Genomic DNA, 57,671 nt, shown 5'->3' on the forward strand with positions numbered 1-57,671 from the left:
ACTGCAACACCTTATAAATTCGATTACATCATAGTAAAATCTCTTTCTTATGAAGCAAGAGAGAAGTTAAGTAAAATACAACCTACTTCAATTTCCCAGGTCAGTCGTATGAGTGAGATATCTACAAATACATATTATTACTGCTCGTATATATGGGTAGATAACTATAAAATTACAGCTTTTTAAAAACGTTCCATGTGGAACGTTTCTTTTTATACCTATTATTTTACATAGCAAATTTAGATAGTCAATAAGTAAAATAAGTTAAAACATACATAACCTCTATCGTTGAATTCATGAAGACATTCAAGGTTTCATCAGATCCTCGATTAGCTTTTAATTAAACGCGAAACACAGATAAGATGAATTCTTTATTGACTAGAATAACATAGACAAAGAAATTATAGAACACGTAGAAATTCATTTAAAATATTATAGCTATATAGAAAAAGAAAAGAATAACGCAGATAAACTAAACAGATTAGAAAATGCTACAACACCTTCTAAATTCGGTTACATCACAGTAAAATCTATTTTCATAAACAAAGAAGAAACTAAGTAAAACACAACCTATATGAATCTCCTAAATTAACTGTATAAGTAGATTGTATTAAAGTAATATATCAGTACTACACGTTTACATCAATAAACAATAACATAGATATATTTAAAATGTTCCATGTGGAACCTTTCTATCTACACCTATTATTCCACAAACTAAATTTAAAAACTAATAAATAATTAAATTAAAAATATGCATTGTTCCATGTGAAACAATAACAATATTTGTTTTCAAAAAAGCTATATCTTAAAACAGGAGAATAACCAAGCTTACAAATAAAACTTTATTAAGAAGGCAAGACAAGAATCGGTAATAACAATAATCTAATAAATATGTTCAATTATATATTTAAACTAAACCTTTTCAAAGCATAATCTATATTAGAATTAAAACAGTAATATCAATCCAAAAATTATAGTTAAAACATTAAAGCATTAAAAACTTACTATATAACAACTCTATAAAAAATAAAGTAAATAGGTATGTACAGAATCTATCTTAAATAGAAAACCATGGAAGATTGAAAATATAAAACTACTTGCTACTATTAAAACATAATTAGAACACAAAAATCAAGTAAAATCTAAAACCACATATTATTCATAAATCATTATAACCATTAACGAAAAGAAGTTATACCAAAATACAAGGAATAAAAACGCAATTCAAATAAAAGTAACCATCCAATACCAAACTAAAAAAGCTAAATGATTTAAATATAAATGATACAATACAAAAAGAAAAAGTAGCACTTCAATTAATCATTTATAATAATTCATCCTACAGTAATTAGCCTTTAAAACGTAGGCAGCTAAATTAATTACTATAAAAAAATAAAGTCACAACATACAATAAATAACAGGATTTAAAATATCACAAATCATTATACAAGCAAAAACTAAATGATAGAGTAGAGATGTATTACTAAAACGAGTAAAAACTTAAATAAGTTTACTTATAAGATTACTCATACTTATCTTTTCATACTAAGAACAACTAAGGTCCACAGACCACACTTTGCTTAACGAAAAAATACATTAAAAAACTTATTTAGATAAACCTAAAAAACCTATATTTTCGAGTAAATTCTATTCTAGTCTTTAACTACTATAAAATCAATTATTCCCAATAATAGCGTCACTTACTACACCTAAACAGTAATTATGAAAATTGTTCCATGTGGAACATTATAAAAAATTGCAAATAGAATTTACCAATCTTAATAAATTACTCTAATTTTTACAAAAGATATAGCAACGTTCCATGTGGAACATAGAACATTTTTACGTAATATTGTAGTGTATTACAACTAGGACTAACAACACAAATTAAGTACATTGAACGAGGAAAAAGATCTCTACAAAAATCTTAAGCCTTATCTCAATTGTATAGATTATACCGTTTCAAACGAAAGTTATGAAGTGATGTATAATGAACAATTAGATATGCTGGTTACATCTCCATTGCCAAAAGATTTACACAACTACTATAAAAGCGATAACTATATTTCTCATACCGATAGTAAAAAATCGCTTATTGATAAAGTATATCAAACCGTAAAAAAATATGCCTTAGGCAAAAAACTAAAGCTTATCAACAGTTTTACTTCTAACTCCAAAAACTTATTAGATATAGGCGCCGGTACAGGCGATTTTTTGAAAGTTTGTCAACAAGACGGATGGTACGTTAGTGGAGTAGAACCATCTAATGACGCAAGAAAAATTGCCGATAAAAAAGGGATATTTTTGGTCGATTCTATTGAAAAATTATCTGGTAAAAAATTTGATGTCATATCACTATGGCACGTATTAGAACACATCACAAATATTCATGACTATATTAAAGAAATCAAAAACTTGTTAACCGACAATGGAACTCTTATCATAGCCGTTCCAAATTATAAAAGTTATGATGCCAATTATTATAAAGAGCACTGGGCAGCTTACGACGTTCCGAGACATGTATGGCATTTTTCAAAAACCTCTATTCATAAAATATTTAATTTTCATCAAATGAAAGTTTCAAAAATATTACCTATGAAATTTGACTCCTATTATGTTTCTCTTTTAAGTGAAAAATACAAAACAGGAAAAATGAATCCAGTTAAAGCATTTTTTATTGGTTTAAAGTCAAATATGAAAGCAAAAGCGGAAAATAATTATTCATCGCTTATTTTTATCATCAAAAAAGATAAATATTAATAATAAAACATATTTAAGGTACTTAAAATTAAAAAACATACAAACACCTTAACAAAAATTAAAAACCTCTTAAAACGTAAATTTTAAGAGGTTTTTTAATAAATAATATTTATATAAAATTAAATATTTAATCAATAAAATTTATTTTAATAAAAACATGCCAAAAACAGTAATTACAAAATAAACTGCCAATGTCATCGCTCCAGCATAATCTTTTGCTAAACGTTGACCGATTAATAAAAATATTAAAGTAAGGGCTGCTAATTGAACTCCGAGTAAGGCCAACTCTTTTGATCCGGTTGTTGCCAAATTAAAAATACCAATAAACATAAACGCACCAGCTAATAATTCTATAACAAGAATTACTGCTAATAAAAGTGGTACCATATTTTTTAAAGGTGAATTTTTAAAGTGATCTTTAATAAAAGAAAGGTTGCCTTTCCAATCGGTTACTTTATCAACACCCGATTGTAAAAAAGTTACTACTAAGAATAATAAAATTAATATTTCTGTAGCATTTGATTTTATAAGTTCCATATTAGTGATTTTAAGCAAATATAAGTTTTATGAAAAAGAACTGTAACATTTTATAAAAAATACGTCCTATAATAAAGAAAACGTATCTTTAAAAAAATTCAATCAAACTAAAAATTCTTTTTATTATGCCAATTTATTTATATCCGTTATTGTTCTTCGGAATAATCATACTTCTTTCATCTTTCTTTGTTGTTAAACAACAAACAGCTGCTATTATAGAACGTTTTGGAAGATTTCAAAGTATTCGTCACTCAGGACTACAACTCAAAATTCCATTAGTTGATAGAATATCAGGAAAATTAAGTTTAAAAATTCAACAATTAGATGTAATCGTTGAAACAAAAACTTTGGATGATGTTTTTGTTAAGTTAAAAGTATCTGTTCAATACAAGGTTATCAGAGATAAAGTTTATGAGGCCTTTTATAAGCTAGATTATCCGCATGATCAAATTACTTCATATGTATTTGATGTTGTACGTGCAGAAGTACCTAAAATGCGCTTAGATGACGTATTTGTTAATAAAGATGATATTGCTATTGCTGTAAAATCTGAATTAAATAATGCCATGAGTGAGTATGGATATGACATCATCAAAACTCTTGTTACAGATATTGATCCAGATGCTCAGGTAAAAGCAGCTATGAACAGAATTAATGCTTCGGAGCGTGAAAAAGTTGCCGCTCAGTATGAAGGTGATGCTCAACGTATTTTGATTGTAGAAAAAGCAAAAGCCGAGGCCGAAAGTAAAAGATTACAAGGACAAGGTATAGCGGATCAAAGAAGAGAAATTGCTAGAGGTTTAGAAGAATCTGTAGAAGTATTAAACAAGGTTGGTATCAACAGTCAAGAAGCTTCAGCATTAATAGTTGTTACGCAGCATTATGATACATTGCAGGCAATTGGAGCTGATACTAACAGTAATCTAATTCTTTTACCAAATTCTCCACAAGCTGGTAGTGATATGTTGAATAACATGGTTGCTAGTTTTACAGCTAGTAATCAAATAGGAGAGGCTATGAAAGAAGCCAAACGAAAGAAAAACAACGATGAGTAATATTTTATGAAGCGCTGTTTAATACAGCGCTTTTTTTATAATTTAAAACCAATATTTAATATATGTTAACAACAACAACAAACAATGTAGAAGGAAAACCTGTACAAGAATACTTAGGAATTGTAACAGGAGAAACTATTATAGGAGCAAACTTTATAAAGGATTTTTTCGCTGGTATTAGAGATATTGTAGGAGGAAGGTCCGGATCGTATGAAAAGGTCTTAAGAGAGGCTAAAAATAGCGCTATGAGCGAAATGCAACAACGTGCCGAACACATGGGAGCAAACGCCATTATAGGAATTGATTTAGATTACGAAACAGTAGGACCAAATGGCGGAATGCTAATGGTTACCGCATCAGGAACAGCTGTAAAATTATAAAAAAAGCCGAATCAAATGATTCGGCTTTTAGTTTATATCAAGTTATTATAACTTATGATTTTTTATCTTCTAATTTCTCTTCTCCGTCTGCTTCAGACTTCGTAGCGTCTTTGAACTCTTTTATACCAGTTCCTAATCCTCTCATTAACTCAGGTATTTTTCTACCTCCGAACATTAATAAAACTAGTGCAACAATAATAGCAATTTGCCAAGGTCCAACAAATCCTAAAAATATAGTAAGTGAATTCATTTTAAAACTAAATTTATTGACAAAGATACAAAATTAACTTCTGTGTTCAATTACTCCACCAATTACTTTTTTATCTTTTAACACCTCTGGCTTTCCTTTGTAAAAAATTGATCCTCCAAAAGATACTTTCGCATCCAACGTTTCACCTGATTGCACTTCTGCTTTCGCACCCGATCCAGCTCTTACAATATTCATTGCAGCTACTTGTAACTTATAACCATGATAATTCGCTCCTAAATCAACATTAACAGTTTGATTTTTAGCATTACCTGACAACTTTATCACTGAACCTGATGTACTTTTAACCTTTAAATGTTTTACATCGACTACCATATTAATAAAAGCGCCTTCTTGAGCTTTAATTTCAACTGATTGTTGATTTAACTTTTTAGAAGTTACAACAGCACCTTCATTTGCATCAACAATTTGAATATCATTTACGTAATATAAGGCTACCTTAACTTTACCTTCAGCTGTAGTTTCAGGAAACGATAGTACTATTTTTAATTTATCATTTTCCGACTTGAACTTTACCTTTTCGGATTTAGCTCCAGTTACAACAGCTCTGTTCTTATCCGATTTAATTAGCTCTACATCAATTCCATTATAAATCTTAAGTATTTTAAAGCTACCTAAATCTTTTGTTATTTTGTTTTGAGCAGAAACTAGCGCCCCCACTAAAAACATGCTTAAAAAAATTAATCTTTTCATTTTAGTTATGTTTCAACAATTATATAACTACATATAAATGTCCATACTTTATAATAATAGTCAATAATCATACCATTACTATAAAGACAATAATAACAATTTATTGTTACAATTATTAAATTTAATGTGTAATTAACTCAAAATCGAGGTGCTTTCGCTCCAAATCAGTGTGTTTTACTTTTACTACAACTTCATCTCCTAATTGAATCATATTCTTTGTAGCCTGACCAATAACAGCATATTGTTCCTCATCAAAAATATAATAATCGTCTTTTATATCCTTGATTCTAACCATTCCCTCACATTTATTTGATATAATTTCAACATATACTCCCCATTCAGTAACACCAGAAACAACACCATCAAACTCTTGATCTTGATGATCTTGCATGTACTTAACTTGCATATATTTAATAGAATCACGCTCAGCTTTTGATGCCAATTCTTCCATTTTAGAAGAATGTTTACAACGTTCTTCATAAATTTCAGCTTTAGGAGTATTTCCTCCATCTAAATAATGCTGAAGAAGTCGATGTGTCATGACATCTGGGTATCTTCGAATTGGAGATGTAAAGTGAGAATAATAATCAAATGCCAGTCCATAGTGACCGATATTCTGTGTTGTATACTCGGCTTTACTCATAGATCTGATAGCTAAGGTTTCAACCATATTAGCCTCTCCTTTTCCATGAACATCACTCAATAGTTTATTTAAACTTTTTGAAATTTTTTCTCTATTTTCTGTATTGATTTTATAACCAAATTTGCTGACAATATTTTGCAATGATGCCAATTTTTCAGTGTCTGGTTCATCATGAACGCGATATACAAAAGTTTTGTTCGTAGCTTTCCCCTTACTAAAACCAATAAATTCAGCAACCTTTCTATTTGCTAACAACATAAATTCTTCAATCAATTTATTAGCATCTTTTGCTTCTTTAAAAAATACACCAACCGGATTGGCCTTTTCATCTAAATTGAATTTTACTTCAACTTTATCAAACGATATAGCTCCTTCTTTCATTCGTTTTTTACGAAGAATCTTAGCTAATTCATCCAATTTTAAAGTGGCCTCTACTATAGCTTCATCAACAACATATGATTCTCCTGTTAAAGAAATTTCTGCTGGAATTACATTCTCTTTCGTTTCAATAATAACCTGTGCTTCTTCATAGGCAAATCTCTTATCTGAATATGTAACAGTTCTACCGAACCATTGATTCACAATTTGCGCCTTTTCGTTCATCTCAAACACAGCTGAAAAAGTGAGTTTTTCCTCGTTAGGACGTAATGAACAAACACCATTGGATAACATTTCAGGTAACATAGGAACCACGCGATCAACTAAATAAACTGAAGTTGCTCTATCATAAGCTTCATCATCTAATTTCGTTCCTGGTTGCACATAGTGAGAAACATCAGCAATATGAATTCCAATTTCATAATTGCCATTTTCTAATTTGGTAAACGATAGTGCATCATCAAAATCTTTCGCATCTTTCGGGTCAATAGTAAAGGTTAAATCACCTCTCATATCTCTCCTTTTTAAAACTTCTTCTTTTGTTATCTCAATAGGAAGTTTCTTAGCTTCATCTTCAATTTGGGTTGGAAATTCGTGAGGTAAACCATATTCTAATAAAATAGAATGAATTTCTGTATCATGTTCTCCTGGTTTCCCTAGAACTTGGGTTATCTTACCAAATGGATTTTTAGAATTTTCTGGCCAATCCGTAAGTTTAGCTAGTACTTTATCGCCATGATTAGCACCGTTAATCTTACTTTTTGGAATAAAAATATCCGCATACATTTTATTACTATCTGGTAATACAAAACCAAAGTTTTTACTCATTTGTAGTACTCCTACAAACTCTTGTTTAGCGCGTTCAATAACTTCAACAACATCCGCTTCTATTTTATTGCTTCTACGCTTCTTATAAACATAAGCTCTTACAATATCATCATGTAAAGCATGTCCTAAATTAACAGAAGGTACAAATATATCCTCCTCAAAATCATCACATATAAAATAGGCATTACCATTTGAGGTAGCATCTAATTTACCAATGTGATATTTTCGATCTTCATTAATTTGAAACTTTCCACGATCTATTTCAACAATTTTTTGAGAGGTAGCTAATTCAGCAAGCTTTTTAATAATTAAGTTTTTTCCTTCTGAATCGTTTATTTCAAGCTGAGAAGCTAATTGTTTATAATTATAATGCTTGTTACTATCTCTATTAAGGATTTTCAAAATTCTACGTCCTAAATCCTTAATCACTCTTCCTTTTTTCTTTGGTATTTTTTTCTTTCTAGTCATTAATCTAACTTCTTATAATTTGTCAGCAAAGTACAAATAAATTTATTGTATAAACTATTAAAAATGCGTTATGAAATGATTTTCGTACTTTCCTATTTCAACTTGAAATATAAAATATGGCGAACAAATGGTACGTTATTGCAAACCCTAATGCGGGAAATAAAAGCTTTAAATCACTAGAATCCAAAATTATAGACCAATTTAAACATTTCAATATCGATTATACTTTAAAGGTAACCACACATCAAAAACATGAAATTGAATTAGTACATACTGCAATAAAGCAAGGTTATACACATTTTGTTTCAGTTGGAGGTGATGGAACACTTCATTATGTTGTTAATGGAATTATGACTCAAAACATCATTCCTTCCCATCAAGTCGTAGTAGGAATCATTCCCTTAGGTACTGGAAATGACTGGGTTAAAACTTATAATATCGGTAAAAATATAGAAAAAGCAGTAAAACACCTAAAAAAATTAAATACCATCTATCAAGATATTGGTTTTCTACAATTAGAAAACACTTCACGATACTTTAATAATGTTGCTGGAATTGGATACGACGGCTATGTTGTTAACAAACTTAATAAACTAAAACATTTAGGCTCCATTGCTTACTTATTAAGCGGTATATCTGGGATGCTATTCTACAAGAAAAACAGTTATGAAATAGGAATTAACAATGAGTTATTGAATGAGGAATGTTTAATGATACTTTTTGGTATTGGTAAATACTCTGGAGGTGGTATGAAACTAACAGAGTTTTCAAACACTTCTAATGGACTATTAGATATTACATTAGCTAAAAACCTGAATTTATTTGACTTAGTTAAAAATATACGGAAACTTTACACAGGCTCTATTGTCCGACATAAAAAAGTAAAAAACTATAAAACCACTACATTGTTAATAACTCCAAAATCATCAGAAATACAAAGCTTTGTTGAAGCAGACGGAGAGTTAGTCGGATCTGGTAAAGTTAAAGTTTCTATTTACAAAGAAGCTATTCAATTTATAGTCAATCAATCTTACTAAATATCAATACGTTAAAAAAAACTTAAAGAAATTGTAACGTTTCTTAAAATTGGTCGTCTTTATAATACAAGCACCAACAATGAAAAACTTACGAAAAATAATAGCACTATTCCTACTTATCTTTATTACAGGTATCGTAGTGACTGTTGTAAGTATCAATGTTACTCTCAAGAAAACCGTTACTCAAAAGCACGTACAGCACAAAGACAGTGTTCACCTTACAAAGAAGAGTTTCTAGCACCTTTATTTAATTACTCACCGCAATACACCTAAAAACGAAATAAATCGTTTCTGTGCCGTTCTACAAAGGATTCAGCGAAACTCCTTCAGTCAACCAATACTCAAAAATAAACAACAACCTTCTTAGAAGTAAACAGAGCATATCCATAACAGGAATAACACAATTCAAAAAAATCAATGTTATTAACACATAGTATTATTATACAAAAGGAATTTTAAAATTTTAAAAAAGATATATTAGTTATAATAGCGTGTGAATATGTAGAGTAAAAAAGTGAATATATAATTGTATTTCTCATTTATTAAAAACCATTAACAAGTTATTAGCTCTTTAAATAGTTTAAAATTAAGAATGTATTAGAGTTATTAACAATACTTATAAACATAAGTTCACGATCTTTTATGAAATAAAAATTGAAAATCCGTTGTAAATAAATTGTAAATTATTTGTTGATAAATGTTCATTAAAAACTCAAAAAAAAATTTGGAAGATTAGAGGTGAGTCTTGTATTGTAAAAAAAGTAGAGAAAGACAAATATATTTTTAAAATTATACTATTAGTTCTTAACATTTAGCTAATATTGGATAATACCTTCAAAACAAGAGGATTATTAAGAGTTGAAAAAAAAGCATTGTTAATTACTGTTGATAACCGTTAATAACCCTATTTTTGTAGCTCACAACTGAATTAAAATCAATAAATTATGACAATAGCAATTGGTAATGATCATGCAGGTACCGATTATAAGTTTGAAATCGTTAAACTTTTGGAAGAATTAGGCCATAAAGTTATCAATTTTGGAACTGATACTAACGATAGTATGGATTACCCTGATTCTATTCACCCAACTGCAGAAGCTGTAGAAACAGGACAAGCAGAAATGGGTATAATATTATGTGGAAGTGGAAACGGAGCTCAAATGACAGCAAATAAGCACCAAGGAATCAGAGCTGCTTTATGTTGGAATAATGAGTTAGTTGAATTAACTCGTCAACATAATAACGCAAACGTTTTAACAATTCCTGCGCGTTTTGTTTCATTACAACAAGCTTTAGGTTTTGTAAAAATATTTTTGTCTACTGAGTTTGAAGGCGGTCGTCACGAAAATAGAGTTAATAAAATAGCATGTAGTCTTTAATGGATTTTGTAGTAAAAACATTTTCTGAATTAACAACGTCCGAATTGTACGGAATTTTACAACTACGTTCGGAAGTTTTCGTAGTAGAGCAAGACTGTGTATATCAGGATATTGATGGAAAAGATCAAAAAGCGTTGCATGTAATTGGAACTAAAGAGGGGAAAATTATTGCTTATACACGTTTATTTGATAGTGGTCAGTATTTTGATACTCCAAGTATAGGTAGAGTTGTTGTTTCTGAATCTCAAAGGAAGTTTGGATACGGGCACGATTTGATTAAGGCTTCAATTGAAGCTGTTAATAACTACTATAACAATAAGGAAATCACGATATCAGCTCAAACATATTTGTTGAAGTTTTACACATCGCACGGATTTAAATCCTTTGGAGAAGAGTATTTAGAAGATGGAATACCACATGTTCGCATGAAAAGATAATAAAAACAAAAAAGCTTCCTAAATAAGGAAGCTTTTTTTGGTTTAAGAAACTAATATTTCTTTATGATATTCTATTAAATTGTCAATTGGTTTCGCAATAATTCCGGTAATTTGAACGTCATTTTTTTCTGCTTCTTCACGTAGTAAATCGCCAAAATAATAGGCTATAGAACCTATAAAGTAAATTGGAGTGTCTTTACTTTTATTATAATTTAAAACATGGAATAAGAAAAACTTCTTAAATCCGTTCATCACTAGCTTTCGGATATATGCATTTTCCTGATGGTTAAACATAAACTTAGCAAAAGAAGCCAAATATTTATTTGGGTTATCAACTTTATATAAATTAAATTTAATAACATCTGGAGTTAAGTCGAATTCATCATTGAAAGCTGCAGCAATATCAGCTGGCATTTTTTTGTAAAAGTAATCTCTTACCAAACGCTTACCAAAATAATTACCACTAGCTTCATCCATAATAATATAGCCTAATGAAGGAGCAATACACTCAACAGTTTCACCATCATAATAACAACTGTTGGCTCCGGTTCCTAAAATGCAAACAATTGCTTTTTCATTTTTAGCAGAAGCATATACCGCACCTAAAATATCTTCCTCAACTGTAATTTTTTTAGTGTTTTTAAAGAAGCTTTCAAAAATTTCAGTCAAAATTTTTATCGGAGATGACGTTCCGAGTCCGGCACCATAGAAGTAAATTTCCGAAATTGAATCTTTATATTGTTTTAATTCAGTAGAACTTTCTAATCGAGATTGTAATTCTAAAGAAGAAACAACATTAGGATTTAATCCTAAGGTACTCGTTCTGAATATTTCATTTTTATCGTTATCTATGGCTACCCAATCAACTTTGGTTGAGCCACCATCTGCTACTAAAATCATTATTTACAGTTTAATAGGTTTTAAATAATTGAAATTACTTTCTAATAATTTATTAATCATTTCTAATTCTCTATGTACAATTTGTATAAAAAGCACTATAGGATTCCAAATATAAAAATATGTTTATAAAAAAGTTAGTTTTTGGGCAGGATAACCGATGTTCAACTTACGAAAACGTTTTTTGTTTGGAAATTATTAGTTTCAAAATTGAACTAATTCTAAGAAAAAGAAACTTTGAAGAAAGTTGTTTTACTTTTTCAGTAAAAGTTTATTGATGAAATTAATACAAAGTGAAAAACTACCAAAATATTTTGAACAAATAATAGTAAGTTTTTTATAACTTAGCATCTCTTATTTTTATTAAAAGTTTTTTAGCAGATTTTATGGCAGCAGATAAAGAAAAAGAAGCGAAATTAAAAGCGCTTCAACTTACCCTAGATAAGTTAGACAAAACCTATGGTAAAGGTACAGTAATGAAATTAGGCGATAGCCAAATTGAAGATATAGATGCAATTTCATCAGGATCATTAGGTTTAGATTTGGCTTTAGGTGTTGGTGGATATCCAAGAGGAAGGATTATTGAAATCTATGGTCCAGAATCTTCAGGTAAAACTACCTTAACAATACACGCAATTGCTGAAGCTCAAAAGAGTGGTGGTATTGCTGCTTTTATTGATGCTGAACACGCCTTTGATCGTTTTTATGCAGAAAGCTTAGGTGTAGATGTTGATAACTTAATTATATCGCAACCAGACCACGGAGAGCAGGCTCTTGAAATTGCCGATAATTTAATTCGTTCTGGTGCTATTGATATTGTTGTAGTTGACTCGGTAGCGGCTTTAACTCCAAAATCAGAGATTGAAGGAGAAATGGGAGACTCTAAAATGGGACTTCATGCTCGTTTAATGTCTCAAGCACTGCGTAAGTTAACAGCAACTATTAGTAAAACAAATTGTACTGTTATATTTATTAACCAGTTACGTGAAAAGATTGGAGTAATGTTTGGAAATCCAGAAACAACAACTGGAGGTAATGCCTTAAAATTCTATGCTTCTGTACGTTTAGACATTAGAAGACGTACTCAAATTAAAGATGGTGATAAGGTAATTGGAAACAGTACCAAGGTTAAAATTGTAAAAAATAAAGTAGCACCACCTTTCCAACAAGCTGAGTTCGACATCATGTATGGTGAAGGAATTTCAAAAGTTGGTGAAGTTTTAGATATTGGTGTTGATTACGGAATTATAAAGAAAAGTGGTTCTTGGTTTAGCTATGGCGACACTAAATTAGGACAGGGAAGAGATGCTGTAAAAGGTATTATTAAAGACAACCCTGAATTAATGGAGGAGCTTGAAAACAAAATTAAAGAAGCTATTGAAAACCAAGAATAACATTTATATTTAAATTAGAAGTTTCAACTATTACTTAAAAAGCAGCTTAATTATTAAGCTGCTTTTTTTTGTATTTTAAGTTGTCAATTTATGACAAAAGTTATAATCATAAGCTCAACTACATTTGTACTATGGAAACAAAACAGTTTTATAAACACCGGTTACAACAAGTAGTTTCCTATTTAAGAGCTAAATACAATTCGAAAATTTCAATACAAGAGTTGGAAAATTTATCAAGCTTTTCATATCGAAATTTACAGAGAGTATTTAAGGGATATTATGGCGAAACTATAGGTGCTTATGTTACACGAATTAGAGTAGAAAACGGTGCTAAAAAACTCTTGTATTCTTCTCAAGAAATAAAAGTTATTGCTGAAGAAGTCGGCTATGCTGATGTTCAAACTTTTAGTAAATCGTTTAAAAAGCATTTTGGTGTTTCACCAGCTATTTATCGAAGTAAAAAAGAAAACTTATTTCGAAATCATAAAACAAATGAAAAACAAATAATGCCTTTTTTTGAAGAAAAAATTACGGTTTTACCTGAAATGAAAGTACTTTATACCACTTTTAAAGGTGATTATTATAGTACAAAACTAGATGTTCTTTGGGATGATTTTTTGAGTGAAGTAGAAGAGCTTAATATAAATATAAACGATGCTGAGTGTTTCGGTATTATTTGGGATGAACCTATAATTTCTGAAGCAATTAACTACGATTATGATGCATGTATTATAGTTGATTCTATGAATGTTTCTATTCCAAAACTTAGAGTTAAAATACTCAAAGAGCAAAAATATGCGGTATTTACACACGTAGGACCTTATCAACACATTGATGAGACTTATGATAAAATATTTAGTAAATGGTTGCTTACAACGGATAAAGAAATATCTGAAGCTCCTTTTATAGAAAAATATACCAAGCATGAAGGAAACACTAATGACGTAAATTTATATGAAACAGAAATTTACATACCTTTAAAAGGCTGATAAACAATCAGTATAAACATGAAAAAAATGAAGTTTATTATAATTATATTAAGTATTGTATTAACCTCAAAATCTTGTAATAAAAAAGAAGAAGAAGCTTTGGCTGAATCGATTAATGAAAAGGAAATACTTTATTTTAATGGTAAAATTTATACGGTAAACACTGAAAAGCCTTGGGCTGAAGCTATTATTGTAAGAGAAAACAAAATTACTTTCGTAGGTTCTTCACAAGAAGCTGAAACCAAAGTTGGTGAAAATGTTGACAGAGTAGATTTGAAAGGGAAACTTGTTTTACCTGGGTTCCACGATGTTCATATGCATCCTATGGAGGTAGGTTCAAATACAACAGTTTTTACTTTAAATGAAGATGAAACCAACGCTGAAAATTATATTTCTGAAATAAAAAGAGCGGCGCGAATGAATCCGAATATACAATGGTTAATTGGTTTTGGTCATTCAATTAATACATTGTTAGAATCGGAGAGAAATCCATTACAAATTATTGATGAAGTCGTTTCTGATAGACCAGTAATTATTATGGAGCAAACATCACATTCAATGTGGGTAAACTCAAAAGCTTTGGAAATGGCGGGAATTACAAATACTACTCCAAATCCACAAGGTGGAATTATTATGAAAGATCATGGTAATTTGAATGGAATATTGATAGATAATGCTGGTGATATTGTATTTCAACAAGCTTTAAAAGAAGTAAATGATACCTACGGAGAATATGACGGAATGGTGTCGTATGTATTACCTGAATTAGCAAAACATGGAATAACCTCAGTATGTGATGCTAGAACTTATTGGAAAAGAAATCAACATAAAACTTGGATTGAATTGGCCAATGATAAAAAGTTAACTGCCCGCTTTAATTTGGGCTTATGGGCATATCCTGATGAAAATGATGAGAGTCAATTGCAAAGATTAAAGGAGCTTTATAATGTTAACAACGATCTATTAAAAATTAATCAAATAAAACTCTATGCTGATGGTATTACGCATAATACAACAGCAGCTTTGCATAGTGATTATGAAGTGAACTATTTCGGATTAAACACCAATAATGGTATTAACTATTTTACCTCAGATAGAATCAAAAAATACATTAAAGAATTGGAAGCTATTGGATTTGATTTTCATATACACGCCATTGGAAACAGAGGAATTACAGAAGCATTAAATGCTATTGAAGAAGGAGGAACAAGTAATGGTAGACACCGATTAACACATGTTGAAATGATAGATGAAAATGACATAAACAGATTTAAAAGCTTAAATGTTACTGCCGATGCCCAAGTTGCGGGTGATTTTACAAAGCCTGAATATTGGCATGAAAATGAACATTTAGTGGGAAGTAGTTTAGCTAATAATTTAATTCCGATTAAATCATTAAAAGAAGCGGGAGTAAGAATAACATTGAGTAGCGATTGGAATGTTAGTACCTTAAATCCTTTTGTTGGGATTCAAAATGCGGTAATGAGAAGCCCCCAAAATCTATCTTTAGAAGAAGCTGTTAAAGCCTATACAATTAATGGAGCTTATACTATGCGACAAGAGGAAAAGGTTGGATCTATTGAAAAAGGAAAACTAGCTGATTTTATCGTGTTGGATAAAGATATTTTTTCAATTCCAACGAATGAAATAAGTACAGCAAAAATTTTAATGACTATTTTTAACGGAAAATTGATTTACAAGAAATAATTGATGATCCAAATATCAGACACTATTCAACTAGAAGAAATTTCTAATGATAATTTCGATGCTCTTTATTCTTTAATGGAAGAAGTTTATCCAGCTGCTTACAGTCATTTTTGGAAAGATAATGGCCGCTGGTATATAAACAGTCAATATTCAAAAGAGAATATTTTAAATGAACTTTCTGAGAAGAATGCAGACTATTATTATGTACTTTTTAATGGCGAAAAAGTTGGGAACTTTCGCATTCTTTGGAATAAAGAATTAGAAGGCTTAAACGAAAAAAACATTGTTAAGTTACATAGAATATATCTTCATAAAAAAGTACAAGGAAAAGGTGTTGGAAAAGCCATATTACAATGGTTGGAAGATGAAGCTGTAAAAAAACAATACGATTATATTTGGTTGGATGCTATGGATGAGCAACCTCAGGCATTCAATTTTTACAAACGAATGGGATACCAATATCATTCACATTGTTTTTTAGATTTTGAATTATTACATGATGAAGTTCGTAAAATGAGCCAAGTTTATAAGAAAATATAAACTCGGCTTAGTTTTTACTCTATTATTTGTTTCAAATGATGTTCTAAATGATCTACATAATCTTCCATTAAAAACTTCAAATCAGAAATTTTTCCATGATCCAATTCAATCTCAAAACTTAAACTAGTTTCTGATTGTTGCAACATTATGTTTTTAATACGATTATTTATAGAAATCCATAACTGAATAAATTCGTCACTATCAGAATTTTGATAATCATTAGCTATAACTAATTCGTTTTGATTGTATTTTCTGATTTTATAAGGTTTTTCCTCAAATTGAATTTCTGTAAATCGTTGAAGATTATTAATTCCAGAGTCAATTAAATGACCGATAATCTCCTTTTTTGACCAAGTTTTATCATTTTTTTTCTTAGATAATTCTTGTTCGGAAGATTTCGAAATATAATCGAATCCTAATTTTAGTAAGTTCTCCAATTTAACAGCTGTTTCTTTCATAAGCATTTTTTGATTTAAGATTTGTTTTAAACACCTGTACTACCAAATCCGCCAGCACCACGCTCAGTTTCATCTAAAGTAGTTACTTGTTCCCATGTAACACGTTCATGTTTGGTAATCACTAATTGTGCTATACGCTCACCATCATTAATAGTAAAATCTTCATTTGATAAATTCACTAAAATAACACCAATCTCCCCACGATAATCGGCATCTACCGTTCCTGGAGCATTTAATACAGTAATTCCTTTTTTAGCAGCCAAACCACTTCTTGGACGCACTTGAGCTTCAAAACCAACAGGAAGTGCAATGAATAATCCCGTTTTTACAATAGTTCTTTCTAAAGGTTTTAAAGTAATAGCTTCTTCTATGTTAGCACGTAAATCCATTCCAGCAGATCCTTCAGTTTCATAAGCTGGAATTTCGTGTTTAGATTTATTTATAATTTGTACGTTCATGGTTACATTTTAAATTACAGGTCCAAAAGTACAGGATTTTTTTCATTTGAAATTAACCATAAAAATTCTTGATACCCTCTGAGATGATTGTTTACTAATTAGATAATTTCTATTTAAAAACAATAAAATAAAGAGATGAAATGAGAATCAATCGGAGCAGTAAAACTTGTACAAATAAGACATTTACTATGATGGAACTAATCCTATTTATCAGTATAGTTTATAATTTTAAGAATAGATGATCACCCAATTATTACAATTCAGACATAAATAACTACATTTCAATAAATTGAATTATTTTTTTTGAGCATCGAATGATAATTTAGTGACATAACTATTAACTTTTACAACGGTATCATGAAAAAAATACTTTACATACTTAGCATATTTTTAGTTTTTAAATTATCTGCCCAAGAACAAAAAAAGATTAGTGTGGCACAATGGCAAGAAGATTTAAGATTTTTACAGAAAACGGTAAATGAAGAGTTTTCTTTTTTATTCAAAAAGGTTACAGCAAAAGAGTTTAATACATCCATTGAAGAACTCCATGATCAAATTCCGAATTTACAGGAGCATGAAATTATTGTAGGATTTTCGCGAATTGTTTCACTCTTTAAATATGGGCATACTTACGTTTCGTATAATCAAAAGTCTTTTAAATTTTCTCAGCTTCCATTCAATTTGTATGAATTTAATGACGGAATTTATATCCAAGGAGTACATAAAAATTATCCAAAAGCAGTTGGAGCAAAAGTTATTGCTGTTGAAGGAATACCAATTTTAGATGTACTCAAAAAAATAGAACCTACCGTTGCAGTAGAGAACTCCCAATTTTTTAAAGCCTACGGAATAAATGATGTACGTTATCCAGAAGTGTTACATGCGCAAAAAATAACAGAAAAACTTCAAAATTCCATTACACTTACTTTAGAGAAAAAAGGAAATACGTTTCAACAAAAGTTTACAATATTGCCCAATAAAAAACGAGTACCTACAAGCTATGGCTACGTGCAACAAAAAGAAGAGTGGTTAAGTGCCAGAAACCAAAGTAAAACACCATTATATCTTAAAAATTTAGATAAAATGTATTTTTACGAATACCTACCAAAACAAAAAACGGTTTATGTTAGACATAGTAGAGTTAGAAACGATGAATCGGAATCGATAGAAGCATTTTACAAACGAGTTTTTGACTTTGTAGAAGAGAATGATGTTGAAAAATTAATACTTGATGTTCGTTTAAATGGAGGAGGAAATAACTACTTGGTAAAACCAATTATCACTGGTATAATTGCGAATAAAAAAATTAATCAAAAGGAAAAGTTATTCGTTATAATTGGTAGAGATACATACTCAGCTTGTCAAAATCTTGTCAATCGATTGGATACCTATACCAATGCAATATTCGTAGGAGAAGCTACAAGTGAAAACGTTAATTTTTATGGAGATGCCACGCCAGTTTATTTACCTAATAGTAAAGTAAAGGTATTGTTATCATTCGCATGGTGGCAAGATAAGGCTCCTTGGTCAAATGATGCCTGGTTAACACCTCAATTATCTGTAGATATGAGCTTCGATAAATATAAAAATAATGAAGATCCTGTTTTAAAAGCGGTTCATACATTCAACTCTGAAGGTTTTATTTTAAGACCTATGGAGCATATTAGAACATTGTTTAGTAAAGGAGATATGGAAACATTGCAAAAAGACATTACTAAGATGATGCAAGATTCTAGATATAAATATTTCGATTTTGAAAGAAAATTTGTTGACGCTGGAAAATTACTATTAAATCAAGGCCAATATCAACAGGCAATCGGAGTTCTTTATTCAGTAACACAAATGTTTCCTAATTCAGCAAAGGGATGGAAATATTTAGGAGACTGCTATTCTAGAATGGGTAAAACAACTGAAGCTCAAGAATTTTATAAGAAGGCGTCGTCTTTAAAATAAAAATGATTTATTGTTACTATTGATTTCAGTTGAGGTATAAATACAAATCAGGCATTAGATTTTCTAATGCCTGATTTGTATTTAAAGTTTTAATAGATAAAATATAATAACCTTAAGTTTTAGCTTGTAGTTGTCAGATTTATTAATTTCGCATTACAAAACAAACGACTGAATGAAAGACAATAAAAAAATAGCCGTAATTGGTGGCGGAAGCTGGGCAACAGCTATTGTTAAAATGCTTTCTGAAAATCTTGATACCATTGGATGGTATATGAGAAGTGCTTATGCGATTGAGCATATAAAAAGAAATAAGCATAATCCAAACTACCTTAGTTCTGCAGAGTTGCATCCTGAGCAATTAGACTTATCGGATGATATTAATAACATTGTTGGAAATTACGATGTATTAATCTTTGCAATTCCATCGGCCTTTTTAAAATCTGAATTAGATAAACTTGCCGTTTCACTTGAAAAGAAAATAGTTTTTTCAGCGATTAAAGGAATTATACCAGAAACTGGATTAATTGTTGGAGAACACTTTCACGATATTCATCAAATACCTTATGAAAACATAGGAGTTATCACTGGACCATGTCATGCTGAAGAGGTGGCTATGGAACGATTATCGTATTTAACCATTGCTTGTCAAGATGAACAAAAGGCAAAAGATTTAAGTAAGTTTATTGCTGGACGTTATATAAAAACCAAAATTTCCGACGATATCATTGGAACGGAATATGCTGCTATGTTAAAAAATATCTACGCAATAGCAGCCGGAATAGCTCATGGATTAGGATATGGTGATAACTTCCAATCGGTTTTAATGAGTAATGCGATTAGAGAAATGAAACGCTTTATTAAAAAGGTTCATAAAATGAAGCGTAATATTAATAATTCGGCTTACTTAGGAGATTTACTAGTAACAGGATATTCTGTATTCAGTAGAAACAGAATGTTTGGAAATATGATTGGTAAAGGATATACCGTAAAATCTGCAATGTTTGAAATGAGTATGGTTGCTGAAGGATATTACGCTGCTAATAGTGCTTATAAAATTAAAAAAGAAAACGGAGCCAAAACTCCAATTATTGACGCCGTTTATAATGTTTTATATGATAAAAAAGAAGCGAAAGATGAGTTTAAAAAGTTAACAAATAGATTAGATTAGTTGTTTGCATTTGTACAAAAAACTCTTCTTATAAAATAAGAAGTACTCACCAATCGCTTCAATATAATAAGTTGTTTTTTAGTATAGTATCTTAAAAATTTTGACAAAATTAGCCTAAAAATCTAAAATACAAATTTTTTTACAAAATATCTTGATTTAAAAATAAAAGTATATTTTTACATTAGTGTAATTATTTATTACTTTTAGTTTAAAATTTAACAACTAGGTAAATGTCTAAAAATTTTTTTAGTCGATTTACGTTTTATTTGTTAGAACTCAATTTGAAAAACCCATGAAAACAATTCAAGAAGCTGTCGAAATAACTATTCGAAAAACACCTTTTATAGAAGAAGCGCTCAATGAAAAATTGATCAATGTATCATCACTTGCAAGAGAAATTTTACCTGAAGTTTCAAAACTCTTAAAAAAAGATGTAAAAGTAGGTGCTGTGATGATGGCAATAAATAGGTTGTCTCCAGTAAATGAATTGCGAATTAGAAAGAACATTAAAAAACTAGCACTTGACTTAGGTGATGTTATTGTTCGATCTGACCTATGCGACTTTACCTTTAAAAACACACCTTCTTTATTAAAGGAAATTGCAAAAATTTTAAGTAAATCTGCTGATAGTAACGATTATTTTTTAACTGTTTCTCAGGGGATTTTCGAAACGAATATTGTAACAAGTAAAAACTTACAACCGTTTGTAGAAGACATTTTTAAAAGTGAAATTTTAATTAATAATGTAAATGATCTTGCTTCGATTACCATAAAACTTCCAAAAGAAAACTTAGAACAATCAGGAGTTTATTACTTTATATTAAAGCAGTTTGCTTGGGCAAATATTGCCGTTCAAGAAGTTATATCTACTACCCATGAAATGACAATTGTTGTAAAGGAACAAGATGTAAATGAAACATTTGCCATTTTAATGGATTTAAAACTAAACTAATACATGGAAAAAAAAGATCCCTTTGCTTCTCTTCGAATAAAAGAGTTTAATATATTTTTATTAGTAAGATTTGCATTGGTATTTGCCTGGTCTATGCAATTTATAATTGTTGAATGGCAGGTGTATTCTTTAACAAAAGATCCATGGAGTTTAGGACTCATTGGTGCCTTTGAATTTGTACCTGCATTTTCTATGGCGCTGTTTGCTGGGCATATCGTTGATCAAAAGGAAAAGAGAAACTTATTAGCGCTCTGTATTGCCTTATTTTCATTAATTAGTTTTGGTTTATACTTTTTAACCGATCCAGATTATGTGGAAGGTTGGAACTCTAAAACCGTATTATATTCAATTTATGCTCTTGTTTTTTTCGGTGGATTTTTACGTTCGTTTTTCGGACCTACCATTTTCTCTTTAGTGGCGTTAATTGTTCCAAAACGATTGTATCCAAATGCCGCTACATGGAGTAGTACCACTTGGCAAGTAGCTGGAGTATTAGGGCCTGCCTTTGCTGGATATTCTATTTCTTGGATTGGAGTAAGTAAATCATTGAGTATTGTTTTCGCTCTCGTTTTATTTTCTCTTTTCATGGTATTTTTTATAAAGAAAAAACCAATTTTAAATCCTAAGAAAGGAGAGTCTATTAAAAAGAGTCTTAAAGAAGGAATTTCCTTTGTGTTTAAAACCAAAGCAATCCTTGGAGCTATTACTTTAGATATGATTTCGGTTCTTTTTGGTGGAGCAATTGCTTTATTACCTGTATTTGCTCAGGATATACTCGAAGTAGGAGCTACTGGATTTGGAGCCTTAAGAGCTGCACCTGCAGTAGGAGCTTTCTTAACAATGTTAGTTACGGCCTTTATTCCAATAAGTAAAAATGCTGGTATGAAATTGTTAAGTGCAATTTTCGGTTTTGGAATTTGTGTAATTATTTTTGGAGCTTCTAAAATTTTCTTGGTGTCTTTAGTTGCGTTATTCTTTTACGGTGTTACTGATGGCGTTTCTATGGTTATCAGACAAACTATTTTACAACTGAAAACACCCGATCACATGCGTGGTAGAGTAGCATCAGTAAATTCTATGTTTGTGGGATCTTCAAATGAATTAGGAGCACTTGAGAGCGGTTTAACAGCAAAATTAATGGGAACGGTTACCGCAGTTATTTTTGGTGGAACTATGACCTTAATTACCGTTGTTGCTACGGGAATATTCAATCCTACTTTAAGAAAACTAGATTTATCAAAAGATTTAGAAGAACACGAGAAATCCGAATAGTTTAGCAATTAACAATCAACGGATAGTAGCTGTTTTCTAACAAATAATAAATTGATTTTTGTTTTGAATTATTATGATTCATCTTTATGAATGATAATTGGATCCTGAATTGAGTTTTTTCTCATAAGAGGATATCATTTGAAAAACTTGAATCATGACAAACAGCATTTACTTTTTTACCTCGTTTACAGAGCCAGAAAAACTATTAGAAACACTTTATAGTTTTAATCCAACGGTCTTGGAATCTGAAATTAGCATTCCTAATTTAAATGTTAAAATTAGTGATGGTGACGATTACTTTCTTGCACAACGTGAAGGCATGTTAAACTTTTATTCAGGACTTATAAATCCTGATTATATGGAGGTTCATTCCAAGTTTTTAATGCACTTAGCCTCGTGTGTAAAAGGATATCAAATTGAGTTTGATTCTGAAGAAGAAATTACAACTATTATCAATGCTTTGATAGATGAAATGTACGGACTCATTTTTTCTCCGTCAATGGCTTTCTACACAAAAAATTGGCAATTAATTATTGATTCTGGAGGTAGTTGTGAACTGAGTGAGTATGATGTTAAAATGTCTGCTCAAACTTTTGATGCAGGTATTCAATCAGATCCTGAAAGTGAGAGAAGGAAAAAAGCTACAATTGATTTATTACAACAAAGAGGAATTCCTACCTTAGAAAGTCTACCCGTAACACCTTCATCAAGTCAAATTAAATATAGAACTGAAGAAGAGGTTGCTAACCGAATTATTACTCTGGCAGCAGTAGCTGTAAAAGGAGAACTTAAAAAATCAGATATCTCTTTTCAGGTTTTAGAAAAGTATGGTGTCCATCCAGATAACGTATCTCCTTGGGAGCTTCATTTTTTGAGAAATACCGAATTGGAAGAACAAGATTATGTAAACGCTATTTGGCGTTATGAATCTCTTTATGTTTTAATGTGGGCAACAGGGTATACTGATGAATTACTTTTTCCTTCGCAAATTGTAGATGTAGCTTCACTTATTGAGCCAATCAGAGAGTTTCGTGATTTTGAAGAGTTTTTACTTAATTACAATTTAAGAGATATCAATGAAATATTAGATCAACTTGATTTAACCTATCGATTGCACTGGGCTTGTGTGAATGCACGAGTTAAAAATGAACCCACTCCCTCTAATATAAACACGAGTGTGGTGTATGAAAGACATTATGCGTTAAATTGGTTAATTGATCGCTATGGAGAAGATTGGGATAATGTGTCAACAAGCACTTAAAATATAAGAATGTATGTTTAAAAAACTTTTTGGAAAGAATAAATCGGAAAAGATAGAGGTGAATCAAGATTGGGCTTCTTTTTTCTGTAGAATTGAAGATAAACCAGCCTCGATACGATTGAACTTAGCACTTCATCAAGTAGCTCCAATTAACGGTTATTATCAACAAATATGGTTTTCAGTGAAACTATTACATCCAGACGAAAATGGTTTTACGACAAGGGAAGAATTCGAAACAATTAATGCTATCGAAGACACCATTTTTGATAATATCAGCACGAAACATGATGTTATTTTAGCTGGCGCCATAAAAACAGATGGTCGTTTAGATTTGTATATGTATGCACCTGCCACTGATGACATAGAGAAAATTGTTAAGGACACGATGCTACAACAATTTAAAGAGTATCGATATGCCATCGATTTTAAAGAAGACAAAGAATGGAATGATTATTACAATTTCCTATATCCGAATCCGTATGAGTTTCAAACAATTCAAAATGGTAAAGTAATCATGCAATTACGAGAGCATGGAGATAACCCTGAAAAGAAACGAAAAGTTGATCATTGGATATATTTTAAAAACAATAATGAAGCCGACGTGTTTATTGAGGCCGTGATTGATTTAGGTTATGAAATTCTAAACAAAGAAAAAAATGAGGAAAATGAATTTCAATACAGCGTAAATATTGCGAGAGAAGACGTTACTATACCGCACGAAGTAAATGATTATGTTTGGGAGTTAATGGAATTGGCGAATAAAAGTAACGGAATGTATGACGGTTGGGGATGCCCAATAGCAAATTAAATTATTTCAACTTGGTAAACAAATCCCATAAAACAACACCACAACTTACTGATATGTTTAAAGAGTGTTTGGTTCCTAGCTGAGGTATTTCAATACAAACATCAGAATTAGAAACAACTTCTTGTTGAACTCCTTTGACTTCATTACCAAAAACAACCGCAATTTTTTTCGAACCATCGGGAGTAAAAGTATCAAGCATAGTACTATTCTCGGCTTGTTCAATACTTGCTACGATAACATCATCATTTTTAAGTTTGTTGACCAATTCAACGGAACTTTCAACATATTCCCATTCAACAGATTCGGTTGCGCCTAAAGCGGTTTTATGAATTTCCTTATTAGGAGGAGTTGCTGTAATACCACACAAGTAAATCTTTTCAATTAAAAAAGCATCAGAAGTTCTAAATACCGAACCAATATTATTTAAACTTCGAATATTATCTAAAACCACGATTATAGGAGTTTTAGAAGTTTCCTTAAACTCTTCTACACTAATTCTTCCTAACTCACTGTTTTTAAGTTTTCTCATATCTAAATACAACTTTAATAATGTTGGTCAGTTGTCTATAAAGTAACTCTTAAAATCTAACAACTAATCACTTTTTTCTATCTTCGCAAAACTAATCGAAAAAAATCAAAAAACTTGGCAAAAGCAAAGGCAAAAAAGGTAACCCCACTAATGCAACAATATAACGGGATAAAAGGAAAATATCCAGATGCAATGTTATTATTTAGGGTGGGTGATTTTTATGAAACCTTTGGTGATGATGCTATCAAAGCATCTGAAGTACTAGGTATTATTTTAACTAAAAGAGGAGCTGGGAGTGAAAGTGAAACGGCTTTAGCTGGTTTTCCGCACCATTCCTTAAATACTTATTTGCCAAAGTTAGTGAAGGCTGGACTTCGTGTGGCTATTTGTGATCAGTTAGAAGATCCGAAAATGACTAAAAAGATTGTAAAACGTGGTGTTACTGAATTGGTAACTCCAGGTGTTGCATTAAACGACGATATTTTACAGTCTAAATCAAATAACTTCTTAGCGGCTGTTCATTTTGGAAAGAAATTAATTGGTGTTTCTTTCTTAGATGTTTCTACAGGAGAATATTTAATTGCTCAAGGAAATGAGGAGTATGTTGATAAACTCTTACAAAACTTTTCGCCAAGTGAAGTATTGGTTCAAAAGCAGTTTAAACAACGGTTTTTAGAGCTTTTTACCAATAGATTTCATACGTTTTATTTAGAAGATTGGGTGTTTCAAAAAGATTATGGATTTGAAACATTAATCAATCATTTCAAAGTAAAAAACTTAAAAGGATTTGGTGTTGATGAGTTAGAGCATGGTATTGTAGCGGGTGGAGCTGTAATGTATTACCTTTCAGAAACACAACATAATAAGTTAGAGCATATTCAATCGATTAGCAGAATTGCTGAAGACAATTATGTTTGGATGGATCGTTTTACCATAAAAAACCTTGAGTTATACGGAGGTAATTCGATGAATTCTGTTTCATTGTTAAACATTATTGACAAAACTATTTCTCCAATGGGAGGAAGATTGTTAAAGCGATGGTTAGCACTTCCTTTAAAAGATTTAGATGCTATTAAACAGCGCCATGAATTGGTAAAGTTTTTAATTGATTCGGATGCTTTCTTAGAAACCGTAACCTATCAGTTAAAACAGATTTCTGATATTGAACGTTTGATTTCGAAGGTGGCAACAGGAAAGGTTTCACCTAGAGAAACCGTGTTGTTAAAAGATTCATTAAAAGCAATTATTCCTATAAAACAAGCCGCTGAAAGTAGTAAGAACGCTTCGGTAAAATTAATAGGAAGTCAGTTAAACGATTGTAAAGAGTTAATCGAAAAAATAACCACTACGGTTTTTGATGATGCTCCTGTAAATATTAACAAAGGAAACGCCATTGCGAATGGTATTTCCGAAGAGTTAGATGAGCTTCGAAGCATAGCGGATTCTGGAAAAGAATATCTTGACAATATGTTGGCAAGAGAAACTGAAAGAACTGGAATTCCTAGCTTAAAAATAGCCTTCAACAATGTTTTCGGATATTATATTGAAGTAAGAAATACGCATAAAGATAAGGTTCCTGAAGAATGGATTCGTAAGCAAACCTTGGTAAATGCCGAGCGTTATATCACAGAAGAATTAAAAGAATACGAAGCTAAAATCTTGGGTGCTGAAGAAAAAATTCAGCAACTAGAAAGTGAAATATTCAGTGAGCTTATTAATTATATAATTGGGTTTGTTCAACCAGTGCAGCATAATGCACAATTGATAGCACAAATCGATTGTTTATTATCGTTTGCAACGTTAGCTATTGAAAACAATTATGTGCGTCCTGTGGTTGATAAAAGTACCGATATTGAAATCAAAAATGGGCGTCATCCCGTTATTGAAAAGCAATTGCCAATTGGTGAAGAGTATATTGCCAATGATGTTGTGTTGAATAGAAATCAACAACAAGTAATCATGATTACCGGACCCAACATGTCGGGTAAATCGGCCATTTTACGCCAAACAGCGCTAATCGTATTATTAGCTCAAATGGGAAGTTATGTACCTGCGCAAAACGCTCGCATAGGATTGGTAGACAAAATTTTTACCAGAGTAGGTGCTAGTGATAATATTTCGATGGGAGAATCTACGTTTATGGTAGAAATGAATGAAACAGCATCTATTCTGAATAACATATCAGAAAGAAGTTTGGTGTTACTCGATGAAATTGGAAGAGGAACCTCTACTTATGATGGTATTTCGATTGCTTGGGCTATTGCTGAATATTTACATGAACATCCTTCAAAAGCAAAAACACTGTTTGCCACACACTACCACGAATTAAATGAAATGACAACTACTTTTGAACGTATCAAGAACTTCAACGTTTCAGTAAAAGAGTTGGAAGACAGTATTATATTCTTAAGAAAATTAGTAGCAGGAGGAAGTAATCACAGTTTTGGAATTCATGTAGCGAAACTTGCAGGAATGCCTTCTATGGTAATTCGAAGAGCTAACAAAATACTAAAACAGTTAGAAGAAACGCATGCTCATAGTGAAGTAAAGGATACTTTAAAAGGTGTGAATAACGAGGAAATGCAGTTAAGTTTTTTCCAATTAGATGATCCATTATTAGAAGATTTAAGAGAAGAAATACTCACTACGAATATTGATACCCTTACGCCTATTGAAGCTTTAATGAAGCTTAATGAAATTAAGCGTATGTTGGTGAAGAAGTAAAGAGACAATCTTGAAATTATGATTCATTAGTTTTATTGAGGTTAGTTGTGACATCTTGAAGATGTAAATAAGAAAAAGAGCTTCTTATGAAGCTCTAATATTTGTTTTTAACATAACTCGCAGAAAGAATAATCGGGCTCACTTCCGCCACTTCCGCAATAAGCATCAACCAAAGCCCAATTACCACCACAGCTGCCACAAGCCCAATACACTAAAGTACACGAATCACTTTTATTTAAGCAATTAATAAAGGATTTGGCTTTTTCTTCATTAGAATTTTGAATTTCTTGAATAAATTTTCCAAAAGAAAAATAAATTCCAGCTAAGAAATCGTTTTTTACTTCCCTTGCTGTTTCGAATAACCTAAGATTTAAATCTTTTTTCGTTTTCAACAAATTATCAAAATTTATTGTAATTTCAAGTTTCTTTTTTCCTTTTTCTAAATTAATATGAGGCAATTTAGAATTTTCGCTTTTAATTCTCATTGTATATGGTTTTTAATTATTGCCAATTTAGAAGTTAGACCCTTGTATATAAATACCTACAAATAGGTATTATTAAAGAATATGGTCTAAAACAATATTTATTGTCCGACTGGCGCTCGTTTACAATGAGTGACTAAACTAAAAAAGCGTTTGTAACGCCAAAAAAGTAAATTATGTCAGAGAAATATAAAGTAATAGATAGTATTATCATTCAATATCATCTTCGGTATTCAAAGTTTTATCTTTACCTAGTGACTTTAAGATGTATTCATTCTCATTGATTTTCTTATAATAAAAAGGACTGCCCCAATGATCTTTTAAAAGATGTTTATGTAAAGGGTTATTTCTAATAACTTCTTCTAAGTTATTTGGATATGTTCCATTGAAAGTCTTTTCTCTTAAAAGAAGTTCCCTAAGTTCAATTAGATGTTGTTCATTCTTATTATGAAATATAGAAAAAACATTAAACTGAATAATTGCTATTATCATTAAAAACAAAATAAAAACAACAATATAGGTTCTCATAAAAGGAGAAATCATTCTTTTTTTGGGAAGGTTGTTTTCTCTTTCATATGCTCTTCTTTTTTTTCGTTTTTTTAAAAACAATAACTGCTGTATTTCTAAACCTATTTCTGCGAAAAACTCTATTAAAAAACCAATCATAAAAGATTATTTATTCATTAAATGCAATTTTAAAATATTTATATAAATGTCAAAAAAGAAGAAGCTATTACTTAAGACATTTGATATATAATAATTCCTTATACCCAAAAGTATTAAAACAATATTTATTGTCCTATTTTTGATCCCTATTATGAACCACGATATTAGCTTTCAACGAATTAATAAATTAGCCATTCCAGCTTTAATTGCTGGTGTTGCTGAACCCTTGTTATCTACTACCGATTTGGCTATTGTAGGAAACATTCAAAACAATGCAACTGAGAGTATTGCGGCTATTGGAATTGTAGGTGCTTTTTTATCGATGTTAATTTGGGTATTTGGTCAAACAAGAAGTGCCATTTCTTCGATAGTATCTCAATATTTAGGAGCCAATAAATTGGATGAAATTAGGGATTTGCCTGCGCAGGCAGTGGTCTTGGTAGTCTCTACAAGTTTGGTAATTTTAGCCTTAAGCTACCCGTTTGCCCGACAGATATTCGAATTTTATAATGCTAAAGGAATCATTCTGGATTTTTCAATTGAATATTACAAAATACGTGTTTTTGGTTTTCCATTTACGCTGTTTGTAATTGCCATTTTCGGGGTGTTTAGAGGTTTACAAAACACTTATTATCCAATGTTAATAGCCATTGTAGGAACTATAGTTAACATTGTGCTAGACTTTGTTTTAGTATATGGTATCGAAAACTATATTCCCGCTATGAATATTCAAGGAGCTGCTTATGCAAGTGTTATTGCTCAGTTTATAATGGCCTTATTATCGGTGTATTTATTACTTACTAAAACATCTATTCGATTAAAATTCAGCTTACCATTCAATACTGAAATATCACGTTTCATAAGTATCATAGCAAACCTTTTTGTACGAACAATTGCTTTAAACCTAGCGCTATATTTCGGAACATCGTATGCCACAGCTTACGGAAACGAATATATTGCTGCTTATACCATTGGCTTAAACCTTTGGTTAATGGGGGCTTTTATGATTGATGGTTATTCAAGTGCTGGAAACATTCTTTCAGGAAAGTTATTGGGAGCAAAAGCTTATAAAACCTTATTAAAATTAGGAAGAAAACTAATTATCTATGGATTGCTCTTTGGTGGAGTTTTAGCTTTGGTAGGCTTTATATTTTATTCGTTCATTGGAAAAATATTTACCAAAGAAACACTGGTTTTAGAACAGTTTTATAATAGTTTCTGGATTATATTATTAATGCAGCCTATTTGTTCAGTAGCCTTTATTTATGATGGTATGTTCAAAGGGATGGGCGAAGCCAAACATTTGAGAAATATATTACTCTTGGCAACAACATTTGTATTTATTCCGGTATTGATGCTTTTTGATCATTTTGATTATAAGTTATATGCTATTTGGATTGCTTTTTACTGTTGGATTATTGCTCGGGGTATTCCTTTGATTTTTATTTTTAGAAATAAGTTTTTACCTCTGGCGAAACAAGAAAAAACTGAATAGAAACCATCATTGAAGTCATTTCGACCGTAGGGAGAAATCTATCACAATTTTTGAATATTATTTAAAGTTTTTCAGATTTCTCAGTCGTAATCATTCCTTCGAAATGTGGTTGTTTTTTATGGAGTTTTTCTACTTTAAAAATTCTTATTTTTGAAGAAATCTTACAGAAAAATGACAACAACTCGACCTAACGGAAGTTTATATACTAAAATTGAAAACAAAATTGCTACTGTTGAATTTGGTCATCCAGCAAGTAATTCATTTCCTAGTGAATTATTAGAGCGTTTGGCAAATGAATTTGATTCATTATCTACCAACGATGAAGTAGCAATTATTGTATTAAAATCTGAAGGAAATAGAGCTTTTTGTGCTGGGGCTTCATTCGATGAATTGGTAGCAATTACAGACCTAGAGGATGGTAAAAAATTCTTTTCAGGTTTTGCCAATGTGATCAACGCAATGCGTAAATGTTCAAAACTAATTTTAGGAAGAGTACAAGGTAAAACTGTTGGAGGAGGAGTAGGGCTAGCAGCTGCCTGTGATTATGTTTTAGCCACAGAGCACGCCTCAATTAAACTTTCTGAATTTACGATAGGAATTGGTCCTTTTGTTATCGCTCCTGCTGTAAAACGTAAAGTCGGAATTAGTGGTTTATCAGAATTAACTTTAGATGCTACCAACTGGAAAAATGCATATTGGGCAAAAGAAAAAGGATTGTACGCCAGAGTATTTGAAACTATTGAAGAGTTAGATAAAGAAGTTGAGTTGTTTTCTGAAAAATTAGCGTCTTATAACCCTGAAGCTTTGGATGAAATGAAAAAAGCACTTTGGATAGGTACCGAAAATTGGGATAACTTATTAATTGAAAGAGCAGAAACTTCTGGAAAACTAGTGTTATCGGATTTTACTAAAAAAGCATTGGCAAAATTTAAGAAATAAAAAAACTCTTGCGGATCTTAAATCCGCAAGAGCAATTAACAAAAATAAAGGTGAAACCAATTAGTTTTTATCACTAGTATTGAAATACTTTGGTTTCCAAATAAGGTTTCCAAAAATCATTTTGAGTTTATGTTTTAAAGTTCTGCACTTTTTGACATCTCTGTAGATATTGGCGTATTCAATAAAGTTAATAGTAATTGGGTTGTTGGTTTTAATGTTTTTAGTCAAACCATAAATAACCTTTTCTTCTTCCCTTCGAAACGTTCCGAATAATTTATCCCAAAGAATCAATATTCCCCCGTAATTTTTATCTAAGTATTTATTATTCGATCCATGATGCACTCTGTGTGTTGATGGTGTGTTAAACACTTCATCTAGCCAACCTAATTTACCAATACGTTCAGTATGAATCCATGTTTGGTATTGAGCAACTAATACGAGTCCAACAATAGCTTGAAAAGGAGTAAAACCTATTATGATCATGGGAATTAAGAAAATCCATTCAAACAATCCTTCTACAATACTAAGGCGCATAGCTATAGTTAAGTTATAATCTTCTGAGGAATGATGTACGCTATGACTAGCCCACAAAATTCGATGCTCATGTTCAATTCTGTGCATCCAATAATAAGTAAAGTCTGCTACAAAAATGGCAAGCACCCATGTCCAAAAATTCATAGGAATTTCGAACAATGAAAAATGTTGTAAAGGAACTAGAGCGATAATTCCAATACTACCCACAACTGTTTTATCTAACAATTGGTTCATAAAGAATATGATGACATTTGCCCAAGAATCTTTCCACCTTCTTTTTTTATTTGAAAAAAAATCTAATAAAAATTCAATACTAATTAGTAGTAGGTTAAAGACAAAAAAGAAAGCAACATATTTCACGATGGGTGCTTGCTCAAACAAAAAAGTAAGTTGTTTAAAATCCATTATTTTTTAGTAGGTATAAAGTAAGAAAACCACAAAAACCATAGTAGGTTAAGGAAAACCCAGAAAGAGGCGTTAGCTGTAAAGAAATAACCAATTTCTGGGAGTTTATATATCCCAATAAATCCTAAAAACCCTAAATACCAATAGTCGTCGAATTTGTAGTTTTTCATCTGTTAATTTCATATATAATTAAGATGAGGTAAAAGTAGAACATGTATGAAGTGACGGTTTGTTCATTTAGGACAAAGCGAAAAAAGTTGCGTAAAATCGTCTTTAAAGATGATAAATTTGAAGCATAAAAAACACCTCTACTGAGGTGTTTTTTGTTTTTTTATCTTAGGTCGAATGATATATTAATTCACGAAAATATGATTTGTAAATAATGTGTGTGGTGCACTTACTAAGTTTATGTCGAATTTCAAAGAGGGTTCAACTCTCGAACTTGCATTATGAATTCTAAATGAAATCTGCCAGCCTTCATTTAATGATACTAAGAGTGTTGTTGTTGAATTTTCTTGATATACTATTTCAATAAGTCTTGTAGGTAGTTTTAACTTTGAAATTTTAGCTTTAGGTTTAATTTTTTCAAAAGGTAAATTAAGCGTTCCATGTAAATTATAAGCTTGAATTTCTAATTTGTTTTTACCTTTAATTACTTTATAAAAGTCTTTATTACCAACTAGATATTGTACCAAGTTTTCAGCTATAATATTTGGGTTTTCTTTATCAAGTCGAAGTAACTCCTTTCTAAATGCATTTAAAATAGGAATATAAACTAATTGATGCATATTCTCAATTGACGTCCATTTGGTTGATTTATCTTTTGTCTTTATATCAACCAGCATATCGAAAATTGGTCGTATTTCATTAAAGTAATTTTCTGAACAAGGAATTCCCATCCATTTTTCACCAAAATCGATTTTTTGAGATAGTCTGGAGTGTTTAACAGCTCTATGGTTATTCTTTGCAGAAACACCAATTTCCCATTTTTGCAATGAACGGATCATCAATAAATCTCTAACATCTCCACTTTGACCTGCTCGATCACTTACTAACTCAAGGTTTAATAAGTCTTCTTCGTTTATTCCATTTGATAGTCTCGGTTCAATATCAATTAGAAAATTAATTGTTGCGCTGGCGGTAATTCTAAATAGATCTTGTTCAGATTCGTCGAAACTATCGAAAAAGGCTTTTGCTGTTTTATAAGGTTCGTTTTCTGAAATCGTAACATTCGTGAGAGTTTTTAATCTTATATAAAATTCAAAAAGTAAAGCATATTCAAACGCTTTACCATTAATAGTTTGGTTAGCCATAAATTATAAAAGAGTATTTTCTAATGCAGTTTTCGCCTTTTTCAATTGACTTAGGTTTAAGTTTTTTTCAGCATTTTCTATTTGAGCTTTTATACCAAGTGCAATATGTTTAGCAAGATTTACTGGAACCGCATTACCTATCATTTTATAGCCAGCTGAGATATTATTGTAATGAAAAACAAAGTTATTTGGAAATGTTTGTATTCTTGCACATTCTCTAACGCTTAACCTACGATATAAATTCTCTTTTCCTGGAACAAAAACACGAACATTCTGTTCAATCAATTCCATTTTTGGTGCTTGAGGGTGAATAGGAGCATGTCTTCCACCTGCCTGAATTGTAAACGATTGCTCATCCCAACTCCTGACTCTGTTTCTGGACATAAACATAGAGGAAAAACCTCCAAGCATATATTCATGATTGGAAACTTTACAATTATTTTTATTGGTTTTATTTCCTTCTTTTGCTGGAACGACATTATCTTTTAAATCACCAATTGCTTGTTTAAGTGTTACTTTTTCTTTTAATGGTTTTGGAAATTCAAACTTAAAGTCAAGGTCTTCTCTTATACCTACAAAGAATACTCTTTTCCTATCTTGGGGCACGTTAAAATCAGAGGCATTTAAAAGTTTAAAAGACAGGTTATATCCAGCCTTCTTAAACATTAGTTTTATGTTTTTTAAGGCTTCTTTATGTCTATCCAACAACATTCCACTAACATTTTCGGCCAGAAAAAACTTAGGTTGTTTAGCTTCTAGAATCCTAATAAAATCAAAAAAGAGTTGCCCTCGTTTATCCTCAATACCACGTAAAGCACCTGCCTCACTCCAACTTTGACATGGTGGACCACCAATTATACCGTCACAATCCGGAACTTCATCAGCCGAAATATTTGTTATACTACGTCTATCAAGAACAGTGTTTTTATGGTTTTTTTCATATGTCTCCCAAATATCTTTATCATATTCGTTAGCCCAAACAATATTAAAACCTGCTTTTTCAAAACCTAAATCTAATCCGCCAGCTCCTGCGAAAAACGACACTACATTCATATATTTTATTATGTTTGAATCGATTTGTTTAATGATCTACGATATTCTGCTTTTTCTTCAGCAACTTTTAATAGCTGCTTAGAACAGTTATATTCATAGATTGATTTACCAATTTTATCAGAAATGTACTCATTCATAATTTCATCAGTTTCAATTTGAAATACTTCAGATAATAGTGGAATACGCTTTTTATCAAAATCTCTTTTATCATTCTCAATCTTACTCAAGTTAGCAGAATCTAGATTTAGTCTTGCCGCTAGTTGAGTTAGGGTCAGATTATTTTCTAACCTTAATTTTCTTATGTATTCTCCAAATGTGGTTTTCATAAGACTTGTCATTTTTTGACAAAAATATAAAAAAAACAGATATTAAAAAAGTTGGAAAAACAGCTTGTTTTTTAGTTATTGAAATAATCCCAAGTTAGTTTTGCTATTTCGGCTATAATTCTCTGATTTGTTGTATCAGGTTCTGTTGAATTACTCACTAAAACACTTAAATAAAAGTGAGATCCATCAGGTAAAAACACAATTCCAATATCATTAACGGCACCGGTTAAACCTTCCTTATTTTTTCCAGAGTGTCCCGTTTTATGTGCCACAATTGTTTCTTTTGGTAAAAAACCTCGAATACTTTTTTTACCTGTTTGAGTACCTTTTAAAACGTCCAGTAAAAAGCCATAGCTTTTCTTACTTAGAAGATTGTTAGCATTTTTATAAAACAACTTTAAAGTTTTATTAGCGGCCTTTGCAGTCGTCCAATTTTCAAATTGACGATCCCACTGAGCTTGCATGTTAATTTCATTGTGAACAATAGCAATATCTTTAATACCTATGTTGTGTAAATAGTTTTCTACAACTTTTAAGCCTCCAGCGAGTTCAAAGAGCAAATCACAGCCAAGATTATCACTCCAGGCAACTGTATATTCAATCATTTCAGCTAATGATATTTCAGCACCATTTGGATATTTTTTTCGCAAAGGGCTCCATAAATGATTGTACTTCTCAATAGTTTTTTTATCGATTGTAATAGATTCGTTCAAATCAAGCTTTCCTAAATCAACTTGATGAAGTACAGCCAACGCTAAATGATATTTAAATACACTTTGCATAGGTAAATGACTATCACCATTAATAGAAATAATATCCTTTGGATTTACTCCTTCAATTGCAACTCCAACATGTGCCTTTTTGTTTTTGAGAACTTCATGTATTTGCTGTTTCAAAAGATCAATTGATTGTGCATTGAGATAGTTTAAAGCCAGGAAACATAGCAATAAGGTAAGTAATGTTTTTCTCATTTTTGTAGCGGTAGTATTAATCATATAGCAATTTAAGTGATTATTGTTACCGATAAAATTAAACAAAAAATATTGAAGTTTTGTTAACGAAATTTATCCGAAGACGCTAATTCATAAATAAATTAGAGATATATGTTTTTGATGTGCTTTTTTTATATGAAAAACTTATATTTTTCCTATCATAGACATTGTATTGAGGATACAATGTGCAATAATTAAAGGCCATAAATTTCTTCCAAATTTCACATAGGCTATTCCCATTATCAACCCAATAATCCCTACTGTAATGGATCTTTCTGATATATCATAGGAATGTCTAAAACCAAAAATTACAGCTTGTAAAATAACGGCAAAAGTAGTGGCTAAATTGGTTTTAGAAAACAGTCGTTCAAACCAATTAATTAAAAAACCTCTATCCAATAATTCTTCTAATGTTGATTGAATTAGGATAAATGGAATGATTTTAAAAAAATGAATCCAGTTTCCTTTTAAATTTCCAAATTTTGAAACAGCATCTTCTGAGGAAGTATCTGGAGATAAAGTAAAAGGGAGTAGGTCTTGAACCTGTTCAAAAACAATAATTGATATTGGAATAGATATTAATATACCAATAGTTATCAAAAGTGTTTTTAAAAGACTTTTTGGTTTTTGCAAGCCTAAATCACTCCATGTTATGTTTCTCACTTTCATTCTCCATTTAGCTATTATTAGAGTTGAGAATGACCACATTAGTCCATTTGCAATAAAAGGAAATTGAGAAAGGTAAATTTCTCTAACAAGAAACATTATGGTTAGATATAAAAATATATCAAAAAGAAATCCCTTATAATCTGTTTGTTTAGTATCCATTTTCCGTTAGCTAATTCTTTAATTGGACGACGATACTTTAATTTGGTTACAATTATTATGCACGATACCAAATTGTTAAATTCCACAAGAACGATTAAACCTAGTATTGATTTCTAAATTTATTTTGCTCCATATCTCAAAGCAGTTTCAGAATCAAAAAATAAAGAAACATGGTCTGCCATTGAATTTACAGTTCCATCTGATCTTATTTCTAATGCGGAAATTATTACATTTAACTCATTTTCAAAGCTAATTTCAATGTCTTGAGGATAGTAAGTTTTTTTGAAATTTCCATGACTGACATAACTCCAGTATGATTCAATACTTTTAATTTTTTGATTTATTCTATTAATCCAGTAAATAGATTTTGATACAATATGTTTTTGAATCTGAGGTTCCGAGCTAAATTCATTTATTATATGGCCTCTTTTAAATTTTAAGTCAAATTGGTAATACTGAGAATCCCAAACCATATAATAAGTATCTCCATTATGATCCTCTATTTGTATTCCATAATCCAATGAATGATGATCTCCTAAGTCATAATTAGGTTCACCATAATTTATTTCAAAATATGATACTTCACAAATTGATTTATTAATTAACACACTTAATTCGTTATCATATTTAGTTTTCTCAGCATTTAAGCTCATAGTCTATCGAATTAATTTTTTGATGAAAATTAGTTATTCTGAATTTCATCTAGGCTATTAAACCACAGGAATGTATATCTCGGTAATTAAATCCTCTTCAGGAGTAATATCATCGTCGTTTATATAAAACTCTAATACGGGTTTATCCTCGAATTCTAATTGCACGTCAAACATCCAACGAGCGTAAATTTTGTTGTATGTTTCGAAACAAGTTTCATGACTTCCTTTATGAATAAATTTAGCATATTTCTGAGAAGAAAGCCCCTTTATATCAAACAATCCTTTTGGTGAGAAATCACTGTTTTCTGGTAAAATGATTCCCGCATTGTATCTACAATAGATAGACTCCGTGATTTCATCGTCATCTAAAATTTCTCCTAAAACAACGGTATCATCAATTAACAATTTATTGTTATAAGCATATTTTATCAGTTGTTTCCATGTTTTTTCAATGCCTTTAATGTCCTCATAAGATCCTTGGTACTGAAGAAAGAGTATTCTTAAAAAAGGTAATGTTTCAATTTCGAATTGTAATTCTTCTATTTCTTTTTGTGTCTCAACTTTTATGAGGTCATTAGTGATTTTTTGTTGTAAGTCGAATGAACTTCTAAATCGTGAAGGAGTACATCGAAAATGCTTTTTAAACGCTTTACTAAAAGCAGCAATGTCTCCATAGCCAATTTCGAGCGCAATATCGGATATTTCTGTATCAGAAAATTTTAAGTATTCTGCAGCTTTTTCAAGTTTCCTTCTTTTAATAAACTGACCAATAGTTTCATGTTGTAGGGCTAAAAAGATTCTGTTAATGTTTCGATAGGAATAGAAAGAAACAGCTTCTATATCTTCTGTTTCAATACTTGATTTAAATTTCTCTTCAAGAAACTTTAGTAATCTCTGATATCTTTCTAATTGAGTTGAGTTTTTCACAATAACAAATTTAATTCACAAAGTGAGGTTTCGAAACAAAATTAATACGCTTTACAGGTTCAAAGTTTGTTCGTTTCAGACAAAAAAATCAAAAACAAAATTGTCCTAAATGAACAAATGTAGAGCTAAAAACGAATATAGCTTTGCCCTTGAGAAAATATACAAACTATAAAATTATGTTTCGAACTACATTACTAACATTACTACTAATTACTTGTGGATTTACATTTGCACAAGAAAGCGTTAAAGACCAATTATTTGGAAAATGGAAAATAAATGAATACGAAATTCAAGGAGAGTTTCATCAGCCAACAAGCGAAGATAATGGAGATTATCTATTCTTAAAAAAAGATATGTCTTTTGAGTCTAAATCTGAAGGAGAGGTCGACTTTGGGACATGGAAGTTTTTGGAAAAGAAAAAAGCAATCATACTTACTGATGCCAATAAGAACTCTCTTCAAGTGGCTATTGTTAAAATGGAAAAAAATTCTTTAGCACTTTGGTATGACATAAAAGATTTGAAAGAAATAATATTTCACTACAGAAAATAAAAAATGCGCTATATATTATTTATATTTTTAGTAGGAATTCTCCCGCTGAACGCTCAAACAGAGAATATTCCAGGTTTAAATAAAAAAACAATTCATATCGTTTCAGTTCAAAAGATTTTCAGTAAGAATTATGAAGGCTATAAATTCAAATATTCTGAATTTATTGATTCTTCAGACGATTTTATAATCCCTGCTGGATTTTCCTATAGCGGTTACAGCTTAAAAGAAGGAACACTCAAAAAAAGAGGCTTTAAATCGTCAAGTAGATTTGTGCTTGGAGCTGGTGTTGACGGATATATAAAATTGCATGAAGGAATATATGCCGGTATTGGACTTAACGTTCCTTTTGGATATGAAAAAACAAGAAATCTTCAAGATAATACTCAAAGTAAATTTTTAATTGGTTTTGAATCAAATCAAGGACTGCGTTTTATACCATGGAAAGAATTAGGTCTTGTTTTTGGAGTTAGTTTTAACCAGCATTTTATTAACTCAGATGTATTATCAAAAGAATTTGGTTATGAATTAGAACTAGGAATCAATTTTTAATCACTAAAACCAATCACAATTTTAATTCCTTTAGCATTTAATTTTGAGGAAAAACACTTGTTTACTGGTTATAAAGCGTTAAAAACCCAGTAAATTAAAATCAAATTTGTACTTTCGACCCCGAAAACAAAATACGTAAAAATGGATAATTTTTTATTTGCGGGGTTAGCATTTTTAGTTGCCATAGTATATTTTTATAATAAATACAGAAGTAACAAAAAGTTTAGAAGAAAGTGAGCAATATTAGAATAACAAAGCAATTTAGCTTTGAAACGGGTCATGCACTTTATGGTTATGATGGAAAGTGTAAAAATGTTCATGGACATAGTTATAAACTTTCAGTAACGGTTATTGGACAGCCCATTAGTGATTCTTCAAACGTAAAGTTTGGAATGGTGATTGATTTTGGTGATTTGAAGAAGATTGTTAAAGAGGAGATAGTTGATGTATTTGATCATGCAACAGTGTTTAATAAAAACACACCGCATGTTGAATTAGCGAAAGAACTTAGTGATAGAGGACATCATGTTATTCTAGTAGATTATCAGCCAACAAGTGAAATGATGATTATCGATTTTGCTAAAAAGATAATGAAACATCTTCCTGATAATATCAAGTTACATTCATTAAAACTTCAGGAAACAGAAACAAGTTTCGCGGAGTGGTATGCAGAAGATAATTAATTGACTAATTCATGTAATACTATTTGAGTTTTTATTACTAATTAAATAAAAGCCACAGTATGTTAGTCAAATTTTTATGCCGATTTTATGAATGTGAAGTAAGAACCTTCAAAAGAATTTTAGGAATAAAATAGAAAAAGAGCGAGAATTTTCTCGCTCTTTATATTTTATAATGACCAATAAATATTTACTTACCATTAAACTCATTCATGGTGTTCGCTAATCCAGCGTTAATAAAGGAAGTAACGGCATTTACACTGAAAGGAATACGCTCAATCATGGCACTTTCTTCTTCATCACTCCACTTACCTAAAACAAAATCAACTTGTTTTCCTTTACTATATTGAGATCCTACTCCAAAACGAAAACGAGGGTAAGCACCAGTATTAAACTTATCTTGAATATCTTTCAATCCATTATGACCTCCAGAGCTTCCTTTTCCTTTAATACGTACTTTACCAAAATCAATGTTTAAATCGTCTGTAATAATCAACAAGTTCTCAACCTGAATGTTTTCCTTTTTCATCCAGTAGACAACCGCTTTACCGCTTAAATTCATGTAGGTGTTCGGTTTTAAAACAGTAACTGCTTTTCCTTTAACTTTAACCGTAGCAATATCACCTAATTTTTCTGTTTCAAAACTTCCTCCATGCTCTTTTACAAAAGCATCAACAATTTTAAAACCAATGTTATGACGAGTATTGTCATATTTTTCACCAATATTACCAAGACCTACAATTAAAAATTTTTTCATTTGAGTTTCTTTATCGAGTATTTCTGAACGGTTAAATAAACGTTTAAGGTATTTGAAAATAGTCATGAGTTAAAATTAAAAAAGCGCTACACAAGTGTAACGCTTTTTTCTTACGATAAGTAAGTTGTTATTTTTCAGCTTCAGCAGCTGCTTTTGCCGCGTTACGAGACATACGTACTTGTGCAACCACAGTGTTATCTGGGTGTAAAATAGTATAGTTTTCGTTCGCTAATTCAGTAACATATAATTTGTTACCAATTTCTAATTCAGTGATATCAGCTTCGATGAAATCAGGTAAGTTAGCTGGTAAAGCTTTAACTTTTAATTTACGTACGTTGTGACGTAAAGCACCCCCGATCATAACCCCTTTAGAATTTCCTACTAATTTCACAGGAATTTCCATAGCGATTGGTCTATCTTCAAATAATTGATAAAAATCAATGTGTAAAATTTTATCAGTTACTGGGTGAAACTGAATGTCTTGTAAAACAGCCGTATATGATTGTCCGTCAAGTTCAATCGTTGCAGTATAAACGTTTGGAGTATACACTAACGGTTTGAACGCTTTTTCGTCAGCTGAAAAGTGCACAGGTTTGTCTCCTCCGTATAATACGCAAGGAACCTTTCCAGCATTACGTAAGGCTTTAGTAGCTACTTTACCTACGCTTTCTCTTTGAGATCCATTGATTGTAATTGATTGCATTACTTTCTTATTTATATTAAATTACATTAAAAATTCATCGCTAATTGATGTATTATCTTGCACTTTGTGCATTACATCTGCGAATAAAGTGGCGCAAGATACTACTTTTATTTTAGATATCTGCTTTTTTAAAGGAATTGTATCTGAAACGATTAACTCCGTTAATTTCGATCTTTCAATTTTTTCATAAGCATCACCTGAAAGAATTGGATGCGTAATAATTGCACGCACACTTAAAGCTCCTCTTTCTATCATTAAGTCAGCTGCCTTTGTAAGTGTTCCTCCAGTATCAATCATGTCATCAACAAGAATAACGTTTTTACCAGCAACATCACCAATAAGCTCCATATGACCAATAACGTTTGCTTTTTTACGTTGTTTGTAACAGATTACTACGTCACTCTCTAAATACTTAGAATACGCATAAGCTCTTTTTGAACCTCCCATATCTGGAGAAGCTACTGTTAAGTTATCTAACTTTAAGCTTTCAACATATGGTAAGAAAATTGAAGAAGCGAATAAATGATCTACTGGCTTTTCAAAGAAACCTTGAATTTGATCAGCATGTAAATCCATGGTCATAATTCTAGTAGCTCCTGCTTCCTCTAATAATTTAGCAATTAATTTTGCTCCAATGGCAACTCTTGGTTTGTCTTTTCTATCTTGTCTTGCCCAACCAAAATAAGGCATAACAGCAGTAATATGTCTTGCCGATGCACGCTTAGCAGCATCTAACATTAATAACATTTCCATTAAATTGTCAGCATTTGGAAAAGTAGAACCAATAATAAAAATTCTTCTTCCTCTTACTGATTCTTCAAAAGCTGGCTGAAATTCTCCATCGCTAAAGCGCAATATGTGAACATTTCCTAGTTCGGTTCCAAATTTCTTTGCAATTTCTTCTGCTAATTCTGTACTCTGAGAACAAGCAAAAATTTTCGGACTTAATTGATTTGCAAGCATTTATCGAAAGTGTGTTTTTTGTTTGTGTTGTTATATGGGGGCAAAAATAAAACTATTTTGAGAGATTGAAAGTATTTTGATGAATTAACTAAAATATTTTAATAAATTTGCACCCACAATAAGCCAAAGTGGTGGAATTGGTAGACACGTTGGATTCAAAATCCAATGTTCGCAAGGACGTGTGGGTTCGAGTCCCACCTTTGGTACTACGGAAGACCCCGAAATCAATTGATTTCGGGGTTTTGACTTTAAATAAAGTACCGTCTTGAAATGGCGTTACAATAGCTTTAGTCACCCTCGTTTTTTAGTTGTTTGATAAAATAAGAAGGATATAAACCAGTTTTTTTATTAAATGCATTTGAAAATGATTGAGAATTGTTAAAACCTGATTCTTCAGCGATGGCTTTTATTGTATAAGATCTGAATACTTTATCTTTAGTTAACCTATTGATGGAGTGATCTATTTTTAAATTATTTAAATAGTTGGCAAAATTAGTGTTCTTTTTTAAATTGATGACTTTTGATAAATAAGAACTATTGGTTTTTAGTTCTTTGGCCAATGAGTTTAATGTGTATTTTTTTGACAAAAACTTCTCTGATTTTTCAAATTTTTTAAGGTTTTCAAGTATCTGATTTAATAAATCTTCTGAAATGTCGATAGATTGTTTTGCTAATTGGTTTTCAGTGTTATCTGAATCTTGCTTTCGATTTTCATTGTTTTTGATTGATAGAATAATCTCTTTGTATTTTCTTTTATTGGAGAGGTTTTTTCTTTTGTAAATAGTAACTAGAGATAATAGTATAATCGTAAAAGTAGAAAGAAGATAAATATAACTTTTCGATGTTTTTTCTGCTTTTTCTAATCTTAGAATAATTTGGTTTTTTGAAGATAGCAGGTCATTTATTTCATAATCTTTTATGATAGTTTTATAAAGGTATTTGTTGTTTTCAAGCAAAATACTATCGAATTTTAACAAGCGATTGGTATAATAAAGCTGCTTTTTTAAATTATTTGCTTTCTTTTCATATTTAATTAGAGAAGGATATATTTCGATAAGTTCATATGTGATATTGTTAGTTTTTTCTAAAAAGGTATCAACTTTTTTAAAATAGTAATAAGCACTATCAGTTTTATTTAATTCCGAATATGATTTACCTAGATATAAATTACAAATAGCGTTTAAAGTTTTTTCGGAAAAGAAATTACTACTTTCTAACAAACTATTTATAGCAGGTTTATATTTTTTTAGAAAATATAAATTTATTCCAGATAGATATATATAATGAGCAAACATTAAAGAATCTTGAAGTTGTTCTGCCTTTTTTATCCCTCTCTTTATAATGATAGAAGCGGAATCTTGTTTCTTGTTGTATACATAGGAATCAGCTAAGGAGTATAATCCACGTACCAAATAATGATCCTTATTCTTAATTTCATTATTATCTAAATACACAATATAATCCCTAAATATTTCTAATGCTTCCTTCCGTTCACCTATTTTATTTTTTAATAACCCTATATTTTGTTTGGCTGCTAAAGCATATATCTTGTTATTGTTTTTAATACTAACATTGTAACCTTCCAAAAAATAGCTCAATGCTTTTTTATATTTTCCTGCCTGATAATAAAGATTACCTTTTTGGATGTATCCCAAGGCGGGGTAGTATTTGTTGTTTTTGAAATTCTTAGAAGTATTGATTATGCTATCGGTATATTGAAGTGCTATGTCATATTTGGATATATTACTTAGATGATAATATGCATTTACTATTTTTAAAGAATCTTTTAATTCATTCGCCTTTTTTAGATAAGCATTAGCATATATTTTATTATTGACAGAATCATAGGGGTTTCTATCTAAATACTCTTCCAGTCTATTAAAAGTTTTTCCAGATAACGAGTCTATTTGCTTCTCTTGAGAGGTTATTGCTAGAGAGGTAAGTAAGAATAAAATTAGTGATATACTTTTTTTTATTTTCATAATTCTTTGTGCGAATTTTATAATTGTAGAATTTGAAAAAGGAGTTAAATGCTTGGATAATTACCAAATGTAAAAAAATGCTTTTAGAGTAAAATGTCTCTAAAAAATGACAAATATTCTGTTGTTTCCCCATAGTCATGGACACATTCTAAGATGTAAAGATATTATTTTTTAAATTTTATTTAAGTTTCTGTTTATTAGTTTTTTAATATGGTTTTTGATAGGTTGAAATTTATAAATACAAAGAACATAGACTTTGAAAAGAGTTTTTTTGTGACTTGCTTTGTACTGTTATAATTTCTGAAGAAAGGAAAGAAAAAAATAGAGAATTTAAAAGCATGAATTTATGGAGAACCCAGTTTTACTAGAAAATAGACTAATGTTTAAATAATTAATTTGCTAAAAAGGAAAATTTGCCGAATCTACATGGGAAGGTTGTTATGAAAAAGATTAAAAAGGAAGCATATACTTTTAAGAGTATTTGGGGTAAATAACGCTAGAAAGTACTGCATACCATGACTTTTATTTTTATTAAAAATGTTAGATGTTATTTTCTTGATATGATTAAAAAAGCCAGAAGTAGTTATAAATTCTCTATTTCTCAAAATTTACGTCCAACATAAAGACTATTTTTCTGGCTTTTTTTATTAAATTCATTTTACTAGTTGATCTAACTGTTTGTTTCAGAGTTTTTTATTGTTTTTACGTATTTTAATATAGTTTATATCTATAGTTTTAGGTTAAATTATAGTTGATTTATATATAGTTTTGAACTAAATCAATTAATAGTTTAAAAATGAATAAAATAGTATTAAGCGCATTCGTTGCTATTCTATTCTTCTCATGTAATGGTAAACAAAACCAAGGTGAGAAAGAAGAAGGAGGAGGATGCCCTTTTGGATTTGACAAAGGGCATAAAAAAGAACAAATTTCTGAAAAGAAATTAAACAAAGATTGGTGGCCTAATAAATTGAATTTGGATGTGTTAGCACAAAATTCAGCATTAAGCGACCCAATGGGAAATACGTTTAACTATGCTGATGAATTTAGTAAGTTAGATTACAAAGCTTTAAAAGCAGATTTAACAAAACTAATGACGGATTCGAAAGATTGGTGGCCAGCAGATTATGGGCATTATGGACCGTTGTTTATTAGAATGGCGTGGCACAGTGCTGGTACCTACAGAACAGGTGATGGAAGAGGAGGAACGAGAATGGGGTTACAGCGATTTGCACCACAAAACAGCTGGCCTGATAATGGAAACTTAGACAAAGCTAGAAGGTTATTATGGCCTATTAAACAGAAGTATGGTAAGAAAATTTCTTGGGCGGATTTAATGATTTTGGCTGGTAATGTGGCTATTGAATCGATGGGATTGAAAACAATTGGTTTTGCAGGAGGTAGAGAAGATGTTTGGGTTCCACAAGAAGATGTGTATTGGGGGTCTGAATCGGGATGGTTAGAAAGTAGAAGATTAAACGAAAAAGGAGAACTAGATTTAGAGATCGAAAATCCGTTGGCGGCAGTTCAAATGGGATTGATTTATGTGAATCCAGAAGGACCAAATGGAAATCCTGACCCATTAGCTTCTGCTAAGAATATTAGAATTTCTTTTGGTAGAATGGGAATGAACGATGAAGAAACAGTGGCGCTAATTGCTGGGGGGCATACATTTGGAAAAACACACGGAGCAGGACCAGCGGACAATGTTGGAGCTTCGCCTGAAGCTGCTGGTATCGAAGAACAAGGGTTAGGATGGAAGAGTACCTATAAATCAGGAAAAGGAAAGGATGCTATAACTTCTGGTTTAGAAGTTATTTGGACACCAACCCCAACTCGATGGAGTCATGCGTTTTTAAATACATTATTTACGAATGATTGGGAGTTAACAAAAAGCCCTGCTGGGGCTCATCAATGGGTGGCTAAAGATGTAGGTGAAGTTTTTCCAGATGCCTTTGATAAAAATAAAAGACATAGACCAACAATGTTAACTTCTGATTTAGCATTGAAATTTGATCCTGAGTATAAAAAGGTATGTCAAAAGTTTTTAGATGACCCATTGTCGTTTGACGCAGCTTTTGCTAAAGCATGGTTTAAATTAACGCATAGAGATATGGGACCTAAAACAACATATTTAGGACCAGAAATTCCACAGGAAGACTTTATTTGGCAAGACCCAATACCAGTTGCCTCTGAAAAAGCAATTTCTAAAGAAAATATTACTTCATTAAAAAAGGCAATTTTAAATTCAGGAATTCCGGCAAATCAATTAATAGAAACAGCTTGGGCTTCAGCTTCGTCGTATCGTGGATCGGATAGAAGAGGAGGTGCTAATGGGGCACGTATTCGATTAGAGCCACAAGTAAATTGGGAGAGTAATAACCCCGAGCAATTAAAGAAGGTAATAGCTGCATACGAGAAAATTCAATCGAATTTTAACAAAGCTAACAGTACCAAAGTTTCTATTGCTGATTTAATTGTATTGGGTGGTTCTGCAGCTGTGGAAGAGGCTGCTAAAAAAGCTGGGTATGCAGTTGAGGTTCCATTTACTCAAGGAAGAATGGATGCCTCTCAGGAGCAAACAGATACTAGTTCTTTTGCTGTATTGGAGCCAATGGCAGATGGATTTAGAAATTATCAGAAGAAAAAATACACACTAAAAACTGAAGAATTATTAGTTGATAAGGCACAGTTACTTACATTAACCGTTCCTGAAATGACTGTTTTAGTAGGAGGAATGCGTGCATTAGATGCCAATTTTAATAATTCTAAAAACGGAGTACTTACCAATAACCCTGGGGTTTTGACAAATGATTTTTTTGTGAACCTTTTGGATATGGGTACATCTTGGGAACCAATTTCTGAAGATAAACTAGAATTTGAGGGCAAAGAAAGAGGAACTGAAAATGTGAAATGGAAAGCAACAAGAGCAGATTTAATCTTTGGTTCTAATTCTGAGCTTAGAGCAATAGCCGAGGTATATGCAAGTAGCGATGCAAAAGAGAAGTTCGTAAAGGATTTTGTAAATGCTTGGGTAAAAGTAATGAACTTAGATCGATTCGATATTAAATCATAAATAATACGTCAGAGGGTATGGCTAATAAAAAAACCTCATGCAATTTTTTGCATGAGGTTTTTACTTTGAACTCAAAAAGTCTAAATGAGTTCTTCTTTATTAAGTACCCAAATTCAATGGAATTTATGGTGTTCAGGAAAGCTTAAGAGCTAAGATTTTAGAAGGCTTGGACTAATTCCAAACTTCTTTTTAAAAGCTGTTGAAAAATGTTGAGGGTTCTTATAGCCAATATTCTCAGAAATTTCTTTTATACTTAACTCTTCATTTAAAAGCATTTGTTTAGCTTCTTCCATTCTGGTATCATTGATATATCCGAATACAGTGGTACCAAAAACATTTTTGAATTCTTTTTTCAGGGTACATTCGTTGGTGTTAATTTCTCTTGCCAACTGTGCTAGACTCATAGGGTCGTTTATTCTTTTTGAAATAAGCTCTTTCGCATAATGCATTTTATCAATCAAAACTTTTGGAGTTTTAAATGAAGAAAAACGATGGTTCAGCGTTTTAATTTGATCTACTTGTAGTAATAACAACTCCAATACTTTGGACTCAAGAAATATTTGTCTGTATTTCCCCTTCCATTTGCAATTGATAATTTCATGAATAATAAAGCGCATATTAGAGGTTATAGGGTAGTTTTGATTATTTAAATAAGAGGTTTCTTTATTTTTTATGGCTTTTCTAAAGTTTTCAAAAAATGAATCTTCAGGTAAATACTTTTCAAAAAAAGAAGGGAGTAAGTTTATTTCAAACACATACATTTCGGAGCCCGACCATTCTATATTGCCTTTAATATCATTACAGTAGAAAATATTATGCGTATTGCTATTAGCAGCGTATTCCTTTTTTATGGCATTCACAGAGGTTGTAAAACTACCTTGTAATGTAAAGTGCATTTCAACAGTTTCGTCAGTAAACTCAAAAAATAAGTTTGTTTTTTCTACAAGGTTACTATTGGTTATATTAATTCTAAAATTATCTAAAATAATTTCTTTAAACCAACCATTGGCAACCTTAAAGTCATATGACATTTCAAGTTCTTGTGTACCCACACTATCAATAGAATGGGTGTATTGCCCTGATTCGAAAACTATTTCTTGAATATCATCTGAATAAAGTTTAAACCCCATAATTTATTTCTTTTGGCGTACGGAAATTTACGTTTCGCGTACTAACGGATGAGTATAATACTTCTACATTTGTCTTTCAAAAATAGTTATTTAAAATTAATCTAAATAAGATTGTTGTCATTTTAAAATGTTAAAATTTAATACAATACCTGCTTTTACTCTGGTCGTTTGAGAGGCAAAAGGAATTGATTTATAAAACATTTTAGAAGACCAACTTAATATCGATTGTCAAAATGGATTTAAAACTAAAACAAAAGGAGTTCATATTAAATGGTAACATAAAGCAAGTAATGTGGAAGCTTTCACTACCTGCTATTATAGCTATGGTTATGTTTGGTTTAAATGCATTTATGGATACTGTCTATATCGGTCAATTAATGAGTGAAGAAGCATTATCTGGTGTTGCACTAGCCTATCCACTTACATCAATTACTTTTGGATTGGGGAGTTGGGCAGGAACTGGTGCCGGCAATTTATTAAGTATCGCTATAGGAAAAAAGGATACAAACAAACAACAATTAATTTTATCTAATGCTACGTTTTTAATGCTTGTTTCCACCCTAATATTTACAATACCTACTTTTATTTATTCTGATGAATTAATAAAATTAATGGGTGGATCAGGCATTATAACGACCTACGGGAGTGACTATTTAAAAACAACCTTATTAGCGGCACCTTTTTGGGTTTATGGCCTTGGACTTAATTTTATAGTAAGAGCCGAAGGACGAATGAAAACGGCTGCCATTATGATGATTTATGGCTTGGTCATTAATTTAATTCTAACACCAATACTAATCAAATATGCCGATTTAGGTGTTGAGGGAGCCGCATGGGCAACCAATATTGGAATGGTTATTTACTGCTTAGTAGGGTACTTATATTTTAAAATGGGAAAAGCTTCATTTAAGGTAAATATTAATGCAATAGGATTTCAAAAAGAAATATTTAGCGATATTTTGAAATCAGGATTCCCTGGGTTTATTATGGCTTTAATGAGTCTAATTCAGTCAATAGTTGTACTGAATGCTATTGCTAATTATGGTACTTCGAGTGATCTTGCTTTTTTTGCTTCAGCGAACAGAATTTTAATGTTTTTAATGACGCCGCTATTCGGTTTAATGAGAGCTTTGCAACCTGTTGTAGGTATTAATTATGGAGCTAGGAATTACGAACGAATAAAGAATAGCTTTAAATTATTTACAAAAACAGGACTTTTATTTGTGCTTCCTTTTTGGATATTACTAACATTATTTCCAGAGCAAAGCCTTCGTTTAATGTTACCTGATGCAACTTTTTCATCACTCAATATTTTACATTTTAGAGTGTATGTAGTGGTACTACCGTTTTTGCCTTTAGTATTTATGGCTTTAACTTATTTTCCAGCTATTGAAAACCCTAAACCTGCAAGTATAATAGCCTTGGCAAGACAACTATTTTTTTACATTCCATTAATGATTTTACTTCCTAAATGGTGGGGCATTGGAGGAGTGTACTATGGTTCTACCTTAATAGATGTTGTAATAACCATTTGGATTTTGATACTTATAGTAAAATCATTTAAAAAACTTAACCAGACTTGATTGATTAAAATTGCTAAAAAAAGGGATTAACTTAAATTGAGGTGACTTAGAACTATGGAGAATACGCAGGCCATTTCTGATATAATTTAGCTTAGAAATATTTTGAAGGGTATGGCCAATAGGAAGCGAGATAAATTTATCTCGCTTCATTTTTTTTGTTGTCAGAAAGAATTGTATTTTTACTCTCAAGGAGCTACTTAAATAGGTTTTTAGTATATGAAGATATTAAAGGCAATTTTTTAAGTAAAATGGGGATGTAGCTCAGTTGGCTAGAGTGTTTGACTGGCAGTCAAAAGGTCGCGGGTTCGAGCCCCGCCTTCTCCACAAAAAAACCTGCAATTTTGCAGGTTTTTTTATTTTCATTCAATAAAGGTTAAAAGTGTATTTAACGAAGTTCGTACGTAGTTATTTCGTCACAGCTGCCTTGAGTAATATGGTCTATTGAAATATTGTTGTCTAAAAATTTAATTTCAACTTTCTCCGGTGTATTTATTGGAAACGCATCGTAAAAAAATATCTCATCTTTTTCTATAAAATCGGTTGACTCACCGTACGTGTAAATAAGTAAACCTAATCCTGTTTTATTATTTAATTTTAAAGGTATGGTTTTTTCGACTTCAAGTTCTTCTATGAAATGATCTGAAGGGTGAATTGATGTAGGGACTACTTGATAATTTTCGAATTTTATAGCATTTACCGAAAATCGATTGCTCAAACATTCTTCTGGTTTTGTTATATCTGCGAAGTATAAATCAGGGTTAATATTTTCTTTGAATTCAATAAAGCCATTTTTATCGGTATTCCCTTCAAAAAGATGGTTTTCCTTGTTTCGTAAATCTTTTATAGATTCATAAATGCGAACAGATGCATTCTCTAAAGGTTGTCCTTGGTGCGTAACTTTTATGGCTAATTTATAACTATCAATTATTTCTTCTTCGCTTGAGCACGATACAAACACAAAAGAAAAAATAAGGCAAATAAGTAGTAGTAGTTGTTTAGTTTTCATAATTTATAAGTTGGTTAAATAAAATTCTTAAAAGTTTTCCTTTTGAAACCAAGAAGCGTGCCATAATTGAAGAAAATACATTTAGAATTGAGTAGGTTTTAATGAGGAATTATGTAAGAGAGATTTTAATGTTTTGTTTATCATGTTTTTAAGTTGGTAGTGTAAACATTCAAAAAATATTAAAGGTAATTTTATTTTGGGTTGATGATGGGTTTCATCTATTTTCTATATTCGCAAGGAATACATCTTTTTATGATAAAAGCTACAAAAAAGGATAAAGAACTTATCGTAGATATTTTGACTTCGGCCTTTGAGCCAATTACTATTCCAAACTCAATTAATTTTGTGGTAAAGCAAGATGCAAAACGAAGAGAACGTCTTCAGGTTCTAATGGAATACTTATTCAACAACTCACTTCGTTTTGGAGAAGTTTTCTTATCTGATAATAGAAAGGCCTGCGCTTTAATTCAGTACCCACATACCAAAAAAATAACTTTACAAACAGTTCTTTGGGATTTTAAATTAGCATTGAAATGTATTGGTTTGATGAATGTGGTGAAAGTGTTGAAAAGAGAATTGGCTTTAAAGAAATATCATACCAAAGAACCTCATATTCATCCGATGATCTTAGGAACTTATTCAGATGAAAGAGGAAAGGGGCATGGATTTCGCTTAATCAAAAACCTTCAAGAGTATTATAAGGATAGTACTTTGCCTGTTATTATTGAAACAACTACTAAAGAGAATTTGGATTTATATCAATATTTCGGATTTGAGATTTTTAAAGAAACGTCAGAACTTCAATACCCATTATATTTTTTAAGGAAGAATTTAAATAAATAAAAAGCTATTGTTCAAAACAATAGCTTTTATGAGATCGGACAAGGGGAAATAGGGGAAATTTAATTCTTTGCTAACCTTTAGGGATTCCTTGTTATACAAGACAATATTAAAAGTAAATCTTTGCTTAAAGGCTCCATTTTATAAAGTAAGACGTATTTTTTATTATAAAAAGTCTGTTTTTATAAAGTAAGATAGTACACTTAGTAATTTACCTTATCTGCTGTATTAGCAATACTAGAATTTTACGTGTTCCAACTGTTCATTTTTTTTAAGGATAGATTATAAAGTAAAAAAAGCTATTGTCAATTGACAATAGCTTTTGCTGTGGGGAAACGTTAAGGAATTAATGTGTTTACATTTCGAAGATTTATATTTTTTTGAATAAAGTTAGGTGTAACTATTTCATTATAAGTGTTGTTTTATAAAATCTGACATCTTTTTTTAATTTAAATGTCTAACTTTATAAAGCTAGAAAGTAAACTCATATGGAGTTCTTAGTCATGAGACTATCTAAATGAGTTTTATTAAAGAATCAGTAAAGAGAGGGGGCTGTTATGAGTGTTTTTCCGAAAATTAGTTTTTTGTTAGGCGCATTTTTAACCTTGTTTATCTTTTTAACGAAGAATAACATAGGGAAAAATAAATGCGTTCGTTATTCTTTGGGCGCTGTTACCTTTATTTATTCATTACTTTCATTAGATACTTTTACCACTGCAAACAAACATCAACTGCCTTTATTTGTGTGGTTTTTATCGTATTTATTATTTCCTTTAATCGGTTTTTTGTTTTATAAGTTTTCATTGTGTTTATGTTTAAATCAGAAGTGCCCGAAAGAAGGAAGGTGGATTTTTGCTCTGGTGCTTTTTTCAATTATTAAAACGCTGTTCTTTTTCTATTCAGTTCCACAAATTGATAGAATCGCTGGGATAAATCATTCTAGGTTTTTAATCTATTTCGAAATAGAATTTATGTTATCCTGCTTATTTAATCTATACTTTTTTTATAAGTCATCGCTCTTATTTAGAAAAGATAATTTAGTTATTGATTTGAGTAATAAAAGCGAAATTCATTTTAATTGGATTCAAGTACTATTAAAAGCGAATATTCTTTTAATACTGGCAATATTGTTAGAGGTGGTATTGGCTTGGTTTAATTATGAATTAATTCCAAAGCTATTTAAAATTGAACCCATTTTTTATACGTTATTCTTTTTTGTACTGGTGTATTCATTAATGTATTTTCCAGTATTTGCTTTAACAGGAGATTATAGTGATTTGAATACAACAGAAAAGTATAAACATTCAAGTTTAAATAACTCATCTGAACTATTTCAAAAAATAGATGAATTGGTTGTTTCGGAAAAACTATATCTATCTCAAAAATTAAAACTAAATACCATTTCTGAAAGGTTAAATTGCCCCCTTCCATATGTTTCTCAGGCGATTAATGAGAATAAAAAAATGAGTTTTACAGACTATATTAACACCTATCGTATTGAAGAGGCTAAGAAGAAACTTTTGGTTGAGAAACCTGATACTATTTTTGCAATAGCCATTGATGTTGGGTTTAATAGTAAAGCCGCCTTTTATTATGCTTTTAAAAAATTGACTAGTTCAACGCCTACGCAATTTAGAAAAGAACATATAAGTTAAAATTAAAATACAATGATTCTCTATAAACGCCAATATTAGGGTTAAATGAAACTGCTATATGTTGGTATTTAAGATTGGTATAAGTGGAAATTGTATTAAGAAATATTTAAAGCCTGAAAACTTCTTGTTTTTAAATGCCATTTTGCTTTATGAAACTTTACTCGAAGTAAAATTTATCCCGAATGCGTAATTGGTTATATTTACTTATATTTAAAAAAGTTAAGTAAAAAACATAGAAGGTAATTTGGTCGATTTTCACTTCAATTAATAGGTAGTAATTATCGAATAATGTCCAAACATATGTTTTTGCTTCTTTATCGTTATCAAAAAATTTTATACTGAATTAGCTACTACAAAAACTATTATAAACTTTAAATAACAAAAAATGAAAAAATTAGTAGCTGAATTTATAGGAACCTTATGGTTGGTACTTGGAGGATGTGGAAGTGCTGTTTTAGCAGCAGCATATCCCGAACTTGGTATTGGATTTGTAGGTGTTGCAATAGCTTTTGGTTTAACTGTTGTTACGATGGCATATGCCATCGGGCATATTTCAGGTTGTCATCTGAACCCTGCTGTATCTATTGGACTTTGGGCTGGGGGGCGTTTTGATAAAAAAGAGCTTATTTCTTACATTGTCGCTCAAATATTAGGAGGTATCGCTGGAGCTGGTATCCTGTATATAATTGCAACTGGAAAAGCAGGATTTGAAATAGGCGGATTTGCTGCTAATGGCTATGGAGAACATTCGCCAGGTGGGTATAGCTTACTTGCTGCGTTGGTCACAGAAATAGTAATGACCTTCATGTTTTTGATAATAATTTTAGGAGCTACTCATTCAAAAGCGCCTAAAGGATTTGCGGGTTTAGCGATTGGGTTAGGACTAACACTTATTCATTTAATAAGTATTCCTGTAACGAACACTTCTGTAAACCCAGCAAGAAGTATTAGTCAGGCTTTATTTGTACAAGGCTGGGCAACCGAACAACTTTGGCTTTTTGTTGTTGCACCAATTGTTGGAGCAATCTTAGCTGGATTTGTTTACAAGATGATTTCTCCAGAAAACGACTAAATATATTTTATATGAGTAGTGGTAAATAAATAGATCATCATTTTTGCTCAAATGGAGGTGGTTTAACAGAGTTTACCACTACTTATTTTTCACTTATGTAGATAAAATCACCTACTTTTTAATAATTAAAGACTGTTTTTTGGTATTTATCTTAATTACTGATGTATTCAATTACATCTAGAACATTTTGTTCTGTTAAATTGTTGAATTGATGATTAAAGTTTACATTTTTATATTCTTTATTTACGGATAGAGCTTTTTTGTTCTTTTTTTTGTGTAGCTCTTCTTCATTTAAAACATACCTAACAAAATAGATAGTATCAAGCTTATGACCAATTAAAGCTGGTCCCACCAATTTTTTATTGATTTTATGGCAGGTAGCGCAAATACCTCTAAAAATTTTCTTCCCTTCTTTACCATTTTTTGTTAGAGTGTTGACGTTTCCGCAAAAAGGTTTAATATCAGCTCCCTGGTTGTAAGATTCAGAAGGAATAAAAGAATAAAGAACCGTTAAAATAGTTACTAAAAAAGCCATACCATAGGAAAGCAACATTTTGTTTTTTAAATTCATAAACCAGCTTTAATTTCTTTAGAAGCAGCTTTGAATTCTTCGGGTGTGTTTATGTTTCTTATAAAGTTATCCTCGATTTCAATAACCTTAACATCTGAATTGATTAACATTTTTCTTGGACAAGAGTATCCTTGAGCTAGATATTGTAAGAGCTTTCCGTATGCTTTGGGCTCGTAAATAGTTATTAAAGGCTCAGGAAATTCTTTGCCTTTTCCTTTAATAGCAGTTGCTACTTTGCTTGGATCTCTATTTTCTAATAAAAGTTGAATAATCTTCTCATCCACAAAAGGAACATCAGTTGCTAAAACCAACCAAGCTGTGTTTGGATTTTTTTGAAAAGCCGAGCAAATTCCACCAAAAGGACCTAAGTTTAAAAAGGTATCTTGAATTTCGTTATCCTTATTAAGTTCATCTTGAGCAGATTCGAAAGGTTGTACTGAGAAGAAGGTTTCCAAAGAACAATCTTCTAATAACTCTTTAATATGTTCTTTTTGAGGTTTTCCAAAATAATTTAGAGCTGCTTTATCAGTTCCCATTCTTGTACTTTTCCCACCAATAAGAACCAAACCTTTTACTGTTGCAATTCGCTCTTCAATAAGGTTTTTAATATGATTTGTAATCTTATCAACATCATCAATTCCGTAACTCGTTATATTTTCAATTTGCGGGAATTTTTCAACCAAACAATCGAAATATTTAGAGTCTTCATTTAATTTAATAACAAAAGCAATATTCGTTATTTGATCTAAACGTTTTTTGATTGAAGCTTCTTTTTCATTGTCTAAAATAAGAACCTGTTTTGCTCCTTGATAATGATTTCCATTAATGAAAACAAAATCATGATTATAAAACTGCAGTCGTTGGTCATATTTGTTAATATAAGAACGAGTGCTTAATTGCAAATTTCCCTCATGATGAAAAGTATATTCAGACAGGGTGTTAACATCTATGTCCTTGGCATGAGAGGCATCGAAATAACCAATATTATAATTAGAAAGTTTTTTAGCTACCTGATAAACTAAGTTGGTAATAATGCTACATTTCGCACCTAAAATAGCAACTTCATTTGGTGCAAAATTATCGTTATACTTTCTTGTTAAATTAGCGTGTTTTTTATGCTTTTGCATTTCTATGTTGAAGAATTTAAATTGCTCGTTTATTCGTACTATTTTTTAATATCTGATTTACCACCAGTTTTTTCTATTAACTTAACTTCTTTAATTATCATGTCTTGGCTAATAGCTTTACACATATCATAAATAGTTAAACAAGTGGCTGAAGCTCCTGTTAAGGCTTCCATTTCAACTCCAGTTTTTCCTTCAATAGTTACTTTACAAGTTACCTCAATATGAAGGTCATCAACCACAGAAATATCAATATCAACTCCATTAATCAATAGAGGATGACACATTGGAATAATATCAGAAGTTTTCTTTACTCCTTGTATTCCAGCAATAATCGCTGTTTGAAAAACAGGTCCTTTTTTGGTGATGAGTTCATCATTAGTAAACTGACTAATGATTTCGGTTCCTAAAAACATGGTAGCTTTTGCTATTGCCGTTCTTTTAGTGATTTTCTTATCAGAAACATTCACCATTTTAGGATTATTTTTTTCGTTTATGTGTGTAAAATCGCTCACTTTGTAAATTTTGAATTTTCGGTGTTGAATTTTAAAGTTTTATTGTTGTTTCTTTAACAGGTTTTCTTGGGATGTTTTGACAATTGATGTTAACAATCGTATCAATTCATTTATATCTTTTAAAAGTGAAGAAACATTTATTTTGGTTAAATCACTTTCTTTCAATAATAATAACCAATACCTAGTTTCTCTAGCTTCTTTGGAAGAAATAGACATCTTTGCAATAAAATCTCTTTTACTCTGACCTGCCATTGCTTCTTCAATATTTGCCCCTATTGAAGTTCCACTTCTTAAAAGCTGTTTTGAAATAATGAATTCTTTTTCT

At 30.8% G+C, this 57,671-nt stretch carries 56 protein-coding genes and 2 tRNA genes (1 of these 58 only partly in view); 30 read left to right on the forward strand and 28 right to left on the reverse strand.

Annotated elements, in window-relative coordinates:
* Window positions 1-30 precede the first annotated feature (30 nt).
* Together ACKTTV_RS00235 and ACKTTV_RS00240 are read left to right on the forward strand one after the other, a co-directional pair.
* Window positions 31-186 carry a hypothetical protein gene (locus tag ACKTTV_RS00235; protein WP_456243518.1) on the forward strand — a complete coding sequence of 52 codons (156 nt, stop codon included), beginning with the start codon at window positions 31-33 and terminating at the stop codon, window positions 184-186.
* Between the two features lie 1,713 nt (window positions 187-1,899).
* Window positions 1,900-2,763, forward strand: a complete 864-nt coding sequence (locus tag ACKTTV_RS00240; RefSeq protein ID WP_408028790.1) for a class I SAM-dependent methyltransferase — start codon at window positions 1,900-1,902, stop codon at window positions 2,761-2,763.
* 141 nt (window positions 2,764-2,904) lie between these two features.
* Here ACKTTV_RS00240 and ACKTTV_RS00245 read toward each other — a convergent pair whose 3' ends face one another.
* Window positions 2,905-3,300 carry a DoxX family protein gene (locus tag ACKTTV_RS00245; RefSeq protein ID WP_408028791.1) on the reverse strand — a complete coding sequence of 132 codons (396 nt, stop codon included), beginning with the start codon at window positions 3,298-3,300 and terminating at the stop codon, window positions 2,905-2,907.
* A 125-nt stretch (window positions 3,301-3,425) separates the two neighbouring features.
* On the opposite strand from ACKTTV_RS00245, the gene ACKTTV_RS00250 reads away from it, so the two are divergent.
* Together ACKTTV_RS00250 and ACKTTV_RS00255 are read left to right on the forward strand one after the other, a co-directional pair.
* Complete coding sequence (locus ACKTTV_RS00250) at window positions 3,426-4,355, forward strand: SPFH domain-containing protein (RefSeq protein ID WP_408028792.1); 930 nt, start codon at window positions 3,426-3,428, stop codon at window positions 4,353-4,355.
* Window positions 4,356-4,417: 62 nt separating this feature from the next.
* Complete coding sequence (locus ACKTTV_RS00255) at window positions 4,418-4,735, forward strand: YbjQ family protein (RefSeq protein WP_408028793.1); 318 nt, start codon at window positions 4,418-4,420, stop codon at window positions 4,733-4,735.
* Window positions 4,736-4,787: 52 nt separating this feature from the next.
* On the opposite strand, the gene ACKTTV_RS00260 is transcribed toward ACKTTV_RS00255, so the two are convergent.
* The 3 genes from ACKTTV_RS00260 to rnr form a co-directional block, all read right to left on the reverse strand.
* Window positions 4,788-4,985, reverse strand: a complete 198-nt coding sequence (locus ACKTTV_RS00260) for a Sec-independent protein translocase subunit TatA/TatB (RefSeq protein ID WP_408028794.1) — start codon at window positions 4,983-4,985, stop codon at window positions 4,788-4,790.
* A 33-nt stretch (window positions 4,986-5,018) separates the two neighbouring features.
* Window positions 5,019-5,696 carry a head GIN domain-containing protein gene (locus tag ACKTTV_RS00265; protein ID WP_408028795.1) on the reverse strand — a complete coding sequence of 226 codons (678 nt, stop codon included), beginning with the start codon at window positions 5,694-5,696 and terminating at the stop codon, window positions 5,019-5,021.
* Window positions 5,697-5,817: 121 nt separating this feature from the next.
* Window positions 5,818-8,013: a ribonuclease R gene (rnr, locus tag ACKTTV_RS00270; protein WP_408028796.1), complete on the reverse strand. Its 2,196-nt coding sequence runs from the start codon at window positions 8,011-8,013 to the stop codon at window positions 5,818-5,820.
* A 116-nt stretch (window positions 8,014-8,129) separates the two neighbouring features.
* Here rnr and ACKTTV_RS00275 point away from each other — a divergent pair, with 116 nt between their 5' ends.
* The 3 genes from ACKTTV_RS00275 to ACKTTV_RS00285 all read left to right on the forward strand — a co-directional run bounded on the left by ACKTTV_RS00275 (window position 8,130) and on the right by ACKTTV_RS00285 (window position 10,866).
* The gene (locus ACKTTV_RS00275; RefSeq protein WP_408028797.1) at window positions 8,130-9,050 is read left to right on the forward strand and encodes a diacylglycerol/lipid kinase family protein; all 921 of its coding nucleotides are present in this window, start codon (window positions 8,130-8,132) and stop codon (window positions 9,048-9,050) included.
* Between the two features lie 944 nt (window positions 9,051-9,994).
* Window positions 9,995-10,429: a ribose 5-phosphate isomerase B gene (rpiB, locus tag ACKTTV_RS00280; RefSeq protein WP_408028798.1), complete on the forward strand. Its 435-nt coding sequence runs from the start codon at window positions 9,995-9,997 to the stop codon at window positions 10,427-10,429.
* On the forward strand, window positions 10,429-10,866 hold the full coding sequence (locus tag ACKTTV_RS00285; protein WP_408028799.1) for a GNAT family N-acetyltransferase: 438 nt from the start codon (window positions 10,429-10,431) through the stop codon (window positions 10,864-10,866). The genes rpiB and ACKTTV_RS00285 overlap by 1 nt, the downstream gene beginning before the upstream one ends.
* Before the next feature lie 42 nt (window positions 10,867-10,908).
* On the opposite strand, the gene ACKTTV_RS00290 is transcribed toward ACKTTV_RS00285, so the two are convergent.
* Window positions 10,909-11,766 (reverse strand): N-acetylglucosamine kinase, encoded by an 858-nt coding sequence (locus ACKTTV_RS00290; RefSeq protein WP_408028800.1) that lies wholly within the window; start codon window positions 11,764-11,766, stop codon window positions 10,909-10,911.
* A gap of 383 nt (window positions 11,767-12,149) precedes the next feature.
* On the opposite strand from ACKTTV_RS00290, the gene recA reads away from it, so the two are divergent.
* From recA to ACKTTV_RS00310, 4 genes are all read left to right on the forward strand, one after another.
* Complete coding sequence (gene recA, locus ACKTTV_RS00295; protein WP_408028801.1) at window positions 12,150-13,157, forward strand: recombinase RecA; 1,008 nt, start codon at window positions 12,150-12,152, stop codon at window positions 13,155-13,157.
* 131 nt (window positions 13,158-13,288) lie between these two features.
* On the forward strand, window positions 13,289-14,146 hold the full coding sequence (locus ACKTTV_RS00300) for an AraC family transcriptional regulator (RefSeq protein ID WP_408028802.1): 858 nt from the start codon (window positions 13,289-13,291) through the stop codon (window positions 14,144-14,146).
* Window positions 14,147-14,173: 27 nt separating this feature from the next.
* Window positions 14,174-15,853, forward strand: coding sequence for an amidohydrolase (locus tag ACKTTV_RS00305; protein WP_408028803.1), 1,680 nt, complete (start codon window positions 14,174-14,176; stop codon window positions 15,851-15,853).
* Between the two features lie 3 nt (window positions 15,854-15,856).
* The gene (locus ACKTTV_RS00310) at window positions 15,857-16,393 is read left to right on the forward strand and encodes a GNAT family N-acetyltransferase (RefSeq protein WP_408028804.1); all 537 of its coding nucleotides are present in this window, start codon (window positions 15,857-15,859) and stop codon (window positions 16,391-16,393) included.
* 14 nt (window positions 16,394-16,407) lie between these two features.
* Here ACKTTV_RS00310 and ACKTTV_RS00315 read toward each other — a convergent pair whose 3' ends face one another.
* Entirely contained in the window at window positions 16,408-16,851 is a 444-nt protein-coding gene (locus ACKTTV_RS00315; protein WP_408028805.1) for a DinB family protein, read from the reverse strand.
* A 26-nt stretch (window positions 16,852-16,877) separates the two neighbouring features.
* Window positions 16,878-17,309: a dUTP diphosphatase gene (gene dut / locus ACKTTV_RS00320; protein ID WP_408028806.1), complete on the reverse strand. Its 432-nt coding sequence runs from the start codon at window positions 17,307-17,309 to the stop codon at window positions 16,878-16,880.
* Window positions 17,310-17,666: 357 nt separating this feature from the next.
* Between dut and ACKTTV_RS00325 the strand changes: the two genes are divergently transcribed.
* From ACKTTV_RS00325 to ACKTTV_RS00350, 6 genes are all read left to right on the forward strand, one after another.
* Window positions 17,667-19,262, forward strand: coding sequence for a tetratricopeptide repeat protein (locus ACKTTV_RS00325; RefSeq protein WP_408028807.1), 1,596 nt, complete (start codon window positions 17,667-17,669; stop codon window positions 19,260-19,262).
* Between the two features lie 172 nt (window positions 19,263-19,434).
* Window positions 19,435-20,430: an NAD(P)H-dependent glycerol-3-phosphate dehydrogenase gene (locus ACKTTV_RS00330; RefSeq protein ID WP_408028808.1), complete on the forward strand. Its 996-nt coding sequence runs from the start codon at window positions 19,435-19,437 to the stop codon at window positions 20,428-20,430.
* 292 nt (window positions 20,431-20,722) lie between these two features.
* The gene (locus ACKTTV_RS00335; RefSeq protein WP_408028809.1) at window positions 20,723-21,382 is read left to right on the forward strand and encodes a hypothetical protein; all 660 of its coding nucleotides are present in this window, start codon (window positions 20,723-20,725) and stop codon (window positions 21,380-21,382) included.
* 3 nt (window positions 21,383-21,385) lie between these two features.
* On the forward strand, window positions 21,386-22,654 hold the full coding sequence (locus ACKTTV_RS00340; RefSeq protein WP_408028810.1) for an MFS transporter: 1,269 nt from the start codon (window positions 21,386-21,388) through the stop codon (window positions 22,652-22,654).
* Between the two features lie 154 nt (window positions 22,655-22,808).
* Window positions 22,809-23,915 (forward strand): DUF4272 domain-containing protein, encoded by a 1,107-nt coding sequence (locus ACKTTV_RS00345; protein WP_408028811.1) that lies wholly within the window; start codon window positions 22,809-22,811, stop codon window positions 23,913-23,915.
* Window positions 23,916-23,928: 13 nt separating this feature from the next.
* A complete protein-coding gene (locus ACKTTV_RS00350; RefSeq protein ID WP_408028812.1) occupies window positions 23,929-24,723 on the forward strand; it encodes a DUF695 domain-containing protein in 795 nt (264 codons plus the stop codon).
* Window position 24,724: 1 nt separating this feature from the next.
* Here the strand turns inward: ACKTTV_RS00350 and ACKTTV_RS00355 are convergent, their stop codons facing one another.
* A complete protein-coding gene (locus tag ACKTTV_RS00355; RefSeq protein ID WP_408028813.1) occupies window positions 24,725-25,252 on the reverse strand; it encodes an RNA methyltransferase in 528 nt (175 codons plus the stop codon).
* Between the two features lie 114 nt (window positions 25,253-25,366).
* Here ACKTTV_RS00355 and mutS point away from each other — a divergent pair, with 114 nt between their 5' ends.
* Window positions 25,367-27,976 carry a DNA mismatch repair protein MutS gene (mutS, locus tag ACKTTV_RS00360; RefSeq protein ID WP_408028814.1) on the forward strand — a complete coding sequence of 870 codons (2,610 nt, stop codon included), beginning with the start codon at window positions 25,367-25,369 and terminating at the stop codon, window positions 27,974-27,976.
* A gap of 107 nt (window positions 27,977-28,083) precedes the next feature.
* Here the strand turns inward: mutS and ACKTTV_RS00365 are convergent, their stop codons facing one another.
* Window positions 28,084-28,461, reverse strand: coding sequence for a hypothetical protein (locus ACKTTV_RS00365; protein ID WP_408028815.1), 378 nt, complete (start codon window positions 28,459-28,461; stop codon window positions 28,084-28,086).
* Between the two features lie 207 nt (window positions 28,462-28,668).
* Entirely contained in the window at window positions 28,669-29,124 is a 456-nt protein-coding gene (locus tag ACKTTV_RS00370; protein WP_408028816.1) for a hypothetical protein, read from the reverse strand.
* 151 nt (window positions 29,125-29,275) lie between these two features.
* Here ACKTTV_RS00370 and ACKTTV_RS00375 point away from each other — a divergent pair, with 151 nt between their 5' ends.
* Both ACKTTV_RS00375 and ACKTTV_RS00380 read left to right on the forward strand, forming a co-directional pair.
* On the forward strand, window positions 29,276-30,619 hold the full coding sequence (locus ACKTTV_RS00375) for an MATE family efflux transporter (protein WP_408028817.1): 1,344 nt from the start codon (window positions 29,276-29,278) through the stop codon (window positions 30,617-30,619).
* 171 nt (window positions 30,620-30,790) lie between these two features.
* The gene (locus ACKTTV_RS00380; protein ID WP_408028846.1) at window positions 30,791-31,558 is read left to right on the forward strand and encodes an enoyl-CoA hydratase/isomerase family protein; all 768 of its coding nucleotides are present in this window, start codon (window positions 30,791-30,793) and stop codon (window positions 31,556-31,558) included.
* 60 nt (window positions 31,559-31,618) lie between these two features.
* Here the strand turns inward: ACKTTV_RS00380 and ACKTTV_RS00385 are convergent, their stop codons facing one another.
* The 8 genes from ACKTTV_RS00385 to ACKTTV_RS00420 all read right to left on the reverse strand — a co-directional run bounded on the left by ACKTTV_RS00385 (window position 31,619) and on the right by ACKTTV_RS00420 (window position 38,589).
* Window positions 31,619-32,497, reverse strand: a complete 879-nt coding sequence (locus ACKTTV_RS00385; protein ID WP_408028818.1) for a sterol desaturase family protein — start codon at window positions 32,495-32,497, stop codon at window positions 31,619-31,621.
* 353 nt (window positions 32,498-32,850) lie between these two features.
* Window positions 32,851-33,810 (reverse strand): HaeIII family restriction endonuclease, encoded by a 960-nt coding sequence (locus tag ACKTTV_RS00390; RefSeq protein WP_408028819.1) that lies wholly within the window; start codon window positions 33,808-33,810, stop codon window positions 32,851-32,853.
* Between the two features lie 3 nt (window positions 33,811-33,813).
* Window positions 33,814-34,863, reverse strand: a complete 1,050-nt coding sequence (locus ACKTTV_RS00395) for a DNA cytosine methyltransferase (protein ID WP_408028820.1) — start codon at window positions 34,861-34,863, stop codon at window positions 33,814-33,816.
* 8 nt (window positions 34,864-34,871) lie between these two features.
* Window positions 34,872-35,189, reverse strand: coding sequence for a helix-turn-helix domain-containing protein (locus ACKTTV_RS00400; RefSeq protein WP_408028821.1), 318 nt, complete (start codon window positions 35,187-35,189; stop codon window positions 34,872-34,874).
* A gap of 71 nt (window positions 35,190-35,260) precedes the next feature.
* Window positions 35,261-36,160, reverse strand: coding sequence for a class A beta-lactamase, subclass A2 (bla, locus tag ACKTTV_RS00405; RefSeq protein ID WP_408028822.1), 900 nt, complete (start codon window positions 36,158-36,160; stop codon window positions 35,261-35,263).
* A gap of 165 nt (window positions 36,161-36,325) precedes the next feature.
* On the reverse strand, window positions 36,326-37,009 hold the full coding sequence (locus tag ACKTTV_RS00410; protein ID WP_408028823.1) for a CPBP family intramembrane glutamic endopeptidase: 684 nt from the start codon (window positions 37,007-37,009) through the stop codon (window positions 36,326-36,328).
* A gap of 119 nt (window positions 37,010-37,128) precedes the next feature.
* On the reverse strand, window positions 37,129-37,662 hold the full coding sequence (locus ACKTTV_RS00415) for a hypothetical protein (RefSeq protein ID WP_408028824.1): 534 nt from the start codon (window positions 37,660-37,662) through the stop codon (window positions 37,129-37,131).
* Window positions 37,663-37,719: 57 nt separating this feature from the next.
* On the reverse strand, window positions 37,720-38,589 hold the full coding sequence (locus tag ACKTTV_RS00420; protein ID WP_408028825.1) for an AraC family transcriptional regulator: 870 nt from the start codon (window positions 38,587-38,589) through the stop codon (window positions 37,720-37,722).
* Window positions 38,590-38,765: 176 nt separating this feature from the next.
* Here ACKTTV_RS00420 and ACKTTV_RS00425 point away from each other — a divergent pair, with 176 nt between their 5' ends.
* The 3 genes from ACKTTV_RS00425 (at window position 38,766) to ACKTTV_RS00435 (ending at window position 40,372) form a co-directional block, all read left to right on the forward strand.
* Window positions 38,766-39,140, forward strand: a complete 375-nt coding sequence (locus ACKTTV_RS00425; protein WP_408028826.1) for a hypothetical protein — start codon at window positions 38,766-38,768, stop codon at window positions 39,138-39,140.
* Between the two features lie 3 nt (window positions 39,141-39,143).
* On the forward strand, window positions 39,144-39,689 hold the full coding sequence (locus ACKTTV_RS00430; protein WP_408028827.1) for a hypothetical protein: 546 nt from the start codon (window positions 39,144-39,146) through the stop codon (window positions 39,687-39,689).
* A 233-nt stretch (window positions 39,690-39,922) separates the two neighbouring features.
* On the forward strand, window positions 39,923-40,372 hold the full coding sequence (locus tag ACKTTV_RS00435) for a 6-pyruvoyl trahydropterin synthase family protein (protein ID WP_408028828.1): 450 nt from the start codon (window positions 39,923-39,925) through the stop codon (window positions 40,370-40,372).
* Window positions 40,373-40,559: 187 nt separating this feature from the next.
* Here the strand turns inward: ACKTTV_RS00435 and pth are convergent, their stop codons facing one another.
* The 3 genes from pth to ACKTTV_RS00450 form a co-directional block, all read right to left on the reverse strand.
* Window positions 40,560-41,126, reverse strand: coding sequence for an aminoacyl-tRNA hydrolase (pth, locus tag ACKTTV_RS00440; RefSeq protein WP_408028829.1), 567 nt, complete (start codon window positions 41,124-41,126; stop codon window positions 40,560-40,562).
* A 127-nt stretch (window positions 41,127-41,253) separates the two neighbouring features.
* Window positions 41,254-41,829, reverse strand: coding sequence for a 50S ribosomal protein L25/general stress protein Ctc (locus ACKTTV_RS00445; RefSeq protein ID WP_408028830.1), 576 nt, complete (start codon window positions 41,827-41,829; stop codon window positions 41,254-41,256).
* Window positions 41,830-41,850: 21 nt separating this feature from the next.
* The gene (locus ACKTTV_RS00450; protein ID WP_408028831.1) at window positions 41,851-42,792 is read right to left on the reverse strand and encodes a ribose-phosphate pyrophosphokinase; all 942 of its coding nucleotides are present in this window, start codon (window positions 42,790-42,792) and stop codon (window positions 41,851-41,853) included.
* A 122-nt stretch (window positions 42,793-42,914) separates the two neighbouring features.
* Between ACKTTV_RS00450 and ACKTTV_RS00455 the strand changes: the two genes are divergently transcribed.
* A tRNA-Leu gene (locus ACKTTV_RS00455) sits at window positions 42,915-42,998 on the forward strand.
* A gap of 81 nt (window positions 42,999-43,079) precedes the next feature.
* Here ACKTTV_RS00455 and ACKTTV_RS00460 read toward each other — a convergent pair.
* A complete protein-coding gene (locus tag ACKTTV_RS00460) occupies window positions 43,080-44,774 on the reverse strand; it encodes a helix-turn-helix domain-containing protein (RefSeq protein ID WP_408028832.1) in 1,695 nt (564 codons plus the stop codon).
* A gap of 796 nt (window positions 44,775-45,570) precedes the next feature.
* Between ACKTTV_RS00460 and katG the strand changes: the two genes are divergently transcribed.
* Window positions 45,571-47,850 (forward strand): catalase/peroxidase HPI, encoded by a 2,280-nt coding sequence (katG, locus tag ACKTTV_RS00465; RefSeq protein ID WP_408028833.1) that lies wholly within the window; start codon window positions 45,571-45,573, stop codon window positions 47,848-47,850.
* Window positions 47,851-47,999: 149 nt separating this feature from the next.
* Here the strand turns inward: katG and ACKTTV_RS00470 are convergent, their stop codons facing one another.
* Window positions 48,000-48,980 (reverse strand): helix-turn-helix domain-containing protein, encoded by a 981-nt coding sequence (locus ACKTTV_RS00470; protein WP_408028834.1) that lies wholly within the window; start codon window positions 48,978-48,980, stop codon window positions 48,000-48,002.
* Between the two features lie 233 nt (window positions 48,981-49,213).
* Here ACKTTV_RS00470 and ACKTTV_RS00475 point away from each other — a divergent pair, with 233 nt between their 5' ends.
* Window positions 49,214-50,563 carry an MATE family efflux transporter gene (locus ACKTTV_RS00475; RefSeq protein WP_408028835.1) on the forward strand — a complete coding sequence of 450 codons (1,350 nt, stop codon included), beginning with the start codon at window positions 49,214-49,216 and terminating at the stop codon, window positions 50,561-50,563.
* A gap of 250 nt (window positions 50,564-50,813) precedes the next feature.
* Window positions 50,814-50,887, forward strand: a tRNA-Ala gene (locus ACKTTV_RS00480).
* A gap of 61 nt (window positions 50,888-50,948) precedes the next feature.
* Here the strand turns inward: ACKTTV_RS00480 and ACKTTV_RS00485 are convergent.
* Entirely contained in the window at window positions 50,949-51,569 is a 621-nt protein-coding gene (locus tag ACKTTV_RS00485; RefSeq protein WP_408028836.1) for a hypothetical protein, read from the reverse strand.
* 252 nt (window positions 51,570-51,821) lie between these two features.
* Between ACKTTV_RS00485 and ACKTTV_RS00490 the strand changes: the two genes are divergently transcribed.
* From ACKTTV_RS00490 to aqpZ, 3 genes are all read left to right on the forward strand, one after another.
* Window positions 51,822-52,412: a GNAT family N-acetyltransferase gene (locus ACKTTV_RS00490; RefSeq protein ID WP_408028837.1), complete on the forward strand. Its 591-nt coding sequence runs from the start codon at window positions 51,822-51,824 to the stop codon at window positions 52,410-52,412.
* A gap of 1,046 nt (window positions 52,413-53,458) precedes the next feature.
* Window positions 53,459-54,064 carry a helix-turn-helix domain-containing protein gene (locus ACKTTV_RS00495; protein WP_408028838.1) on the forward strand — a complete coding sequence of 202 codons (606 nt, stop codon included), beginning with the start codon at window positions 53,459-53,461 and terminating at the stop codon, window positions 54,062-54,064.
* Window positions 54,065-54,449: 385 nt separating this feature from the next.
* Entirely contained in the window at window positions 54,450-55,136 is a 687-nt protein-coding gene (gene aqpZ, locus ACKTTV_RS00500; protein ID WP_408028839.1) for an aquaporin Z, read from the forward strand.
* Between the two features lie 151 nt (window positions 55,137-55,287).
* Here the strand turns inward: aqpZ and ACKTTV_RS00505 are convergent, their stop codons facing one another.
* The 4 genes in view from ACKTTV_RS00505 to ACKTTV_RS00520 are tightly spaced (at most 39 nt apart) and all read right to left on the reverse strand, a layout consistent with a single transcriptional unit that may run on beyond the window.
* Entirely contained in the window at window positions 55,288-55,707 is a 420-nt protein-coding gene (locus ACKTTV_RS00505; protein WP_408028840.1) for a c-type cytochrome, read from the reverse strand.
* Window positions 55,704-56,834, reverse strand: coding sequence for an NTP transferase domain-containing protein (locus tag ACKTTV_RS00510; protein ID WP_408028841.1), 1,131 nt, complete (start codon window positions 56,832-56,834; stop codon window positions 55,704-55,706). Before ACKTTV_RS00510 ends, ACKTTV_RS00505 begins: the two co-directional genes overlap by 4 nt.
* 38 nt (window positions 56,835-56,872) lie before the next feature.
* Complete coding sequence (moaC, locus tag ACKTTV_RS00515) at window positions 56,873-57,346, reverse strand: cyclic pyranopterin monophosphate synthase MoaC (protein ID WP_408028842.1); 474 nt, start codon at window positions 57,344-57,346, stop codon at window positions 56,873-56,875.
* 39 nt (window positions 57,347-57,385) lie between these two features.
* Window positions 57,386-57,671, reverse strand: partial view of a four helix bundle protein gene (locus ACKTTV_RS00520; RefSeq protein WP_408028843.1) — the 3' portion only. It continues 77 nt past the right edge of the window; 286 of the gene's 363 nt are visible here — the last part of the coding sequence; the start codon falls outside the window, past its right edge — the gene reads right to left on this strand; its stop codon occupies window positions 57,386-57,388.

The organism is Tenacibaculum xiamenense (genome assembly GCF_964513065.1).
Taxonomy (GTDB): domain Bacteria; phylum Bacteroidota; class Bacteroidia; order Flavobacteriales; family Flavobacteriaceae; genus Polaribacter; species Polaribacter xiamenense.

Bases quoted from the DNA above. Each gene is read 5' to 3' on its own strand.
- ACKTTV_RS00245 (WP_408028791.1), bottom strand. From the start codon at position 3,300: ATGGAACTTATAAAATCAAATGCTACAGAAATATTAATTTTATTATTC.
- ACKTTV_RS00250 (WP_408028792.1), top strand. From the start codon at position 3,426: ATGCCAATTTATTTATATCCGTTATTGTTCTTCGGAATAATCATACTT.
- ACKTTV_RS00255 (WP_408028793.1), top strand. From the start codon at position 4,418: ATGTTAACAACAACAACAAACAATGTAGAAGGAAAACCTGTACAAGAA.
- ACKTTV_RS00260 (WP_408028794.1), bottom strand. From the start codon at position 4,985: ATGAATTCACTTACTATATTTTTAGGATTTGTTGGACCTTGGCAAATT.
- ACKTTV_RS00265 (WP_408028795.1), bottom strand. From the start codon at position 5,696: ATGAAAAGATTAATTTTTTTAAGCATGTTTTTAGTGGGGGCGCTAGTT.
- rnr (WP_408028796.1), bottom strand. From the start codon at position 8,013: ATGACTAGAAAGAAAAAAATACCAAAGAAAAAAGGAAGAGTGATTAAG.
- ACKTTV_RS00275 (WP_408028797.1), top strand. From the start codon at position 8,130: ATGGCGAACAAATGGTACGTTATTGCAAACCCTAATGCGGGAAATAAA.
- rpiB (WP_408028798.1), top strand. From the start codon at position 9,995: ATGACAATAGCAATTGGTAATGATCATGCAGGTACCGATTATAAGTTT.
- ACKTTV_RS00285 (WP_408028799.1), top strand. From the start codon at position 10,429: ATGGATTTTGTAGTAAAAACATTTTCTGAATTAACAACGTCCGAATTG.
- ACKTTV_RS00290 (WP_408028800.1), bottom strand. From the start codon at position 11,766: ATGATTTTAGTAGCAGATGGTGGCTCAACCAAAGTTGATTGGGTAGCC.
- recA (WP_408028801.1), top strand. From the start codon at position 12,150: ATGGCAGCAGATAAAGAAAAAGAAGCGAAATTAAAAGCGCTTCAACTT.
- ACKTTV_RS00300 (WP_408028802.1), top strand. From the start codon at position 13,289: ATGGAAACAAAACAGTTTTATAAACACCGGTTACAACAAGTAGTTTCC.
- ACKTTV_RS00305 (WP_408028803.1), top strand. From the start codon at position 14,174: ATGAAGTTTATTATAATTATATTAAGTATTGTATTAACCTCAAAATCT.
- ACKTTV_RS00310 (WP_408028804.1), top strand. From the start codon at position 15,857: ATGATCCAAATATCAGACACTATTCAACTAGAAGAAATTTCTAATGAT.
- ACKTTV_RS00315 (WP_408028805.1), bottom strand. From the start codon at position 16,851: ATGAAAGAAACAGCTGTTAAATTGGAGAACTTACTAAAATTAGGATTC.
- dut (WP_408028806.1), bottom strand. From the start codon at position 17,309: ATGAACGTACAAATTATAAATAAATCTAAACACGAAATTCCAGCTTAT.
- ACKTTV_RS00325 (WP_408028807.1), top strand. From the start codon at position 17,667: ATGAAAAAAATACTTTACATACTTAGCATATTTTTAGTTTTTAAATTA.
- ACKTTV_RS00330 (WP_408028808.1), top strand. From the start codon at position 19,435: ATGAAAGACAATAAAAAAATAGCCGTAATTGGTGGCGGAAGCTGGGCA.
- ACKTTV_RS00335 (WP_408028809.1), top strand. From the start codon at position 20,723: ATGAAAACAATTCAAGAAGCTGTCGAAATAACTATTCGAAAAACACCT.
- ACKTTV_RS00340 (WP_408028810.1), top strand. From the start codon at position 21,386: ATGGAAAAAAAAGATCCCTTTGCTTCTCTTCGAATAAAAGAGTTTAAT.
- ACKTTV_RS00345 (WP_408028811.1), top strand. From the start codon at position 22,809: ATGACAAACAGCATTTACTTTTTTACCTCGTTTACAGAGCCAGAAAAA.
- ACKTTV_RS00350 (WP_408028812.1), top strand. From the start codon at position 23,929: ATGTTTAAAAAACTTTTTGGAAAGAATAAATCGGAAAAGATAGAGGTG.
- ACKTTV_RS00355 (WP_408028813.1), bottom strand. From the start codon at position 25,252: ATGAGAAAACTTAAAAACAGTGAGTTAGGAAGAATTAGTGTAGAAGAG.
- ACKTTV_RS00365 (WP_408028815.1), bottom strand. From the start codon at position 28,461: ATGAGAATTAAAAGCGAAAATTCTAAATTGCCTCATATTAATTTAGAA.
- ACKTTV_RS00370 (WP_408028816.1), bottom strand. From the start codon at position 29,124: ATGATTGGTTTTTTAATAGAGTTTTTCGCAGAAATAGGTTTAGAAATA.
- ACKTTV_RS00375 (WP_408028817.1), top strand. From the start codon at position 29,276: ATGAACCACGATATTAGCTTTCAACGAATTAATAAATTAGCCATTCCA.
- ACKTTV_RS00380 (WP_408028846.1), top strand. From the start codon at position 30,791: ATGACAACAACTCGACCTAACGGAAGTTTATATACTAAAATTGAAAAC.
- ACKTTV_RS00385 (WP_408028818.1), bottom strand. From the start codon at position 32,497: ATGGATTTTAAACAACTTACTTTTTTGTTTGAGCAAGCACCCATCGTG.
- ACKTTV_RS00390 (WP_408028819.1), bottom strand. From the start codon at position 33,810: ATGGCTAACCAAACTATTAATGGTAAAGCGTTTGAATATGCTTTACTT.
- ACKTTV_RS00395 (WP_408028820.1), bottom strand. From the start codon at position 34,863: ATGAATGTAGTGTCGTTTTTCGCAGGAGCTGGCGGATTAGATTTAGGT.
- ACKTTV_RS00400 (WP_408028821.1), bottom strand. From the start codon at position 35,189: ATGAAAACCACATTTGGAGAATACATAAGAAAATTAAGGTTAGAAAAT.
- bla (WP_408028822.1), bottom strand. From the start codon at position 36,160: ATGAGAAAAACATTACTTACCTTATTGCTATGTTTCCTGGCTTTAAAC.
- ACKTTV_RS00410 (WP_408028823.1), bottom strand. From the start codon at position 37,009: ATGGATACTAAACAAACAGATTATAAGGGATTTCTTTTTGATATATTT.
- ACKTTV_RS00415 (WP_408028824.1), bottom strand. From the start codon at position 37,662: ATGAGCTTAAATGCTGAGAAAACTAAATATGATAACGAATTAAGTGTG.
- ACKTTV_RS00425 (WP_408028826.1), top strand. From the start codon at position 38,766: ATGTTTCGAACTACATTACTAACATTACTACTAATTACTTGTGGATTT.
- ACKTTV_RS00430 (WP_408028827.1), top strand. From the start codon at position 39,144: ATGCGCTATATATTATTTATATTTTTAGTAGGAATTCTCCCGCTGAAC.
- pth (WP_408028829.1), bottom strand. From the start codon at position 41,126: ATGAAAAAATTTTTAATTGTAGGTCTTGGTAATATTGGTGAAAAATAT.
- ACKTTV_RS00445 (WP_408028830.1), bottom strand. From the start codon at position 41,829: ATGCAATCAATTACAATCAATGGATCTCAAAGAGAAAGCGTAGGTAAA.
- ACKTTV_RS00450 (WP_408028831.1), bottom strand. From the start codon at position 42,792: ATGCTTGCAAATCAATTAAGTCCGAAAATTTTTGCTTGTTCTCAGAGT.
- ACKTTV_RS00460 (WP_408028832.1), bottom strand. From the start codon at position 44,774: ATGAAAATAAAAAAAAGTATATCACTAATTTTATTCTTACTTACCTCT.
- katG (WP_408028833.1), top strand. From the start codon at position 45,571: ATGAATAAAATAGTATTAAGCGCATTCGTTGCTATTCTATTCTTCTCA.
- ACKTTV_RS00470 (WP_408028834.1), bottom strand. From the start codon at position 48,980: ATGGGGTTTAAACTTTATTCAGATGATATTCAAGAAATAGTTTTCGAA.
- ACKTTV_RS00475 (WP_408028835.1), top strand. From the start codon at position 49,214: ATGGATTTAAAACTAAAACAAAAGGAGTTCATATTAAATGGTAACATA.
- ACKTTV_RS00485 (WP_408028836.1), bottom strand. From the start codon at position 51,569: ATGAAAACTAAACAACTACTACTACTTATTTGCCTTATTTTTTCTTTT.
- ACKTTV_RS00490 (WP_408028837.1), top strand. From the start codon at position 51,822: ATGATAAAAGCTACAAAAAAGGATAAAGAACTTATCGTAGATATTTTG.
- aqpZ (WP_408028839.1), top strand. From the start codon at position 54,450: ATGAAAAAATTAGTAGCTGAATTTATAGGAACCTTATGGTTGGTACTT.
- ACKTTV_RS00505 (WP_408028840.1), bottom strand. From the start codon at position 55,707: ATGAATTTAAAAAACAAAATGTTGCTTTCCTATGGTATGGCTTTTTTA.
- ACKTTV_RS00510 (WP_408028841.1), bottom strand. From the start codon at position 56,834: ATGCAAAAGCATAAAAAACACGCTAATTTAACAAGAAAGTATAACGAT.